46 protein-coding genes, 1 tRNA gene and 1 pseudogene (1 of these 48 running past the window's edge) are annotated in these 57671 nt (G+C 34.0%); 27 read left to right on the forward strand and 21 right to left on the reverse strand.

Features of this window, described 5'->3' with window-relative positions; all coding sequences use genetic code 11:
• Positions 1-357 precede the first annotated feature (357 nt).
• From QO182_RS03310 to rocD, 3 genes are all read right to left on the reverse strand, one after another.
• Positions 358-1461: a Fic family protein gene (locus QO182_RS03310; protein ID WP_371559916.1), complete on the reverse strand. Its 1104-nt coding sequence runs from the start codon at positions 1459-1461 to the stop codon at positions 358-360.
• Positions 1462-1987: 526 nt separating this feature from the next.
• Positions 1988-2947 carry an arginase gene (locus QO182_RS03315; protein WP_371537362.1) on the reverse strand — a complete coding sequence of 320 codons (960 nt, stop codon included), beginning with the start codon at positions 2945-2947 and terminating at the stop codon, positions 1988-1990.
• A gap of 11 nt (positions 2948-2958) precedes the next feature.
• Positions 2959-4242, reverse strand: coding sequence for an ornithine--oxo-acid transaminase (gene rocD, locus QO182_RS03320; RefSeq protein ID WP_371559917.1), 1284 nt, complete (start codon positions 4240-4242; stop codon positions 2959-2961).
• A gap of 234 nt (positions 4243-4476) precedes the next feature.
• Between rocD and QO182_RS03325 the strand changes: the two genes are divergently transcribed.
• The 4 genes from QO182_RS03325 (at position 4477) to QO182_RS03340 (ending at position 8121) form a co-directional block, all read left to right on the forward strand.
• On the forward strand, positions 4477-4929 hold the full coding sequence (locus QO182_RS03325; protein ID WP_371537367.1) for an Lrp/AsnC family transcriptional regulator: 453 nt from the start codon (positions 4477-4479) through the stop codon (positions 4927-4929).
• Between the two features lie 325 nt (positions 4930-5254).
• Positions 5255-6028: a dienelactone hydrolase family protein gene (locus QO182_RS03330; protein WP_371559918.1), complete on the forward strand. Its 774-nt coding sequence runs from the start codon at positions 5255-5257 to the stop codon at positions 6026-6028.
• A gap of 31 nt (positions 6029-6059) precedes the next feature.
• On the forward strand, positions 6060-7097 hold the full coding sequence (locus QO182_RS03335) for a DUF3667 domain-containing protein (protein WP_371559919.1): 1038 nt from the start codon (positions 6060-6062) through the stop codon (positions 7095-7097).
• Between the two features lie 7 nt (positions 7098-7104).
• The gene (locus QO182_RS03340; protein ID WP_371537374.1) at positions 7105-8121 is read left to right on the forward strand and encodes a M28 family peptidase; all 1017 of its coding nucleotides are present in this window, start codon (positions 7105-7107) and stop codon (positions 8119-8121) included.
• Between the two features lie 224 nt (positions 8122-8345).
• Here the strand turns inward: QO182_RS03340 and QO182_RS03345 are convergent.
• The 4 genes from QO182_RS03345 to QO182_RS03360 all read right to left on the reverse strand — a co-directional run bounded on the left by QO182_RS03345 (position 8346) and on the right by QO182_RS03360 (position 10836).
• Positions 8346-8421, reverse strand: a tRNA-His gene (locus tag QO182_RS03345).
• A gap of 75 nt (positions 8422-8496) precedes the next feature.
• Complete coding sequence (gene bshB1, locus QO182_RS03350; RefSeq protein WP_371542954.1) at positions 8497-9213, reverse strand: bacillithiol biosynthesis deacetylase BshB1; 717 nt, start codon at positions 9211-9213, stop codon at positions 8497-8499.
• Between the two features lie 75 nt (positions 9214-9288).
• Positions 9289-10350: an isochorismate synthase gene (locus QO182_RS03355; RefSeq protein WP_371559920.1), complete on the reverse strand. Its 1062-nt coding sequence runs from the start codon at positions 10348-10350 to the stop codon at positions 9289-9291.
• Between the two features lie 48 nt (positions 10351-10398).
• Positions 10399-10836, reverse strand: coding sequence for a PaaI family thioesterase (locus QO182_RS03360; RefSeq protein ID WP_371542959.1), 438 nt, complete (start codon positions 10834-10836; stop codon positions 10399-10401).
• 314 nt (positions 10837-11150) lie between these two features.
• On the opposite strand from QO182_RS03360, the gene QO182_RS03365 reads away from it, so the two are divergent.
• The 5 genes from QO182_RS03365 to QO182_RS03385 all read left to right on the forward strand — a co-directional run bounded on the left by QO182_RS03365 (position 11151) and on the right by QO182_RS03385 (position 22907).
• Positions 11151-12665: a hypothetical protein gene (locus tag QO182_RS03365; RefSeq protein ID WP_371559921.1), complete on the forward strand. Its 1515-nt coding sequence runs from the start codon at positions 11151-11153 to the stop codon at positions 12663-12665.
• Between the two features lie 305 nt (positions 12666-12970).
• The gene (locus QO182_RS03370) at positions 12971-14803 is read left to right on the forward strand and encodes an endonuclease (protein WP_371559922.1); all 1833 of its coding nucleotides are present in this window, start codon (positions 12971-12973) and stop codon (positions 14801-14803) included.
• 112 nt (positions 14804-14915) lie between these two features.
• Positions 14916-18590: a phosphoribosylformylglycinamidine synthase gene (purL, locus tag QO182_RS03375; RefSeq protein ID WP_371559923.1), complete on the forward strand. Its 3675-nt coding sequence runs from the start codon at positions 14916-14918 to the stop codon at positions 18588-18590.
• Positions 18591-18945: 355 nt separating this feature from the next.
• Entirely contained in the window at positions 18946-19206 is a 261-nt protein-coding gene (locus tag QO182_RS03380; RefSeq protein WP_371542968.1) for a hypothetical protein, read from the forward strand.
• Between the two features lie 524 nt (positions 19207-19730).
• Complete coding sequence (locus QO182_RS03385) at positions 19731-22907, forward strand: PAS domain S-box protein (protein ID WP_371559924.1); 3177 nt, start codon at positions 19731-19733, stop codon at positions 22905-22907.
• 292 nt (positions 22908-23199) lie between these two features.
• Here the strand turns inward: QO182_RS03385 and QO182_RS03390 are convergent, their stop codons facing one another.
• Complete coding sequence (locus QO182_RS03390; protein WP_371559925.1) at positions 23200-24150, reverse strand: NAD(P)H-dependent flavin oxidoreductase; 951 nt, start codon at positions 24148-24150, stop codon at positions 23200-23202.
• 305 nt (positions 24151-24455) lie between these two features.
• The gene (locus QO182_RS03395) at positions 24456-24674 is read right to left on the reverse strand and encodes a hypothetical protein (protein ID WP_371542977.1); all 219 of its coding nucleotides are present in this window, start codon (positions 24672-24674) and stop codon (positions 24456-24458) included.
• A 482-nt stretch (positions 24675-25156) separates the two neighbouring features.
• Between QO182_RS03395 and QO182_RS03400 the strand changes: the two genes are divergently transcribed.
• From QO182_RS03400 to QO182_RS03435, 8 genes and pseudogenes are all read left to right on the forward strand, one after another.
• Positions 25157-26932 (forward strand): long-chain fatty acid--CoA ligase, encoded by a 1776-nt coding sequence (locus QO182_RS03400; RefSeq protein ID WP_371559926.1) that lies wholly within the window; start codon positions 25157-25159, stop codon positions 26930-26932.
• A 321-nt stretch (positions 26933-27253) separates the two neighbouring features.
• A complete protein-coding gene (locus QO182_RS03405; RefSeq protein ID WP_371559927.1) occupies positions 27254-29050 on the forward strand; it encodes a long-chain fatty acid--CoA ligase in 1797 nt (598 codons plus the stop codon).
• 24 nt (positions 29051-29074) lie between these two features.
• Complete coding sequence (locus QO182_RS03410; RefSeq protein WP_371542983.1) at positions 29075-30127, forward strand: proline iminopeptidase-family hydrolase; 1053 nt, start codon at positions 29075-29077, stop codon at positions 30125-30127.
• A gap of 670 nt (positions 30128-30797) precedes the next feature.
• A complete protein-coding gene (locus QO182_RS03415) occupies positions 30798-31265 on the forward strand; it encodes a MarR family winged helix-turn-helix transcriptional regulator (protein ID WP_371542985.1) in 468 nt (155 codons plus the stop codon).
• Entirely contained in the window at positions 31249-33639 is a 2391-nt protein-coding gene (locus QO182_RS03420; RefSeq protein WP_371542988.1) for a 3-hydroxyacyl-CoA dehydrogenase NAD-binding domain-containing protein, read from the forward strand. Before QO182_RS03415 ends, QO182_RS03420 begins: the two co-directional genes overlap by 17 nt.
• 95 nt (positions 33640-33734) lie before the next feature.
• Positions 33735-34916, forward strand: a complete 1182-nt coding sequence (locus QO182_RS03425; RefSeq protein ID WP_371542991.1) for an acetyl-CoA C-acyltransferase — start codon at positions 33735-33737, stop codon at positions 34914-34916.
• Between the two features lie 36 nt (positions 34917-34952).
• Positions 34953-35307: pseudogene (locus QO182_RS03430) on the forward strand (four helix bundle protein).
• A 24-nt stretch (positions 35308-35331) separates the two neighbouring features.
• On the forward strand, positions 35332-37122 hold the full coding sequence (locus tag QO182_RS03435; protein ID WP_371542993.1) for an acyl-CoA dehydrogenase family protein: 1791 nt from the start codon (positions 35332-35334) through the stop codon (positions 37120-37122).
• Between the two features lie 304 nt (positions 37123-37426).
• On the opposite strand, the gene QO182_RS03440 is transcribed toward QO182_RS03435, so the two are convergent.
• Both QO182_RS03440 and QO182_RS03445 read right to left on the reverse strand, forming a co-directional pair.
• The gene (locus tag QO182_RS03440) at positions 37427-38284 is read right to left on the reverse strand and encodes a universal stress protein (RefSeq protein ID WP_371542995.1); all 858 of its coding nucleotides are present in this window, start codon (positions 38282-38284) and stop codon (positions 37427-37429) included.
• Positions 38277-39917 (reverse strand): BCCT family transporter, encoded by a 1641-nt coding sequence (locus QO182_RS03445; RefSeq protein WP_371542996.1) that lies wholly within the window; start codon positions 39915-39917, stop codon positions 38277-38279. The genes QO182_RS03440 and QO182_RS03445 overlap by 8 nt, the downstream gene beginning before the upstream one ends.
• A gap of 771 nt (positions 39918-40688) precedes the next feature.
• Between QO182_RS03445 and QO182_RS03450 the strand changes: the two genes are divergently transcribed.
• A complete protein-coding gene (locus QO182_RS03450) occupies positions 40689-41216 on the forward strand; it encodes a superoxide dismutase family protein (protein WP_371559928.1) in 528 nt (175 codons plus the stop codon).
• Positions 41217-41325: 109 nt separating this feature from the next.
• Positions 41326-42525, forward strand: coding sequence for an LETM1-related biofilm-associated protein (locus tag QO182_RS03455; RefSeq protein WP_371543002.1), 1200 nt, complete (start codon positions 41326-41328; stop codon positions 42523-42525).
• Between the two features lie 32 nt (positions 42526-42557).
• Here QO182_RS03455 and can read toward each other — a convergent pair whose 3' ends face one another.
• The 4 genes from can to QO182_RS03475 all read right to left on the reverse strand — a co-directional run bounded on the left by can (position 42558) and on the right by QO182_RS03475 (position 45930).
• On the reverse strand, positions 42558-43193 hold the full coding sequence (gene can, locus QO182_RS03460) for a carbonate dehydratase (RefSeq protein ID WP_371543005.1): 636 nt from the start codon (positions 43191-43193) through the stop codon (positions 42558-42560).
• A 101-nt stretch (positions 43194-43294) separates the two neighbouring features.
• Positions 43295-44950: a SulP family inorganic anion transporter gene (locus QO182_RS03465; protein ID WP_371559929.1), complete on the reverse strand. Its 1656-nt coding sequence runs from the start codon at positions 44948-44950 to the stop codon at positions 43295-43297.
• A gap of 82 nt (positions 44951-45032) precedes the next feature.
• Positions 45033-45317: a hypothetical protein gene (locus tag QO182_RS03470; protein WP_371543009.1), complete on the reverse strand. Its 285-nt coding sequence runs from the start codon at positions 45315-45317 to the stop codon at positions 45033-45035.
• Between the two features lie 139 nt (positions 45318-45456).
• Positions 45457-45930, reverse strand: coding sequence for a Dps family protein (locus QO182_RS03475; RefSeq protein WP_371559930.1), 474 nt, complete (start codon positions 45928-45930; stop codon positions 45457-45459).
• Positions 45931-46025: 95 nt separating this feature from the next.
• Between QO182_RS03475 and QO182_RS03480 the strand changes: the two genes are divergently transcribed.
• The gene (locus QO182_RS03480) at positions 46026-46967 is read left to right on the forward strand and encodes a LysR substrate-binding domain-containing protein (protein WP_371543013.1); all 942 of its coding nucleotides are present in this window, start codon (positions 46026-46028) and stop codon (positions 46965-46967) included.
• Between the two features lie 43 nt (positions 46968-47010).
• On the opposite strand, the gene QO182_RS03485 is transcribed toward QO182_RS03480, so the two are convergent.
• The 3 genes from QO182_RS03485 to mnmD form a co-directional block, all read right to left on the reverse strand.
• A complete protein-coding gene (locus QO182_RS03485; RefSeq protein WP_371559931.1) occupies positions 47011-47205 on the reverse strand; it encodes a hypothetical protein in 195 nt (64 codons plus the stop codon).
• A gap of 232 nt (positions 47206-47437) precedes the next feature.
• Positions 47438-47635, reverse strand: coding sequence for a hypothetical protein (locus QO182_RS03490; protein ID WP_371541596.1), 198 nt, complete (start codon positions 47633-47635; stop codon positions 47438-47440).
• A 154-nt stretch (positions 47636-47789) separates the two neighbouring features.
• A complete protein-coding gene (gene mnmD, locus QO182_RS03495) occupies positions 47790-48455 on the reverse strand; it encodes a tRNA (5-methylaminomethyl-2-thiouridine)(34)-methyltransferase MnmD (RefSeq protein ID WP_371559932.1) in 666 nt (221 codons plus the stop codon).
• Positions 48456-48760: 305 nt separating this feature from the next.
• Between mnmD and QO182_RS03500 the strand changes: the two genes are divergently transcribed.
• On the forward strand, positions 48761-49828 hold the full coding sequence (locus QO182_RS03500) for a branched-chain amino acid aminotransferase (RefSeq protein WP_371559933.1): 1068 nt from the start codon (positions 48761-48763) through the stop codon (positions 49826-49828).
• Positions 49829-49985: 157 nt separating this feature from the next.
• Here QO182_RS03500 and QO182_RS03505 read toward each other — a convergent pair whose 3' ends face one another.
• On the reverse strand, positions 49986-50372 hold the full coding sequence (locus tag QO182_RS03505) for a hypothetical protein (RefSeq protein WP_371541604.1): 387 nt from the start codon (positions 50370-50372) through the stop codon (positions 49986-49988).
• Positions 50373-50453: 81 nt separating this feature from the next.
• On the opposite strand from QO182_RS03505, the gene QO182_RS03510 reads away from it, so the two are divergent.
• A complete protein-coding gene (locus tag QO182_RS03510; RefSeq protein ID WP_339921057.1) occupies positions 50454-50642 on the forward strand; it encodes a hypothetical protein in 189 nt (62 codons plus the stop codon).
• Positions 50643-50709: 67 nt separating this feature from the next.
• Here QO182_RS03510 and QO182_RS03515 read toward each other — a convergent pair whose 3' ends face one another.
• Complete coding sequence (locus QO182_RS03515) at positions 50710-52746, reverse strand: dihydrofolate reductase (RefSeq protein ID WP_371559934.1); 2037 nt, start codon at positions 52744-52746, stop codon at positions 50710-50712.
• Positions 52747-53071: 325 nt separating this feature from the next.
• On the opposite strand from QO182_RS03515, the gene QO182_RS03520 reads away from it, so the two are divergent.
• The 4 genes from QO182_RS03520 (at position 53072) to QO182_RS03535 (ending at position 55813) form a co-directional block, all read left to right on the forward strand.
• Positions 53072-54265 carry an SRPBCC family protein gene (locus QO182_RS03520; RefSeq protein ID WP_371559935.1) on the forward strand — a complete coding sequence of 398 codons (1194 nt, stop codon included), beginning with the start codon at positions 53072-53074 and terminating at the stop codon, positions 54263-54265.
• Between the two features lie 64 nt (positions 54266-54329).
• Entirely contained in the window at positions 54330-54872 is a 543-nt protein-coding gene (locus QO182_RS03525) for an RNA polymerase sigma factor (protein WP_371541613.1), read from the forward strand.
• A gap of 33 nt (positions 54873-54905) precedes the next feature.
• Entirely contained in the window at positions 54906-55325 is a 420-nt protein-coding gene (locus QO182_RS03530; protein WP_371559936.1) for a hypothetical protein, read from the forward strand.
• A 35-nt stretch (positions 55326-55360) separates the two neighbouring features.
• Positions 55361-55813 carry a sensor of ECF-type sigma factor gene (locus tag QO182_RS03535; RefSeq protein ID WP_371541618.1) on the forward strand — a complete coding sequence of 151 codons (453 nt, stop codon included), beginning with the start codon at positions 55361-55363 and terminating at the stop codon, positions 55811-55813.
• A 60-nt stretch (positions 55814-55873) separates the two neighbouring features.
• Here the strand turns inward: QO182_RS03535 and QO182_RS03540 are convergent, their stop codons facing one another.
• On the reverse strand, positions 55874-56938 hold the full coding sequence (locus QO182_RS03540) for an oxidoreductase (protein WP_371559937.1): 1065 nt from the start codon (positions 56936-56938) through the stop codon (positions 55874-55876).
• A 117-nt stretch (positions 56939-57055) separates the two neighbouring features.
• Here QO182_RS03540 and QO182_RS03545 point away from each other — a divergent pair, with 117 nt between their 5' ends.
• Positions 57056-57671, forward strand: partial view of a hypothetical protein gene (locus QO182_RS03545; protein ID WP_371559938.1) — the 5' end (the start) only. It continues 695 nt past the right edge of the window; the window shows 616 of its 1311 coding nt (coding positions 1-616); it begins with the start codon at positions 57056-57058; its stop codon lies off the right edge, out of view.

Raw genomic sequence — 57671 nt, forward strand, 5'->3', positions numbered from 1 at the left:
TACGAAATTTTCTACAAATAAAACACGTAATACACTGAAAATCAGTAAAATAAACCCTTAACTTAATGACATTGCGCGCTAGCGGGGGCCACAACTGTAGCTTATTTTACTTTTCCAAACATACCATTTAATCACGAAAATTCTGATTAAATAATATACTTAAATTCAAAGATAAATATAGGATATCAATGAACTTTACGAGAAACCACATTTACACTAAATAAACCATATATCCCCTAGCCCCGGGAGCAGTGAGAACCCCATGCAGGTAGAAAACTACTTTTAAGGAGGGTGGCAGTGCGACTGCAGGAAGCTCCTGCAACCAGGCGAATATTTTATTACGATAAATAATAAATCCTAATTCCTCTTTGCCTTCAAAACTTCTAATAATCTAAAGTTGAGATACAACTTTTCTTTACCTACCTGTTCGCTTTTTAAGAAGCCTTGATTTTCTAATTCCTTGAGGTAATTCCCCACTGTTTTTAGATTTCCTAAACCTGCTTTTTCTAATTGGTTTCTTTTAGTGTAGGGTAATCTAAAAAGTTCTTCCATTAAGTCTTTTGAATATATTTTTGGTGATTTTTGCTGTATTTCTATCGCCATTGTATTCATTAATTCCTCAATTTCTGTAATTTGAGCTCTTGCAGTTAAAGCCGTTTGCTCTACCATATCGAGCATATACAAAATCCAATCTTGCCAATTGCCTTCTTCAGTTACTTTCCTTAAATTAGCGTAATAGTTGTCTTTATTTTGTATGATATAATTACTAAGGTATAAGGCTGGTAAGTCCAGTAAACCAGTGATTTTAAGGTATAATAAAAGTATAATTCTTCCTGTACGTCCATTACCATCAAAGAATGGATGAATGGCTTCGAACTGGTAATGAATAATTGCCATTTTTATTAACGGGTCCAAGTTATCATCTGCATGAATGAAGTCTTCTAAATTTTTTAGCTTTTCTCTTATTACATTTCCCCCCTCAGGCGGAGTATACACTACGGTATTTGTTACAGGATTTTTTAATTGTGTACCAGGTACATTACGAATACTAGACTGGTTTTCTTTTATTATTTGAACTAATGATACAAATAGATTTGTGGTTAAAATAGGCCGCTTTTCAATTTGTTCTACTCCATACCATAAAGCATCTTTATAATGCAGTACTTCTTTTGTGGCTAGATTATCATTCTTTTTTTCTGCTATTGAAGCTCTGAATAATTCATCTTGTGTAGTAATGATGTTTTCAATCGCAGAACTTGCTTGTGCTTCTTGTAAATTGATAGTATCAATAAAAAGCGTTGGATTTGGTAAGTTGGTTATAGCGCCTTTTAATTCTGATAAAGCTCTACTGGCACTAATTGTCTTTTTTAATAGGATCGTATTCTCTATTTCCCCTAGTGGCGGTAATAGTGGTAAATTATTATAGGGTATTTCTGGATTATATATTGATTTATTGCTCATAATATTACTTTTTAACAAGGGCGCTACTTACCTCTGTATTCAACACGAGTGTAAATATAACGATTATTTATACTCGTTTGGCTATTTAGGGTAAATTTCACCCTCGTTTGATTTCCGTGTTTATTATAATTTGTTGAAAATAGCAACAATAAACTTTACGAGAAACCACATTTACACTAAATAAACCATATATCCCCTAGCCCCGGGAGCAGTGAAAACCCCATGGAGGTAGAAAACCACTTTTACTGGCAGTGGCAGAGCGACAATCCTCACCCCCAGCCCCTCTCCGAAGGAGAAGGTAACCAAAAGCTCCTGCCAGCATCTAGAAAAAGAGTTTGAAACCAAATGGGTAGTAACGAATAACGGGAAATAGGTCCTAAAAAACGCAAAAATAATCAGGAAAGACGGATAGCGTTTACATTACTAAAAAAGAAATGGAGAACTGTCTATACTGGTAAATATTAAAAAAGGAAAAGCCCAAAATCTATTTCCAGACTTTGGGATTTTATATTTGAATAAAAAAATGTTATTCGATGGGCAGAATAATAGTGGATGTAATTTGTTCCAAAACCTGGAAAGCGGTTTCGGCCATCTTGTTTCCTTTGGTGTCCAGCAGCGGGTTGACTTCCACCACTTCAAAACAAACCACCTTTCTGGATTTGATAATCTGGTTGATGATGTCGATTACCTCGTACTGGTCAAACCCTTTCGGTACCGGCGTTCCGGTTCCGTAAGAAATCATGTCGCAATCCATGGAATCCACATCAAAGGATATGTAAATCATATCGCAGGAAAGTTTCGCCAGCGCTTCACTAACGCAGGTTTTAAGCCCTCTGTAACGAACCTCCTCAACCTTATAATTGCAGATACCTAATTTTTCCATTAGCTCTAATTCGGGTTCTTCGGCATCACGAACCCCAAAGTAAATCAGATTTTCAGGAAGTATTTTAGCACCGGGACAACCGATATTTTTCATGTCCTCCCAATGCTGTGCCGTTTCAGGGGTAATTTCATTAATTTTGCAATCCAGATTATCCTCTCCAAGAGCTGCCGCCAATGGCATACCGTGAATGTTGCCCGAAGGTGAGGTATAAGGTGAATGCAGATCAGCATGCGCGTCAATCCAGATCACGCCTAATGTTTTAGTGGGGTAAACCGCTTTGATTCCGCTAATCGTTCCCAATGCCGAGGAGTGATCTCCCGACAATACTATTGGAAAATAATCACCTTCCAGATTGTGTTTTACCGCATAGGAAACCCGGGTGCATTGCTCTAGAACATGTTCGATTCTTTTGGCAAAGGTATTTCTGTTTTTATTGTATACCGATTCGTTATGCGTTTTTACATCTTCAAATTTAAATTGATTGAAATAATCACTGTTTTGATTGATGGCCGCAATTTCGATGGCGTCAATTCCCATATCGGAACCTCTTGTCCCAGCTCCGATATCGGATCGGTTTTTAATTAATTTTATAAATCGTTCCATAACAATTGGTGTTATTTGAAATCGTTTAATGCTTTTTCAATAATCACAAGACAGTCTTGGATTTGCGCTTCAGTTATCACTAAAGGCGGAGCGAAACGTATTTTATTTCCATGTGTTGGTTTTGCCAGCAATCCGTAGTCTCTAAATCTTAAGCAAATTTGCCAAGCTAAATCAGACTCTTCATCACAATCGATTACGATTGCGTTCAGCAGACCTTTCCCTCTTACCAGACTGATTAGTGAGTTTCTCGAAGCGATCTCATTCAGTCCTTTTCTTAAAATAATTCCCAAACGTTCTGCATTTGCTGATAAGTTCTCATCGCGAACTACCTCAAGTGCCGCAACTGCAACCGCAGCCGCAACTGGATTTCCACCAAAAGTAGAACCGTGTTGACCCGGCTTGATTACGTTCATAATAGCATCATTAGCCAGTACCGCAGAAACGGGATATACACCTCCTGAAATTGCTTTCCCTAAGATAAGGATATCTGGCTTCACTTCTGGTTTATTTTCACATCCTTTTTCACAAGAACAATTTCCACAAGTGGCTAATAATCTTCCTGTACGTGCAATTCCTGTTTGAACTTCATCTGCAATAAACAAAACATTATGAGCTGCACAAAGTGCTTTGGCTTTTGCCAAATAACCTTCGGTAGGAACATAAACACCTGCTTCTCCTTGAATAGGTTCTACTAAGAAACCAGCTATATTTGAACTTGATTTTAAAGCTGCTTCTAAGGCATCAATATCATCATAAGGAATTTTTATAAAACCTTCTGTGAAGGGACCAAAGTTTTTACGTGCATTTTCGTCATTTGAAAACGAAATGATAGTTGTCGTTCTTCCGTGGAAATTGTTTTCACAAACAATAATTTGTGCTTGATTTTCAGGAATTCCTTTTACTTCATAAGACCATTTTCTACAAATTTTCAAAGCCGTTTCTACCGCTTCGGCACCTGTATTCATTGGTAATACTTTGTCAAAATCAAAATATTTAGTCACATATTCCTCAAAAACACCCAACTGATCATTATGAAACGCACGAGAAGTCAATGTTAATGTTTGTGCTTGTTTTACCATTGCCCCAACAATTTTTGGATGACAATGTCCTTGATTTACTGCTGAATACGCCGAAAGGAAATCATAATATTTTTTACCATCTACATCCCATACAAAAACTCCATCTCCTTTTTCAAGAACTACCGGTAAGGGATGATAATTATGGGCTCCATATTTATTTTCTTTTTCGATTAACGCTTCTGCCTTTGAAGAGAGTGTTTGATGTTTTTGTTCCATGATATGTTTTATTTTTATGATTCTGAAATACAAAACTACAAATATTTTTGTCTTTCGCAATTAAAATCGACGTTTTTGACTTATTAACTACTCTATAAAGTTAATTTTACTAAAAAATACGGTTTTAAAAGTCATTTTACATAAATTAAATCTGTATTTCTAACGAAAAAAGGAAAAAAAACAATTACTTTTATACTTACTAAAATTACGCATTTAAATTTAAAAAAAAATTTCATGGATATATTAGATGAATTTGACATTAACATCATAAAAGAATTAGAAAAAGATGGTCGTATGGCCTACTCGGCAATTGCTACTACTTTAAAAATATCAAACACCATGGTGCACCAGCGCATCAATAGATTGATGGAGCACGGAATTATTACTGGTATAAAACCCATTATCAACGAAAAAAAAATTGGCTATGACTGGGGTGCATTTACAGGAATTACCTTAAATAAAGACGAGGATTCCAGCAGAGTCATTGATGAGTTGAAAAAAATCCCTGAGGTAACAGAATGCTATTTTATCACAGGCTCTTTTACCTTATATATAAAAATGATAGCAAGAGACCATGAACACATGAGAAAGTTGCTGTATGAAAAAATTGATACCATTCAAGGAATTGCCAAAACAGATTCCATGATTGAATTGGGGTGCGCCTTTAAAAGAAACATTAGCCTTTAAAGTTACAGCCAGCCTTTGTGGCTAATTAAAGACCAGCCTTTTTTTACCACATAGAAAATCATAGAAATAGCAATTCTAATTAAAAGAAATAATATAAAATGGTACTATTTTTTTTAAATAGTTTAGCCTTGTAAAAAGTAAAAGATTGATCATAATTTATTTAAAACCTTTACCCCTAAGCTCCTATCCACTAATAGAAGTTGCAATCAATAGTAAAATACTTTATTCTGTTGCTAAACAATTATTAAAAAAAATGTAAATTAGTAGGACTAATAATATTTCACTATTTAATTTCGGATATTTGTACATACAAATTTATAGAATTATGAAAAATATAAAATACTTTATTCTGGGGCTCCTTATCTATTCAAACAGCTCTTTCGCACAGTTAAAAGCGACAACTTACAAAGACGGAAATCAGGTTTTAAATGGTTTCAAAATTACGCCAGCAAAGAAAAGCAGTCAAAAACCCGGTATCCTTATCCTTCCCGCCTGGAGAGGAGTTGATAAAGCATCTAAAGATATAGCTGCTGATTTAGCAAGCTTAGGCTACTACGCTTTTATTGCCGATATTTATGGAGCGGGTAATTATCCAAAAGATAATGCAGAAGCGGGTCAAAAGTCTGGTTACTATAAAACGAACTACAAGGAATATCAAAAACGAATTTCATTAGCATTAGATCAATTGATTAAGGCTGGAGCCAATCCTGACAATATTGTAGTTATCGGATATTGTTTTGGTGGTACAGGTGCGCTTGAAACCGCTCGTGCACATCTAAATGTAAAAGGCGTGGTTTCCTTTCATGGTGGTTTAGCAAAAGACGCAGCAAGAACTATTGAACCTATCACAGTTCCTGTTTTAGTATGTCATGGTGCTGATGACCCGTACGAATCAAAAGAAGAAATTACCGCTTTCCAACAAGAAATGCGTGATACAAAAGCCGATTGGCAAATGATTTATTATGCCAATGCGGTACATGGATTTACCAATCCTGAATACGGGGATGACAATTCTAAAGGAGCTGCATACAATGAGAAAGCGGCCAAACGCTCTTTTGAACATTTAAAACTTTTCCTGCATGAAGTTCTGAAAAAATAACTAGGGTTCATAACCCCAAAATTTCTTTATTATGAGTAAAAATCCTCAAAGAAAAGATAAGACTTGCTTAAATTGCAGATATGTTGTACAAAACAGATTCTGCTCTAACTGCGGACAGGAAAACATAGACATCAGAAAAACTTTCCATCAGCTTTTTATCCATTTCTTTGAGGATTTAACCCATTACGAAAATGCGTTCTGGAAAACTATCAAAAACCTTATTCTCAAACCGGCAACCCTTACAAAGGAATACCTGTCCGGTAAAAGGTTATCCTACCTGGCACCGATACGCCTTTATATTTTTATCAGTTTCATTACGTTTTTCTTGATTGGTGTCTTTCCAGATAAAAAAATCGAACTCTCCTCTGACACAAACACAGAACAAACGACCGATTTAAAAATAAATAAACTTATACATCCGGGTGAACTAGCAAAAGACAATTTAGACTCCATTCAGAAAACAATCAATAAATCGGTTGAACTAAACGACCAAGCCGAAAAACCATTTAATTTCGGGATTAAAACAGTTAGAGAATTAGACTCCATTCAAGAATTTGGGAAAGTAGAAGACAAATACAGCAGTTTTGAATATTCAGTTATTAAAAAGGTCTTAACAGTGACCGAAAATAATACCGTAGATGAAATTGTCGAAAAATTCAAAGCCTCTTTTCTTCATGATTTTCCAAAAGTCCTATTTATTTATCTGCCTATTTTCGCTTTTTTTCTATGGCTTTTCCATAACAAAAAAAGGTGGTACTATTTTGACCACGGTATATTTACCCTTCATTATTTTTCGTTCTTGCTAGTACTTATTTTAATCCTGTTTCTCACCGATAAAATCTTTTTGTTATTTGAAGAATCCAATACTGCAAATTTCATAAGCGGATTAATCAATTTTGCAGGCTTTGGCTGGATGATCTATTATTTTTTCCCGGCACATCATCGTTTTTATGGCGAATCAAGACTCATGTCCTTCGTAAAAACCATATTTCTTTTTTTTATAAACTTCATTATAATAATTTTATTACTTTTATTGTTTTCCTTTTACACTTTTATAAATCTTCACTAAACCATAAATGAAAAAACTCCTTTCCCTATTTGTACTAGCCACTATACTGTCATGCAGTAGTACAAAAGTTACTGATTCAGCAGACAATTCTGATCCTACAAAATATATGAATACCATCACTGCAAATGAACTAAAAACACATCTTTACATTGTGGCAGCAGACGGAATGGAAGGTCGAGAAACTGGTTCTGCTGGCCAAAAAAGAGCCGGAACTTACCTTATCAATCAATATAAAAAAAACAAGATTTCTTTTCCAAAAGCCGCTAATGGCTTTTACCAAAAAGTTCCAGCTGCATTTTTGAACGCCAAACGAAATGAAAATCTACCTGACTCTGAGAATATATGGGCCTTTATAGAGGGTTCAGAGAAGCCAAACGAAATCTTGGTTATATCTGCACATTACGATCATGTAGGAGTTAAAAATGGGGATATCTACAATGGCGCTGATGATGACGGTTCAGGAACAGTTGCATTACTGGAAATCGCCCAAGCATTTCAACAGGCTAAAAAAGACGGTCACGGTCCTAAACGTTCTATTCTATTTTTACATGTAACAGGCGAAGAGCATGGTTTATTAGGTTCTAGTTATTATTCAGCGAACCCTCTATATCCAATGGAAAATACCATTACCGATATCAATATCGATATGATAGGCCGTCGCGATGTTGCACATGCTGACACAAACAACTACGTGTACGTTATCGGCGCAAACCGACTATCAACTGATTTAGACAACATCACCAGTGCTGCGAATAAAAAGTACGTTCAAATGGACCTAGACTATAAATACAATGATCCCGCTGATCCAAATCATTTTTACGAGCGTTCAGATCATTATAACTTCGCAAAGCACGGCGTTCCTTCTGTTTTTTTATTTAATGGTGTCCATGCTGATTACCATAGAAAAACAGATACACCTGACAAAATCGAATTCGATGCCTTGACAAAGAGAGCGCAACTAGCTTTTACTATGGCATGGGAATTAGCTAATAGAGAAAACAGACCTGTTGTAGATAAACCATAGATTTAGAATTTGAACACCTCCTCGCTTCCATTATCGTTATAGCGAGACTTGGTTTCGCGATAGGAATTGAGACCTTAGAATCTCCCAAAAAAATCGAAAGGATTTTTACTGTTGTCCTTGATACAAAATAAAAAAGAGCTTTGAAGTAATTTCAAAGCTCTTTTTTTATACTTCACTTTATTCCACAAAAAAAGCCTCGAATTTCTTCGAGGCTTTTGCCTTTTGGGTGGAAGACGGGGCTCGAACCCGCGACCCTCGGTACCACAAACCGATGCTCTAACCAACTGAGCTACAACCACCATAATGCTTAGCGGTGGCAAAGATACAACATAAGTTCACTTTTGCAAATAATTTTTTCAAAAAATTACATGAAATTTACATCAAATCCCCTAAACTATTGACTGCCAAATATCTTTCAACCGTAAAACCTTCTGCATAATCTACTCCTGCAAGTCTACCTAGGTCTTTCGAGCGGTAATTTAGGCTTTCAAAGAAGTTTTTAGAGCTAATTGGCGACTCCGGTTCTTTAGAATCCTTATCATAAAACTGAGAACCATAAGCCAATATCGACTCAATTTTTCTATCCGTAAATCCTGTAATATCCACGACAAAGTCTGGTTCAATGTTTTTCCATTGAATATAGTGGTAAACGACCTTAGGTCTCCATGCCACTTGCTGCTCTCCGTCTAGTTCCGTCTCTATCTTCCTCAGTCCAGATAAAAAACAAGAGTCAGAAACTAACTTACTCCCTTTTCCGTGATCAATATGACGATCATCAATAGCATTACACAATACAATCTCGGGTCTGTACTTCCTAATCATTTTTATTACCTCCAATTGGTGCTTCTCATCGTTAACAAAAAAACCGTCGCGCATCCCCAGATTTTCCCTAACAGAAACCCCTAGAATTTTTGCGGCAGCATTTGCTTCCTCATCCCTAATTGCAGCTGAACCTCTAGTCCCAAGTTCGCCATGGGTCAAATCAATAATCCCAACTGTTTTCCCTAAGGATATTTCTTTTAAAATGGTTCCAGAACATCCTAATTCCACATCATCTGGATGAGCTCCAAAAGCTAATATGTCTAATTTCATTTTTATGTTTTTTATATCTTTTTTTACTTCTTTTCTCTTTATTCTTTATTCTTTCCTCTTTATTCTTTCCTCTTCTTACAACACTCTTTTCATCGTCATTGATTTATTGACGCTCTCCTTCCACTCTTTTTCTGGATTGCTATCTTTTGTAATTCCACAACCCATGAACAAGTTTGCTTGATTGTCCTTGATTTTCATACATCGTAAATTCACATACAAATCAGATTTCAGAGTGGCTTTATTAAATCCTTCTTTGTTTAATTCTCCCAAAAAGCCACTATAATATTCCCTATCATAGCCTTCATTTTGCAAAATGAAATCCTTTGCTTGCTGTTTAGGTAATCCACAGACAGCGGGCGTGGGATGCAGAACAGAAATTACTTGTTTCAAATTTGAATTATCGTTTAATACTCCTTCAATATCTGTTTTAATATGAAGTAGCGCACCTGCTTTTAAGGCATAAGGACTTGAGATCGAAACTTCAGAAGTCAGGCCTTTTAGATTATTTAAAATAAAGTCAGTGACGAACTGCTGTTCTTCTATTTCCTTTTGCTCCCAGATTGCTTCTGCCGAACCCGTAATCTTTTGCGTTCCTGCTAATGCCATAGTAGAAAACTTCTTATCATCAGCTTTAAGCAATCGTTCTGGTGTCGCTCCGATCCACAAACCTATTTTTGGGTGAAACCAACAATAACAAAAAGCATTTGGATAGGTTTGAATCAATTTTTCAAACACAGAAACCAAATCAAAATTTACCAAGTCAATGGTTTCTTTCCTTGATACCACAACCTTTTTGAAAATCCCCTCCTCTATCGCGTCAATTCCTTTTTGAACCAGAGATTCAAAATGTTCTTGACTTTGTTTATTTTCAGATTCCATAAAATCAGAAGCAGGAGTTTCTTCGCCAGAAGGTATCAATTCACTCCATTTAATCGACTGATCAAATGGAATCAGTATCATTTGGCTACCTTCAAAAGGAGCAAAAACAAAACCGGCTTCGTCAAAATTTTCTGCAAAATACAAATGATCATTTTTCTGAAAATACCCAACTACTTTAATATTATCAGGCTTTTTGTAAAGTACAAAAGGTAATTTTTGCGATTCTTGTTGTTTTACTTTGATAAAAAAATCAATCATATTTACTTTATTGTAAACCGAAGTTTAATTAATAAAAAAGCCCCCCCCTTATTCTTCTTTTGTCTTTCGTTTAGGCAAAACCATATTGGTCAATTTGCAAAGTGAAATGAGAGCATCATTTTCATCAGTAATGCGTATTTCCCAGAGATGGATGCTTCGCCCTTTATGAATAATCCTTGCCGTCGCAGTTACTAACCCATTGCGTTTTGCCTTTAAATGATTTGCCGAAATCTCAATTCCACGTACTTCGCTGAGCTCAGGATTGATAAATAAAAAGGAAGCCGCACTACCTACACTTTCTGCCAAGGCTACTGAGGCGCCACCGTGCAACAATCCCATAGGCTGATGAACCGTTGGATTTACAGGCATTGTTGCTGTTAAAAATCCTTCGCCAGCATCAATATACGTAATATTTAAGGTTGCCATTAACGTATTTTTGGAAATACGATTACAGTATTCTAGTATTTTTTCTTTATCGAATGTCATGAATTTTATTTTATAGAATGTAAATTTATACAAAAGAGGAGAAACAAAATAGTAAAAACAATCTTTAGCATAGAATTAGCATCTGTTCACAACATAAATCAAGTTACTAGTATTGAATTTAAAAATAGTGATTTTTAATCTAACCCAGTAAGAACAATTTAGTTTTACTAAGGTATTCGTTGGTATTTTTCTTCTTCCATTGTTATAGAAAGTCTTTATTGTTTTCCATAAAGAAAGAGACACAACAAATTCTAATCTAAAAATCGTGAACAATCAAATTAGTTTTTTCTTATTTTTACACCAAATCAAACGAAATGCGTCCTCTCTCTCTATTGCTTTTTATCGGGTTATTATTATCCATTTATTCTTGTCGCTCTGATTTTGAAACGGTTGCAAGTACGGGAGATTTAGCTTTTTCAAAAGACACGATCTACTTGGATACCGTTTTTACAAATATAGGTTCCAGTACGTACAGACTAAAAGTCTACAATAAAAGTAAAAAGGACATTACTATCCCAACGATACATCTGGCTAAAGGATTAAATTCTAAATATCGCATGACCGTAGACGGAATGCAGGGAAGCGAAGGGAAATCGTTTACCAATGTTGACCTTCTTGCAAAAGATAGTCTTTATATATTTATAGAAACGACTGCACCCATTACCGATGCAAACCCAACCGATTTTCTATATACTGACCAAATTGAATTTGATGCGGGAACAAATTTACAAAAAGTAGAATTGGTTACGCTGATCCAAGATGCCGTTTTCTTATATCCAAAATGTTTTGCAGATGGCACTGAGGAAACACTGCCGCTAGGTGACGAAAAAATTTATGGCTTTTATTTAGATGAAAATGACCCCGTGAATGGAAACGAACTCGTATTTACAAATCAAAAACCATATGTTATTTATGGTTACGCAGCAGTTCCCACAGGAAAAAAAGTTGTTTTTAATGCAGGGTCTCGTGTTCATTTCCATGCTAACTCCGGACTTATCGTGAGTAATAATGCCTCAATAAACATCAATGGATCCAAATCGAATTCCCCTCTGTTAGAAAATGAAGTTGTTTTTGAAGGCGACCGACTAGAACCAGATTATTCTGATGTTCCCGGCCAATGGGGAACGATATGGCTTACAAACGGCAGTACTAATAATATCATAGACCATTTAACTATTAATAATGCTACCATTGGTTTACTGATTCAAAACAACAACGGAACTACAGTCTCTATTAAAAATACACAAATTTATGATTCGTCTAATTATGGAATCTTAGCCCAAACAGCAAAAATCAATGGTGAAAATATCGTAATTAATACAGCTGGCCTCGCGAGTTTAGCTTGCTCTTATGGCGGAAATTACAAATTCACGCATTCTACGTTTAACAATAACTGGAACAGTTCATCACAAGTGGCCGTTTCAATAGACAATTTTATTGTAGGGGCTACCCCCGAAGTCAAAGACCTCACACAAGCGATTTTTAACAATTGCATTATTTATGGTTCGTATTCGAATGAATTAAGTTTGACAAAAAAAACAACGGCCACATTTAACTATCAATTCAACAATTGCTTGATAAAATATGATACCACAACTACAAATCCTGATTACCAATTCACGACAGACGCCACTCATTATTCAGCAATCATACTAAATGAGAGTCCGAAATTTTTCAATTTAAAATTAAATAAATTGAACATCAATAAAACTTCTGGCGCTTTCGCAAGAGGGAATGCGGCCTATCTAATTCCCCTGGATATTTTAGGAAACACGAGAACGACACCTCCAGATTTAGGAGCGTATCAAAATATGGATTTTCCTAAATAAACTGGAACAAAATAATGATTTCTAAAACCTTAACTTTTACGCGCAAAACTTTTTTTCTTAAAGAGAGAAGCTTTAGTTACATAATAATGCTGCTTTCGCAAAAGGAGACTCGCTCTATTAAATAGGTTTTAAGATTCTTAAAAATGTACAAATCCCACCACTCTATCTAAATACATTTTGAAACATATATTTTCAATAAAAATAAAACTAAAGGTTACAATTCCTTAACATTACATGGTCCTAAGCACAGCCTTTCTTTAATAATTTCACCCTCTTAATTTAAATTTAATTAACACACTCTTTTTATGAAACAAAAATTACTTTTTCTCGCGCTACTATTAACTTTCGTGGGAAAAGCGCAAATCCCTACTGGCTATTACAGCGCAGCTACAGGAACTGGATATGCTTTAAAAACCCAGTTATATAACATTATTAAAGATCAGACAGACAAAGGGTATGCTGGATTATATACTACTTATCAAACATCAGACAGGGATTATTATTACGAAAATGACGGAACTGTTCTAGACATGTATTCTGAAAAACCTTCAGGTACCGACCCTTATAATTATTCTTCAACAAGTACTCAAAGATGCGGAAACTACTCAGCAGAAGGTGATTGTTATAACAGAGAACATATTATTCCGCAATCAACTTTTGGTTCTGCTTCTCCGATGGTTTCCGATGCTCATTTTATTACTCCAACCGATGGAAAAGTAAATGGACAGCGATCCAACTATCCGCATGGAACTGTTGCAGCAACAACCTGGACATCGCTGAACGGAAGTAAATTAGGTTCTAGTTCCGTTTCAGGGTATTCAGGAACTGTTTTTGAACCAATTGACGAATTTAAAGGAGACATTGCCAGAATGTATTTCTATTTTGCTACTCGTTATGAAACCACTGTTTCTGGATATGCCTACCCGATGTTTAACGGAACTAGCACTCAAGTTTTTACAACTTCCTTTTTAAACATGCTCTTAGCTTGGAATGCCTTAGACCCTGTTAGTCCGCGAGAAATTGCCCGTAACAATGCTATTTACGCTACTCAAAATAATAGAAACCCTTACATTGACCATCCTGAATATGTTCAGCAAGTATGGAATCCAACAGCGGATACTCAAGCACCTTCAACTCCTACGAATTTAGTGTCTTCAGGAACAACTCAAACTACCACTAATTTATCTTGGACTGGCTCAACTGATAACGTAGCCGTAACAGGGTACAATGTTTACCAAGGAACAAGCTTAAAAACTACCGTTACTGGAACTTCATATACTTTTACTGGGTTAACAGCTGCTACAGCTTACACTTTTTCAATAAAAGCAAAAGATGCCGCAGGAAACATTTCGGCTTCAAGCAACTCCGTAAATAGTACTACTACAGCAGCCGCGGGCTCAACAACTGAACTATTGTTTTCAGAGTATATTGAAGGCTCTTCAAACAACAAAGCGCTTGAGATTTCAAATGCTACAGGTATCGCCATTAATCTATCTGTTTACAGTGTAAAAAAACAAACTAACGGTGCTGGATCTTGGAGCTCAGGAATCACCTTAAGCGGAACATTAAATAACGGAAGTAAATTTACTTTGGTAAACAGTTCTATGTCATCAAGCTGTTATCCTACAAGTTCAGCCAACATTTCTACTACTGCGGCCGAAATGACTTTCAATGGTAATGATGCCATCGGTTTATTTAAAAACGGAGTACTTATCGACATCATTGGAACGTTCAATGGTGGTACTGCAAACTTTGCCGCCGATGTAACCTTAAGAAGAAAAGCAACCGTAACAGGCCCAAAAACAACTTTTAATAAAACAGCTGAATGGGATTCTTATGCGGCAGATACTTGTAATAATCTTGGAAGCAAAATAAGTTCTCAAAGGGTAAAAGAAGAAATAGTTATAGATGGAAACGATATCACCATATACCCAAACCCTTCTGATGGTAACTTTATTATAGACAATTCAAACAAAGCCTTTTCTGTTGAAATTTATACTATTTTAGGACAAAAAGTTTTTGAAAAAAATAATACTAACGGAACACCTTTATCAATTTCACACCTGAACAAAGGACTGTATTTGATAAAAATAACGGATGACACAAAAACTTCTATTAAAAAGATCATTGTCAACTAGTTGACACAAAAATAACATCCATTTTAAAAGCGGCAATTATGCCGCTTTTTTTATTAGAAATTTTAATCTTAATTGACTAAATTTGCACCGTAATACAACAAACGACACAACAATGATCCATTTCTTTGAAAACCAAAGCAAAGCAATTTTTGCAGTACAAACGCAAGGCGAAATTTTAGCTCAAGACATTTCAAAATTAAACTGGCTTTTTGCCGACTCAAATAAAATCGAAAAATCCGTACTGACGGATTTTTTTGTTGGTCCCCGCGCCGCAATGGTAACTCCCTGGAGTACTAACGCCGTAGAAATTACCCAAAATATGGCAATTTCAGGAATCATCAGAATTGAGGAGTTTCATTATACTACAGCTGATGCTGAAGATTTTGACCCAATGCTTTCGCAAAAATACTCCGAGTTAAATCAAACTATTTTTACCATCGATATCGCACCAGAAGCAATTTTGGATATTGATGATATTGCGGCATACAACAAGCAAGAAGGATTGTCTTTAAGCCCAGAAGAAGTAGAGTACCTAGATAATTTAGCCGTTAAATTAGGTAGAAAACTAACTGATTCTGAAATATTTGGTTTCTCACAAGCTAATTCAGAGCACTGTCGTCACAAGATTTTCAATGGAAAATTTGTTATCGATGGCGTAGAAAAAGAATCTTCTTTATTCAAAATGATTAAGAAAACATCATTAGAAAATCCTAACGACATCGTTTCAGCATACAAAGACAATGTGGCTTTTGTAAAAGGGCCTCGTGTAGAACAATTTGCTCCAAAAAGCGCAGACAAACCTGATTTCTATCAAGTAACAGAATTTGATTCAGTTATTTCCTTAAAAGCAGAAACACATAATTTCCCAACTACAGTGGAGCCTTTCAACGGTGCTGCAACTGGTTCAGGTGGAGAAATTAGAGACCGTCTAGCGGGTGGACAAGGTTCATTGCCTATGGCAGGAACGGCAGTTTACATGACTTCTTATTCTCGTCTAGAAGCCCAGTTCGACTCCGCTCAGGGTAACAGACCATGGGAAAATGGAATGGCCGAAAGAAAATGGTTGTACCAAACACCAATGGATATCTTAATAAAAGCCTCTAACGGTGCTTCTGATTTTGGAAACAAATTCGGACAACCGCTTATTACAGGTTCTGTCCTTACTTTCGAACACGAAGAAGATGCCCGTAAATTAGGTTTCGACAAAGTGATTATGCAAGCGGGTGGAATTGGTTACGGAAAATTAGAGCAAGCCATTAAAAAAACACCGCAAACAGGAGACAAAATCGTTATCCTAGGTGGAGAAAATTATAGAATAGGAATGGGTGGAGCTGCAGTTTCTTCTGCAGATACAGGCGCTTTTAGTTCTGGTATCGAGTTAAATGCAATCCAACGTTCGAATCCAGAAATGCAAAAAAGAGTTGCCAATGCCATTCGTGGATTGGTAGAAAGCAATGAAAATCCAATCGTATCTATTCACGATCACGGAGCTGGAGGACACTTAAACTGTCTTTCAGAATTAGTGGAAGACACAGGAGGTTTAATTGATTTAGACAAATTGCCTGTGGGTGACCCTACCCTTTCGGCGAAAGAGATTATCGGTAACGAATCTCAAGAAAGAATGGGATTAGTTATTGGTCAGAAAGACATTGACACCTTACAAAAAATTGCTGATAGAGAGCGCGCTCCTATGTACCAAGTAGGTGACGTAACTGGAGACCATCGTTTTACTTTCGAATCAAAAACTACAGGTGCTAAACCAATGGATTTTGCTTTGGAAGACTTTTTTGGAAGTTCGCCAAAAGTAGTTATGACCGATACAACAATCGATAGAAAATATGCTGATTTAGACTATAACGTAAAAAACATATCAACCTATCTGGAACAGGTGCTTCAACTGGAAGCTGTGGCTTGTAAAGACTGGTTGACAAATAAAGTGGACCGTTGTGTAGGTGGAAAAGTAGCCAAACAACAAACTGCAGGACCATTGCAATTGCCATTGAATAATTGTGGTGTAATGGCTTTAGATTACAACGGGAAAGAAGGAATTGCAACTTCTATAGGGCATTCGCCTGTAGCGGCCTTACTTGACCCTGTTGCAGGAAGTAGAACTGCTATTGCTGAGGCTTTATCAAATATCGTTTGGGCACCAATAAAAGATGGTTTGGACGGAATTTCACTTTCGGCTAACTGGATGTGGGCTTGTAAAAACGAAGGAGAAGATGCTCGTTTGTACGCTGCCGTAGAAAGTTGTTCGAATTTTGCAATCGAATTAGGGATCAATATTCCAACAGGAAAAGATTCACTTTCGATGAAACAAAAATATCCAAATGAAGAAGTAATTGCGCCAGGAACGGTTATTATTTCAGCAGGTGGAAATTGTACTGACATTAGAAAAGTGGTAGAACCCGTTTTACAAAGAGATGGTGGTTCTATCTATTATATCAATTTATCGCAAGATGAATACAAACTAGGTGGTTCTTCGCTTGCACAAACGTTGAACACGATTGGGAAAGAGGCACCAACGATTAAAGATGCAGCTTTCTTCAAAAGAGCCTTCAATACGATGCAGGAATTAATCCTAGAAGACAATATTCTTGCTGGACACGACATAGGAAGTGGTGGCTTGATCACTACCCTACTGGAAATGTGTTTTGCTGATAATAATTTAGGAGCTAAAATAAACTTCTCTGTTTTTGAAGAGAAAGATATCATCAAATATCTGTTTGCTGAGAACATCGGAATCGTTTTCCAAGCAAAAGACGATGCTGCATTAGAAAACAAACTAAACGCAAACAACGTTGCTTTCTACAAAATGGGAACGGTAACTACCGAAGCCACTTTAGACTTTGGTCCTTGCAAATTAGACATTGCTAAATACAGAGACATTTGGTTTAAAACATCCTTTTTATTAGACCAAAAACAATCTAAAAACGGAATGGCGCAAGCACGTTTTGACAATTACAAAAACCAAGCGTTAAACTATACTTTTCCAACCCATTTCACTGGAAAAAAACCTGTCATCTCGAGCGGAGTCGAGAGACCAAAAGCGGCAATTATCCGTGAAAAAGGAAGTAACTCAGAACGCGAAATGGCAAACGCCATGTACCTAGCCGGTTTTGATGTAAAAGATGTTCACATGACTGATTTGATTTCAGGTCGTGAGACATTAGAAGACATTCAGTTCATAGGAGCTGTGGGAGGTTTCTCTAACTCAGACGTATTGGGTTCTGCCAAAGGTTGGGCGGGCGCTTTTAAATACAATGAAAAAGCAAATACTGCCTTGAAAAACTTCTTCAAACGTGAAGATACTTTATCAGTAGGAATTTGTAACGGTTGTCAGTTGTTTATGGAACTCGAAGTAATCAATCCAGAGCACGAAGTTCACGGAAAAATGTTACACAACGAAAGCCACAAACACGAAAGTATCTTTACTTCAGTAACGGTACAGGATAACAAATCAGTGATGCTGTCTACATTAGCAGGAAGCACATTAGGAGTTTGGGTTTCACATGGAGAAGGAAAATTCAACTTACCAATGGGCGAAGAAAATTATAACATCGTTGCTAAATACGGTTATGAAGGATATCCAGCAAACCCAAATGGTTCTGATTTTAACACAGCCATGCTTTGCGATACAACGGGTCGTCACCTAGTAATGATGCCACACATTGAGCGTTCTACTTTCCAGTGGAACTGGGCACATTATCCAAAGGATAGAAACGATGAAGTTTCGCCTTGGCACGAAGCCTTTGTAAATGCTAAAAAATGGATTGACAAAAAATAAATTGTAGTGATTTTTTTATATATAAAGCGTTCTCGAAAGAGAGCGCTTTTTTTTGTGGAGTCTATTTAAATTATTTTGGGCGTGACCGCAAGGGTCAGGCTATTCGCTACAATCTCCCGAAAAAAAAATCGGGAGGATTTTCGCTGCTATCCTTCACGCACTTCAAACAAGCTATGCACTGTTCAGATTATTTACCCAATAAAATAATTTGTAAAATTAATTAGTATATTTTAGTAGTTGGTAAAACGACCATTTTCAAAATAGGAGATCAATAAAATACAAAACGCAATAGATTAAAAGGTTTGTAGAAATTTAAGAGTAACACAAGCAGCAACTTAAAAATAAAATTAGATTAATGAAACCTGAAAACTTAACAGAATTAAATGACCAAAAACTTTTGGAGAAAATGAAAAAAGTAAAAAACAATAAAATAATTGACGCTACAATTATTGGAGTTACTATTGGAATTGTATGTTACAGTGCAGTAAAAAATGGTTTTGGTTTTTTTACTTTCTTTCCTTTAATTATTACCTATGTAATTATTAGAAATTCAACAAACAATAAGCTTTTAGAAAACGAAATACAAAAAGAATTAAAAGCGCGAAATTTAGAATAAAAAATTACCTCAAAGTTTTTACAACTTCAAAGTAAGACGAATCATTATTATATTAAGAAACTTCAGCTTACCGCATTTTGGCATCATACTTTAGTTTTATTCCTAAAAAAATAATTGCCTCATTAATTTAATCAAACATCTATTATTTTATTCAAAATATAGTTTTAATTTAATATTTTTGAATAATTTATTATTACATCTATTCCATGAGACAATTGTAAATCATTTGCTAAAAGGAAAGATTAAAAAAAAATATAAATTTGATTTAATCCCGAATATGCAGTACAAAATGATTTTCATAGCTGATTTAAATCACTTTCTGTTGAATATAAAATTAGCTCTTTATAATTTTAAAGATGCTATTTTGTTGGTTTATAAAAAACACTTTAAGAACCAAACAAAAATCAATCTATCCCATATTAAAAGAAAAATTAAGACAATAAATTCTAAGATTAAAAGCTTCTTTTTTTATACTAATCTTATTCAATTTCATTTTTGCAAATTATACTTAATTCCCCAATCAAATGCCATTTAACAATAAAAGCTACAACTTTCTTTCCAATGGTGGAGAGATGGGTAAATTAATGAGGGAAAAAGACTGGACTAACACCGTATTGGGAGTACCAGATCAGTGGCCTAAAAGCCTACAGGTAATGGTTGCAGTTATGCTCGAGAATCCTTTTCCCATGTTAATTGCTTGGGGAAAAGAATACATACAAATCTACAATGACAATTATATACCAATATTAGGGTCAAGTAAGCATCCACATGCCTTAGGGAATGAAACAAAAGAAACCTTCAATGAGGTATGGACGATTGCTGAACCAATGTTTGATAAGGTTTTAAAAGGGAGGGCTGTAAGGCACCCAGATATGTTATTTCAATTATACAGAAATGGCGTTTTAGAGGATTGTTATTTTGATTTTTCGTATAGCCCTATTAGAATTGATGATGGTGAGGTAGGCGGTGTTCTGGTTACCGTAGTTGAAACTACTGTTAAAACAAAGTATCAAAAAGACTTAAAAGAGAGTAATGATCAGTTACAATTTGCAATTGAGGCAACTGAATTAGGAACTTTTGACTTGAATCCTACTACTAATAAATTTACAGCAAATACACGTCTAAAAGAGTTATTTGGTTTTTCTAGCGAGTCTGAAGTTGATATTTCTTCAGCAATTAATGCAATTATTGAAAAAGACCGAAAAAGAGTAGTAGATGCAATTGAAAGGGCATTGCAATATGACTCAGGAGGAAAATTTGACATTGAATATACATTACAAAATTACGTAACAAGAGAAGAAAGAGTAGTTAGAGTAAAAGGAAGAGTTTGGTTTAATGAAGACAAGGCCGCTATTCGATTCAACGGCACTGTTCAAGATATCACAGAAAAATCACTTGCCGAAAAAGAAAAACAAAAATTAATTGCTATTATTGAAGCAAGTGAAGAATATATTGGTTTAACCGGAATAGACTCAACGGTACAATTTATCAATCCTGCAGGTCTAAAAATGCTAGGATGGGAATCTTATGAAGGAAGAACTATGATGGATTGCATATATCCACAAGATAGAATATATGCTGAAAAAAATTTTCCACAGCTATTATGTAGTGAAACAGAATATAATGAAGTTCAATTTTGGAACGAAAAAACAGGTATCCCTTTTTGGATTCATTGGAACGGAATCAGAATAAAAGATGCCGTAACAGATCAAGTAATAGGACTTGCTACAGTCAGTCCTAATATCACTGAACGTAAAAAATATGAAGAAAAAATAAAAACTAGTGAAGCTAACCTAAGACAGCTAATTGTTCAGGCACCTGTGGCGATGGCTATTTTTAGAGGACCTGACCTCATTGTCGAAATTGCTAATGAGAAAGCGCTGGAGTTATGGGGACGAACTGAAATTGAAATTCTAAACAAACCCCTCTTAAAAGCGATGCCAGAGTTATCTACTCAAGGTATTGCCGATGTACTTTATGATGTCTATCAAAATGACTGTCCGTTTTCAGCCACCGAACTCCCTCTTAAATTATTAAGAGAATCAGAATTAGAAACTGTTTACATCAATATTTCTTACGAACCGCTTTATGACAGTAACGGAAAAGTAAATGGAATTATGGCTGTAGGTTTTGACGTCAGCGAACAAGTGATTGCAAGACAGATAGTTGAAGCTAACGAAGAAAAATTAAATATTGTCATAAATGCCAGTGAATTAGGAATATGGGAGTACAACTTAAAGACAAATGTTTCAAACTGTTCTGATCGCTGTATAGAAATTCTTGGTTACAAAGAGAAAAGGGATTTAGCTCATGATCAATTGCTTAAAAATTTTCATCCAGAGGATTTACAAATAAGAAAAGAAGCTTTTGAAAGGTCATACATAACCGGGTTTTTATACTATGTAGCTCGAATCATTTGGGAAGATAATACGATTCATTGGGCCGAATTAAAAGGTAAAGTTTTTTTCGATTCTGACAATGAACCTTTTGAAATTCTTGGAACAATCCGCGATATTTCTGAAGAACGTTTCATTCAACAACAATTATTGGAAAGAGAACAAAAATTCAGATTGCTAGCTGATTCTATGCCGCAGTTTGTTTGGACATCAGACCCTTCCGGGAATCTGAACTATTTTAACCAGTCCGTTTTTGATTTTACTGGCAGTACATTAGAGGAGATTTTAGAAGAAGGATGGATTAAGATTGTACATCTTGATGACAGAGAAAAAAATATTGAAGAATGGATCAATTCAATTACAACTGGTGCGGATTTTTTAGTAGAACATCGTTTTAGAAAATTTAATGGAGAATATCGCTGGCAATTAAGCCGGGCGACCCCTCAAAGAGATGAAAATGGAAAGATTCAAATGTGGGTAGGAACCAGTACTGATATTCAAGACCAAAAAATGTTTGCCAATGAATTAGAGAAACAAGTTTCTGAAAGAACAGCTGAGCTAAAACAAAAGAATATTGATTTGGAAAAAATGAATAAAGAGCTACAATCTTTCGCCTACATTTCAAGTCATGATTTACAAGAACCACTCCGAAAAATTCAAATCTTTGCTTCAAGAATTATCGACAAAGAAAAAAACAATCTTTCTGATTTTGCAATTGATTATTTTTACAAAATTCAAACATCTGCTAATAGGATGCAAACATTAATTCAAGATTTACTTGCTTATTCACGTACTAGTAATCACGAAAAGAAATTCGAATTAGCATCATTAAATAATATTATAGCTGAGACCACTAGTGATTTGTTTGAAGAATTAGAACAGAGTAAAGGGATTATCGAAATAGGAAATACATGTGAATTAAAAATCATTCCTTTTCAGATTAGACAGTTACTTCAAAACCTAATCAGTAATTCATTGAAATTTGCTAAACTTGATGTTGCACCATACATCACTATTTCCTGTGTGATTGATCAAGGAAGTCAATTTGATGCTATTGCATTGGATGAAGATAAGAACTATTGCCACATCTGCTATACAGACAATGGTATTGGTTTTGATCAGGAATACAGTGACAAAATATTTGAATTGTTTCAGAGATTGGGTGGTAAAGAAAAATACATTGGAACTGGGATAGGATTAGCCATTGTGAAAAAAATTGTTGAGAATCATAATGGGTATATAAAAGCAGAAAGCACTATAAATATTGGTACAACATTCCATATCTACCTCCCTGAAATACAATAAGTTTTTATTCTATTCTAAAATTCGCTAATAAATAGCTTATCTAATGTAATAGTAAACAATGATAATTAAATGATTTAAAAGGAATATTTGCGATGTTGAAGCCTTACGTTCTTATAAATAATTTAATAACCTAAGAGTAATCAACAGTGGCAGGATAGCTTTGAGGTATAGAAATCAGTATAAAAAATTAAAAAAAACGGGAAGTCGATGCCTCTTTACCACACTAACGCTTGATTGACCAATGCTTTTTTTAGCGAAGGGAGATTTTACAAGTTCTCCCTTCTCTCTAAAATTAAACCGTTAAGGTATCAACAATTGCCGAAACTGGGCGTATTGCAGTTGTCTGTTCGATAGTTGGTCCAGCAACCCAAACCGTTTTATAGGTAAATTCAGTAGCAGCTTTAGTAACAGCATTTGATCCCATCATGTATCGGATCATTTTTACCCACTTTTTCAAGCTTTTATTTTTATTTAAAGTGCGTTCTAACCAAGTTTGTTTCGTTCCCACTTTTTGAATGTAAGGCGTATTAATAACCGTACAAGGTGTCCCTGATATTTTTTCAGTCAGAACGATATCCTTAGCACCATAATCAACACAGGCTTGTTTGTATTCCTCAGAAACATCGGACTCCAATGAGGCGATAAAAGGACTCCCCACAGATACACCTACGGCGCCATAGCTTAACATTTTATCCAAATCTATTTTAGTACTCACGCCACCTGCAGAAATAACAGGCAATTCCGTATTTTCATTTAATTCTTTAATCAATTGCTCTGGAGATTGTGCTCCTCTATGACCACCGGCCAAATTGTTAACAGCAATTAGGGCGTCAGCACCTAAGCTTTCTACCTTTTTGGCAAAAGACAAATCGGTAACATCACAAAAAACTTTAATACCCACTTTATGAGCAGCATTAATCGTTTCTTCTGGCGACCCTAAGGAAGTGATTATAAAATCTACTTTTTCAGCACACAAAACTTCTAATTGGTCTTTGTATTTGATATTCGATTTATTCACGATCAAATTATAACCAAAACTACCTCCTGGTACTTTAGCTGCCCTAAGTTCCAATATGGAATCGCGCAGTTCCTCTAGTGTGCGGTAATTTAAGGCAGGGATACAACCTGCAACACCAGATTTCATTCCTTCAATTACCATTTTAGTATTTGAAACTAGAAACATAGGCGCCATTATTAATGGTCTATCAATTTTCAAAAGAGAAGTCAAAGTAGGTTTTGTCATAACTTAAAGTTTTAATTTAAACAAATATAACCAAATATACTATGCGTGCCTACTATTTACATTCTAAACTAGGTTAAATAAATAATGATTAGCAATCTAAAATGCGATGTCTTTTTATCAAAAGCAATAAAAGTGGATACCTTTTGGCGCATAAAAAAAGCAGAAAGTTTTTTTAATACTTTCTGCTTTCTCTATCTGTACACTCTTATTAGCTACACAATACAACTACTCTTTACTACTCTATTCTGAAAAGTATTAAACTCTTTTATATGGTAATCAAACTATCTTATTTGAATCTTAAATTCCTATTCTACCAATGTATCTTCCACTAAAAAATCATCTAGGTCAATTTCGACATTAGCCATGAAAATTTCAGGTTCCCTAATAGTTAACCAATAGTCGGCAACGATGCTTAAAACGACATCCTTTAAACCACTCAAAGAACTTTCAACTTGGTACTCCTCGTCTTTAATTACTTCGATAAGCAATTCATTTACTTTTCTAATTTTTTCTAAATTCGTCATTCTATATATTATTAAATTGCTAACTACATTTTAATTACACTTTTAAAACTGTCTGAATATAGATTGCTAAATAGCTTTAAATAAAAGCCACATCTATTTTCAATATTTGGACGCTAAATTATATGAAATAAATTCTAACAGCAATACCCACTTTTAGTGATTTTTTATACAAAACCAAATACTGAATTTGAAAAACATAAACGGTCTATAAAAACTCCACTTTTAGAAAAGTATACCTTCGTAAAAAGAGCACTACATTGTCATCTTATTAAGATGCTCCACAGGACTAATTCAAACAATCTGTAATCCAGAGAAAATAGAAAGTAAGTAAATAAAACCATCCTAAATATATTTCATTGCAATTGATGAGACAAAGAAACTATGGCCGCCTTAATATTGCTGATACCTGTGTGTAATTTATTAAAAAAATAATAATTATCCTTATTTTTTAACTATTTTGCATCACTATTAAATATTATGCGATGACAGCCGTAACTAGAATTTTTGATTTTCCGTATTATCAGCTAGAACAATATTCTTCAATCGCAGATGCTTTAGCAACAAAGAAAAATGGTGTTTGGATAAAAACTTCAACTGAAGAATTTATTTCCAAAGCCAATACTATTTCTAGGGCACTCTTGATGATGGGCATTAAAAAAGACGATAAGATTGCCCTAATTTCCACTAATAACAGAACCGAATGGAGTATCATGGATATTGGTATTTTACAAACCGGAGCGCAAAACGTACCCATCTACCCCACAATCTCCGCAGATGATTATGCATACATCCTCAATCATTCTGGCGCAACTTATTGTTTTATATCTGATGTGGAAATATTTGAAAAAATAAATTCAATACGAGATAAAGTTCCAGCATTAAAAGAAGTGTACTCATTCGATGAAATTCCAGGTTGTAAAAACTGGTCAGAATTGCTTCTTATTGGCGAAGACCAAAGCAATCAAAATGAACTAGAAGAACGAAAAGAAAAAGTACTACCTTACGATTTAGCTACCATTATATATACCTCTGGAACCACTGGAACACCAAAAGGGGTTATGCTTTCGCATAACAATCTAGTTTCTAATGTCCTTGCAATTGTTAACTTAGTTCCGTTTCCAGCCGGAAAAGCTAAAGCGTTAAGCTTCTTGCCTGTCTGTCATATTTTTGAACGCACCGCTTTATATTTATATCAATATCATGGTGTTTCCATTTATTTTGGGGAATCTATAGAGAAAATCAGCGATAATATAAAAGATGTAAAACCAACTATGATCACTGCTGTACCAAGGCTACTTGAAAAGGTATACGATAAAATCTACGCAAAAGGAACGGAACTAACCGGAATAAAAAAGAAGCTTTTCTTTTGGGCTATAGATTTAGGATTACGATTTGAGCCATATGGAGCCAATGGTTTATGGTATGAAATGCAACTTAAAATTGCTCGAAAATTAATTTTTAGCAAATGGAAAGAAGGATTAGGTGGGAACCTCGAATTGATTGTAAGCGGTAGCGCTGCCTTGCAGCCTAGATTAGCTCGTGTATTTACGGCAGCAGACATTCCTATTTTGGAAGGTTATGGATTAACCGAAACCTCCCCAGCAATTTCATTTAATGACTTAAATAATAAAGGATTAAGAATAGGAACCGTAGGAAAAGTAATTGAGCATGTACAAGTAAAAATTGCCGAAGACGGGGAAATCCTTTGTAAGGGTCCTAACGTAATGTTAGGCTACTATAAAGATGAAAAATTAACAAATGAAGTGATTAAGGAAGGCTACTTCCATACTGGAGACATTGGGAATATTGACGAAGACGGCTTCTTAAAAATCACGGATCGAAAGAAAGAAATGTTCAAAACTTCAGGAGGCAAATACATAGCGCCACAATTACTAGAAAACACAATGAAACAATCCCGTTTTATTGAACAAATTCTGGTCATAGGAGAAGGACAAAAAATGCCGGCAGCACTTATTCAACCTAATTTTGAATTCCTCAAAGAATGGGCAAACATCCATAAAATTGATATTGGAAAAACAAATAGTGATCATATTGTTCATCAAAAAGTATTGGAACGCATACAAAAGGATATTAACAATTTGAATGAAAAATTTGGAAATTGGGAAAAAATCAAACGATTTGAATTGACTGCAGATGTGTGGTCAATTGACGGTGGACAATTGACTCCTACACTAAAACTAAAACGTAAAAACATTAAAGAACTATATAAAGAGCAGTACCAGAAAATATATAGCTAATTTAGAAACCATTACTTTACAAAAAATCACACCTATCAGATGTTAAGTTTGTATTTATATTATTGCACTATTTGGCTTTGTTGTACTATAAATCATAGTAAAAGTAAAAACACTTCTAATTGTTCTAAAATATTATTTTTTAAAACAAAACTACTCTTAACTCTTTTTTTTTTACTTATAATCAAGCTTTTAAACTTCAAAGTAAGAAATCGTTTTCGTAAAAGAAAACACATATCGAATATTTTTTTTCATTTTAATTTTTAAAATTCAAAATTATTGTCATTTTTTAATTAATTTGCAATAAAATTCAACCTTCGAATAATGACTCAAGTAACTAGACTCTTTGATTTTCCTTATTATCAACAAGACAAATATACTTCAATTCCAGATGCTTTAAATACGAAGCAGGACGGTGTATGGATAAAAACATCTACACAAGAATATATAGCTCAAGCCAATGCAGTCTCAAGGGCACTTTTGCGAATGGGAATTAAAAAAAACGATAAGATCGCCGTTATTTCTTCTAGCAACAGAACAGAATGGAATATTATGGATATTGGTATTCTTCAAGTGGGAGCCCAAAACGTACCCATCTACCCAACAATAACCGAAGAAGATTATGAATACATATTGAACCACTCAGGAGCAATATATTGTTTTGTATCTGACGTAGAAATACTTCAAAAAGTAAACTTAATAAAAGATAAAGTTCCTCACCTGAAAGAAATATATTCTTTTAACCCTATTGAAGGTTGTAAAAACTGGAAAGAACTACTCGTTCTTGGTGAAGACCAGAGCAATCAAGACGAGGTTGATGCCTGTAAAAGTTCCGTTAAACCGGATGATTTAGCAACTATAATTTATACATCTGGAACTACAGGACGACCAAAAGGAGTTATGCTTTCGCACAATAACATTGTGTCAGATGTACTTAATAGCGCACTTAGAATACCATTTGAAGCGGGAAAAAGTACTGCGCTAAGCTTCCTTCCTGTTTGTCATATTTTTGAAAGAATGATCTTGTATTTACACCAATATTATGGTGTTTCGATTTATTTTGGGGAATCTATAGACAAAATAAGTGATAACATAAAAGAAGTAAAACCTACAGTAATTACAGTTGTTCCAAGACTTATCGAAAAAGTATACGATAAAATCTATGCTAAAGGAGCAGAATTAACTGGGATAAAAAAGAAATTGTTCTTTTGGGCAATTGATCTAGGATTGATATATGAACCTTATGGTGCTAATGGACTATGGTATGAAATGCAGCTTAAAATTGCCCGAAAATTAATTTTCAGCAAATGGAAAGAAGGATTAGGTGGTAATCTGGATTTAATGGTTTCAGGAAGCGCCGCACTACAGCCAAGATTAGCGCGCATTTTTGCTGCGGCAGAAATTCCAGTGATGGAAGGATATGGTTTAACAGAGACATCTCCTGTTATATCTGTAAATGATATGAGAAACAGAGGTTTCAGAGTAGGAACTGTTGGAAAAGTAATTGATAATGTAGATGTTAAAATTGCCGAAGACGGCGAAATCCTTTGCAAAGGTCCGAACGTAATGGTTGGTTACTTTAAAGATGAGAAATTAACTAACGAAGTTATCGTAGACGGTTATTTCCATACTGGTGACATAGGTGAATTTGACAAAGATGGTTTCTTAAAAATCACGGACCGTAAGAAAGAAATGTTCAAAACTTCGGGAGGGAAATATATAGCACCACAACTTATTGAAAACACCATGAAACAATCTCGTTTCATAGCGGAAATTATGGTCATTGGTGACGGACAAAAAATGCCGGCAGCTTTCATTCAGCTTGACTTTGAATTCGTTAAAGAATGGGCTATTATTCATAAAATAGAGCTGGGAGCAAGTAATGAAGAGATAATATCAAACAAAAAAGTAATCGATAGAATTCAGGAAGAAATAGACTTCTTAAATAAAAAATTTGGTAATTGGGAGAAAATCAAACGATTCGAACTAACACCAGATGTTTGGTCTATTGAAGGCGGTCAGCTGACACCTACACTAAAACTAAAAAGAAAATTAGTGATGGAAAAATACATTGATTTATTCGATAAAATCTATGGTCCGCCAACTTATCTTGCTGTGTAAGCATAACTAAAAAATACCGTAACCATGAAATTAAAAATTCTATTTTATTCTATATTAAGTATTATATTATTTTCTAATTGCGGGCAAAAGAAAGAAGAAGATCCAATTAAAGCCAATTATTTAGATTATTCTAAAAGGCAAGATCAATATACGGGAGGCATCAAAATGATTCCAATAACTACCCCAAAAGGCACCTTTAAAGTCTGGACAAAAACCGTGGGGAATAACCCTAGAATTAAAGTATTATTACTTCACGGTGGACCAGGATTAACGCACGAATTATATGAATGTTTCGACGGTTATTTCCCAAATGAAAGCATCGAATACATTTATTATGATCAATTGGGATCGTACTATAGTGAGCAACCTAACGATAACAGTTTATGGACTAACGAACGTTTCGTTGAGGAAGTGGAACAAGTTCGAATCGCATTAGGAGCAGACAGTTCTAACTTTTATATTCTAGGTCAATCCTGGGGCGGAATACTTGCTATGGAATATGCCTTAAAGTACCAAAAAAATCTAAAAGGTCTAATCATATCTAATATGATGGCCAGTATTCCTGAATATAATACCTATGCCCAACAAGTCCTTGCTCCGCAAATGGATCCTAAAATCCTAAAAGAATTGCAGGAAATGGAGAAAAATGATGACTATGATAATCCAAAATACAGCGAACTTCTTTTCAAATATTATTACACAGAACACATTCTAAGAAAATCATTAGAAGAATGGCCTGAATCTATTAACCGCTGTTTCAAACACATTAACCCAAATGTATATGTATTTATGCAAGGACACAGTGAATTTGGTATCACTGGGAATGCATCACTAAAAAATTGGGATGTAAAAGACAAACTAAAAACAATTACAGTCCCTACATTGACAATCGGTTCTAAATATGACACTATGGACCCAGAGCATATGAAATGGATTGCCAACGAAGTGCAAAACGGACGGTTTCTATTTTGTCCTAATGGCAGTCACCTTTCACAATATGATGATCAAAAAACATATTTTAACGGCCTTATAAAATTTCTAAAAGACGTGGATAACGGTACTTTTAAAAAAGTATAAAATAAAATTTTAGTCACTGCTGTACACCCTACTCTCTTAGGAATGTTTTGCAGGATTTACTCCCTCCTATTTGTCTAATTAAAAAAGCTTTAGATATTGCGTATTTACTGTTTTTTATAATTTTTAATGATTTATTGTAAATTTTTCAATACTTTTAATACATTAATAATTAGTCACTTAAAACTATGGAAAGCAAAAAATTTATTGTTTCAGTTATTGTAACAGCTAATGGCTACTTTCTCTTAAGTTGGTTATCATAGAAATACATTTTTCCCGATGACGAAAACATGTATTTACTGTGTGTATTGTTAATCAGCATGACTATCTTTTTTTGCTTGCAACATTCATGAATCAGTTTTAAATATTTAAAATTCATGTTATCGTTCTAAGAATAGAATCTAAAACCGTAATTTTTCATATTCCCAATACGCATCTGATTCATAAAAATAGTGCTTTTAATATCCTTATTTCAATAAGAAAAGGAGTTAGTGTGCAAGTATCTATAAACGGAAACGTTTACTAGAACTTCGATAATTTGGCAGTTTGTTAAAAATAACCTCCTTTTCTGACCATATTTTTTTACAATAATAAATTTTTAACATAAAAATAATTGATTTTATTATGCATGCATAGTATTTTTTTGTTATATTTGAAATCGATATAGTTACATATGAAAGATAAAACAATAGATTACATTTTAAGAGCTACATGGCAAGCCGTTTCAAGAATGTACAATGAAGAAGCTTCTAAGTATGGTGCCACTATGGCAACTGGGTTTGCATTATTGAGCATGGATAAAAATGAAGGTACTCCTTCTACATCATTAGGTCCTAAAATGGGAATGGAAGCCACTAGCCTTACCAGGACCTTAAAATCAATGGAAGATAAGGGTTTAATCATTCGAAAAAAAAATCCCGATGACGGTCGTGGTGTATTAATTTACTTGACTGAGTTAGGTAAAGAAAAAAGAGTTTTATCAAAAAACACTGTATTAAAGTTCAATGAAACCGTAAAAAATCACATTACGGATGAAAAATTACAACACTTTATTGAAGTCTCAGAAACGATCAACGAATTAATTCAAAATAAAAATATATTTAATCAAACTGAAAAAATAGACAATGAAACGCACAATTAAAAAAGTTGCAGTAATCGGATCCGGAATTATGGGTTCGGGAATTGCATGCCATTTTGCCAATATTGGTGTCGAAGTTTTACTTCTCGATATCGTTCCTAGAGAACTTACTGAAGTAGAAGAAAAAAAAGGATTGACATTAGAGAGTAAAATTGTTCGCAACCGCCTGGTAAATGAGCATTTAAATAATGCCTTAAAATCGAAACCTTCTCCTATTTACAGCCAAAAATTCGCTAACCGAATTACAACTGGTAACACAACAGACGATATGGCAAAAATTGCCGACGTTGATTGGATTATCGAGGTTGTTGTAGAAAGATTAGATATCAAAAAATTAGTATTTGAACAAGTAGAGAAATACCGCAAACCGGGTACTTTGATTACTTCAAACACTTCGGGAATTCCTATTCACTTTATGAGTGAAGGAAGGTCTGAAGATTTCCAAAAACACTTCTGTGGGACACACTTTTTTAACCCTGCACGTTACTTAAAATTATTCGAAATTATTCCTGGTCCACAAACTTCATCTGAGGTTTTAGACTTTCTTACTATATATGGTGAAAAGTTTTTAGGAAAAACTTCGGTTGTTGCTAAAGACACTCCTGCCTTCATCGGAAACCGCGTTGGAATTTATGGTATTCAAAGTTTATTCCATTTGGTTAAAGAAATGGGTTTAACTATCGAAGAAGTAGATAAATTGACTGGTCCAGTTATCGGTCGCCCAAAATCGGCTACTTTTAGAACGGTAGATGTAGTAGGATTAGATACTTTAGCTCACGTTGCGAACGGTATTTATGAAAACTGTCCAAATGATGAACAACACGACTTATTCAAATTACCAGATTTCGTCAATAAAATGATGGAGAATAAATGGCTAGGTAGTAAAACAGGACAAGGTTTCTACAAAAAAGTAGGAAAAGAAATTCTGACTTTAGACTTAGACACATTAGAATATAGAGCCGCTAAAAAAGCATCATTTGCTACACTTGAATTAACTAAATCTATTGATAAACCAATCAATCGTTTTAAAGTTTTAGTAAAAGGAAAAGACAAAGCAGGTGAGTTTTACCGCAAAAGTTTTGCAGGTATGTTTGCTTATGTATCGAATAGAATACCTGAAATCTCAGACGAACTATACAAGATTGACGACGCTATGAAAGCGGGTTTCGGTTGGGAAAATGGTCCATTCGAAATTTGGGATGCTATTGGAGTAGAAAAAGGAATCGCAATTATGAAAGCGGAAGGTCTTGAACCGGCTGCTTGGGTAAATGAGATGCTAGCTGCAGGAAATAAAAGTTTTTACACTGTTAACGATGGTGCAACTAATTTTTACAACATTCCTACAAAAGCACAAACTAAAATTCCAGGTCAAGATGATTTTATTATCCTGAACAACATTCGCGAAAGCAAAAAAATATGGAGCAACAGTGGTGGTGTTATCACTGACTTAGGTGATGGAATCATCAACTTAGAGTTCTTATCAAAAATGAATACTATTGGTGGTGATGTTTTACAAGCCATCAATAAAGCAATTGACTTAGCCGAACAAGAATACCAAGGATTAGTTATTGGTAATCAAGCAGGAAACTTCTCTGTTGGAGCAAACATCGGAATGATCTTTATGATGGCCGTTGAACAAGAATATGATGAGTTGAATATGGCAATCAAAACTTTCCAAGATACAATGATGCGTGTACGTTACTCTTCTATTCCAGTAGTAGTAGCACCACACGGAATGACTTTTGGTGGTGGATGCGAAATGAGTTTGCATGCTGATAAAGTTGTTGCTGCTGCAGAAACATATATGGGACTTGTTGAGTTTGGTGTAGGTGTTATTCCTGGTGGTGGTGGTTCTAAAGAACTAGCATTGCGTGCATCAGATTTATTCCATAAAAATGATGTGGAGCTTAATGTATTGCAAGAATATTTCTTGACTATCGCTATGGCAAAAGTATCAACTTCAGGTTACGAAGCTTTTGACACTGGGCTTTTACAGCACGGTAAAGATATTATTGTGGTAAACAAAGACCGTCAAATTGCTGAAGCAAAGAAACATGCTTTATTAATGGCCGAAGCTGGTTATACACAACCTATCCGTAGAACGGACGTAAAAGTATTAGGAAAACAAGCTCTAGGGATGTTCTTAGTAGGTACAGACCAAATGGAAGCTGGAAAATACATTTCTGAACACGATAAGAAGATTGCTAACAAACTAGCTTATGTAATGGCTGGTGGTGATTTATCTGAGGCAACATTAGTATCAGAACAATATTTATTGGATCTGGAACGTGAAGCTTTCTTATCGCTTTGTACAGAAAGAAAAACATTGGAAAGAATCCAATTTATGTTAACCAAAGGGAAACCGCTACGTAATTAATTATTTTAAATTATAAATGTTGAATTTTAAATGTCTCGAAATATTTATGCCAACAAATGATTTAAAATTTATAATTCAAAATTCAAAATAACATTATGAAAACAGCCTATATAGTAAAAGCATACAGAACAGCCGTGGGGAAAGCTCCTAAAGGTGTGTTCAGATTTAAAAGACCTGATGAGTTAGCAGCAGAAACCATTCAGTATATGATGAGTGAATTGCCAGATTTTGACAAAACTCGTATTGATGATGTTATGGTAGGAAATGCTATGCCTGAAGCAGAACAAGGACTTAATGTGGGACGTTTAATCTCTTTGATGGGATTAAAAATTGAAGATGTCCCTGGAGTAACTGTTAACAGATACTGTGCTTCTGGATTAGAAACAATAGGTATGGCTACAGCCAAAATTCAGTCAGGAATGGCGCATTGTATTATTGCTGGTGGTGCCGAAAGCATGAGTTTTATTCCGATGGGAGGTTACAAACCAACTCCGGATTATGCTGTAGCAAAAGCAGGACACGAAGATTACTACTGGGGAATGGGCTTAACAGCCGAAGCAGTAGCAAAGCAATTTAACGTTTCAAGAGAGGATCAGGATGAGTTTGCTTACAACTCTCAAATGAAAGCCTTGAAAGCGCAAGCTGATGGTAAATTTGATAAACAAATTGTTCCTATTACAGTAGAACAAACATTTATCAATGAAAATGGTAAAAAAGAAACGAAATCTTATGTAGTAAATAAAGATGAAGGACCTAGAGCCGGTACTACAATAGAAGGCTTAGCTGGTTTAAGACCTGTTTTTGAAGCTGGTGGAAGTGTAACAGCCGGTAACTCATCACAAATGAGTGATGGTGCTGCTTTTGTACTTGTTATGAGTGAAGAAATGGTAAAAGAACTTAATCTTGAACCTATCGCAAGATTAGTAAACTTTGCTTCTGCAGGAGTTGAGCCTAGAATAATGGGAATTGGACCTGTAAAAGCAATACCAAAAGTATTGAAACAAGCGGGTTTATCTTTAAATGATATTGACTTAATTGAATTAAACGAAGCTTTTGCCTCACAATCGCTAGCAGTAATAAGAGAACTTAATTTGAACCCTGATATCGTCAACGTTAATGGTGGTGCGATTGCAATGGGACACCCACTGGGATGTACCGGAGCTAAACTGTCAGTTCAATTATTCGACGAAATGAAACGTCGTGGTAATAAATACGGAATTGTTACCATGTGTGTGGGAACAGGTCAAGGTAGTGCTGGGGTATACGAGTTGCTTTAATTTATTTTAAATGATGAATTCAAAATTTTAAACGAGATGAAAGAAAATATAATCGCTACAAAAACATTTGATTTTGCACTGAGTATAGTAAATCTTTCCATCTCTTTAAAAAAGGAAAACGAATTCATAATTTCTAAACAAATATTAAGGTCTGCAACAAGTATTGGGGCAAATGTCGAAGAAGCTATTGGCAGCCCAATCTAGAAAAGATTTTGTTCACAAAATGGCAATTGCCTCTAAAGAAGCGAGAGAAACCAAATATTGGTTGCGTTTATTGGATAAATCTAATCTAACAACAATTTCGATGACAAATTATTTAATTGAAATTGAGCATATAATAAACATAATAACAAAAATTATTAAAACTTCTCAGGAAGCGAATACAAAATAATTCAAAATTTAAAATAACAAAGTCATGAGCGACGTAACTAGAGGAGGACAATTCCTTGTAAAAGAAACAAAGTGCGAAGATATCTTCACTCCTGAGGATTTTTCGGAAGAACAATTAATGATGCGTGACTCTGTAAAAGAGTTCGTAGACAAAGAATTATGGGCACATAAAGATCGTTTTGAGAAAAAAGATTATGCCTATACAGAAGAGTGCATGAAAAAAGCTGGAGACTTAGGTCTTTTAGGAGTTGCTGTTCCTGAAGCTTATGGTGGATTAGGAATGGGATTTGTATCAACGATGTTAGTTTGTGATTACATTTCTGGTGCAACAGGATCTTTCTCAACTGCGTTTGGAGCACATACAGGGATTGGTACTATGCCAATTACTTTATACGGTACTGAAGAGCAAAAACAAAAATATGTTCCTAAATTAGCTTCTGGTGAGTGGTTTGGTGCATACTGTTTGACTGAACCGGGTGCAGGATCTGATGCCAATTCAGGAAAAACTAAAGCTGTTTTATCTGAAGATGGTAAGTCATACTCTATCACTGGTCAAAAAATGTGGATTTCGAATGCAGGTTTCTGTAGCTTATTTATTGTTTTTGCACGTATTGGTGACGATAAAAACATCACTGGATTCATTGTAGAAAATACTTCTGATAACGGTATCTCAATGGGTGAAGAAGAACATAAATTAGGAATTCGTGCTTCTTCTACACGTCAAGTTTTCTTTAACGAAACTTCGGTTCCGGTTGAAAACATGTTGTCTGAAAGAGGAAATGGTTTCAAAATTGCGATGAACGCTTTGAATGTTGGTCGTATCAAACTAGCTGCAGCTTGTTTAGACGCTCAAAGAAGAGTAATCTCTGCTTCTGTTAACTATGCAAACGAAAGAATACAATTCAATACACCTATCGCACAGTTTGGAGCTATTCGTTCTAAATTAGCTGATATGGCAACTAGCTGTTATGCTGGTGAAAGTGCCTCTTACAGAGCCGCAAAAAACATCGAAGACAGAATTATTGCACGCGAAGCTGAAGGGTCTACACATCAAGAAGCTGAGTTAAAAGGTGTTGAAGAGTATGCTATTGAGTGTTCTATCTTAAAAGTTGCCGTTTCTGAAGACGTTCAAGCTTGCTCTGATGAAGGAATTCAAATTTTTGGTGGAATGGGATTCTCAGAAGATACTCCGATGGAAAGTGCATGGAGAGATGCTCGCATCGCACGTATCTATGAAGGTACTAACGAAATCAACAGAATGTTATCTGTTGGAATGTTGATTAAAAAAGCAATGAAAGGCCATGTAGATTTATTAGGTCCTGCTACGAAAGTTGGTGAGGAATTAATGGGTATTCCTTCTTTTGAAACTCCAGATTACTCACAGTTATTTGCAGAAGAAAAAGAAATGGTAGCTAAATTGAAAAAAGCTTTCTTAATGGTTGCTGGAAGTGCGGTTCAAAAATTCGGAACTGAATTAGACTCTCACCAACAAATTTTAATGGCTGCGTCAGATATGTTAATCGAAATTTACATGGCTGAAAGTACTATTCTTAGAACTGAGAAATTAGCTAAAAAAGAAGGTGAAGATAAAGTACAAGAGCAAATTGCAATGGCAAAATTATACTTGTACCAAGCAGTAGATATCGTTACTCAAAAAGGAAAAGAAAGTGTTATTTCTTTTGTTGAAGGAGATGAACAACGTATGATGCTTATGGGATTAAGACGTTTTACTAAATATACAAATATGCCAAATATTGTAGCTTTAAGAGAAACGATTACTTCTAAATTAGTTGCAGAAAACGCGTATTGCTTTTAAGCAAAAAGATAGTTTTTAGTTGATTTTATTTGTTTAAAAAAAGCGCAGTCATTTCGATGATTGCGCTTTTATATTTTTTATAATCTCTAGTTCTTCTTTTGCAGAAATGGCTCAAGTTCAATTATCTTAAATCCCCCTCCTACACCCTGTAAATCAAATCCTGTGATAATTTTCATTATTACAATAATTAATGATTTTATAGAGTGAATCAATTTGCTTTTAAAAAAGAAAAACCGACTAAAATTAACCTCATACAATAATCAATTTCAATATTTCCGTAGAAGTATAGCCAGGGTTTAATTACCTATTTTACTATCCATAATGGCACTTCCAGGTCCTGATTAAAAAGTTCCTCCGTAACACTTCCTACAAGTAAAGAAGAGAAGGTATTTCTACCTTTGTCTCCTACAATAATAAGATCAACCTTAGCAGCTGCGGCTTTAGATCTTAATTTTTCGGCAACCCCGCTATCTCTTCCAGGAATAATTTGTGTCGTTAATTCTCCTTTGTAGCCAATCTTTTTTATGAATTTCTCATACTTTTCTTTTAGGTGATTTTCAATCTTCGTATCAAGGTGTTCCTTTGGAATGTAAGGAGAAAATTGTAACGGCACATTGTAGACGTGCACCGCTTTTACTTTAGCCTTTGTACAGCTCTGTATATTTTCAGCCACTTCAAAAACCTTATTTGATGCACTTGAAAAATCAGTTCCAGCCCAAATATTGCTAATAACCGCTTTTGCACCTTTAGGAATAGACAGGATATTACATTTAAGTAAACGCAATAATTTACCGCTAACGACTCCAGTACCTTTTATCTTATTTTTATTTCCAATTAAAGCCAACTGAACTTCATATTTGTTGACAATGTAATTGATCAAGGATTCTGAATAAGGGTCTTCAGAAATAAGCACTTCCCATTCTACTGAGGATTTGAATTTCTGTTCTACCTTTTCATTTAATTCATCCCCTATTATTTCGTCAAGGTTAATATCCTTTAACTGTTCTTCAAATAATTCCGAGATCTCATATTTTTTGATATTATGTACAAAATACACTTTTTTAACCTTAAGCGTATCTGCAATAAATGATGCATATTCAATTAGTGTATTATCAATATCCGAAAGGTCTAAGGCGACCAAGATGTTTTTAATTTCAGTCATTATTGGGATTATTTAATTTTGTTTTGCTAATAATACTTTGTTTTTTGACGATGTCAGAAACTATTTCCTCATAGTTTTCGAGTTCTTTTTGGGAATCGCGCTTTTGCAGTTTTTTAAGATCTTCACTTAAACCTTTATAAAGTGAAAAACACATAATTATTAAAATCACGGCAAAAGGCAATCCAGTTACTATTGTTGCTGTTTGAAGTGCCTGTAATCCACCACCTATTAATAGAACAGCGGCAACACCACCTTCAGCAAGAGCCCAAAATATTCTTTGGCCTACTGGCGCATCAATTTTACCTCCCGAGGTTAAATTATCTACCACTAAAGATCCAGAATCTGAAGAGGTAATAAAGAATCCTGCAATTAAAATTATAGCAATAATGTTAAGATAAAATGCAAAAGGATAATCTTCTAAAAACACAAACAGTGCAGTGGCAACGTTATCATTCACGGCATTTGCAATAGTATCATCACCTAGAAGTGTCATATGTATCGCTGTGCTTCCAAAAGCTGTTATCCAGAAAAAAGTTACAAGAGAAGGCACTAATAAGACTCCTAAGATAAACTCACGTACGGTACGCCCTTTGGAAATACGAGCAATAAACATACCTACGAAAGGAGACCAAGCAATCCACCATCCCCAGTAAAAAACGGTCCAGGCATTTTGCCAATTGGACCCCGTATAACTTTCTGTCCAAGTTGAAAGTTCCAAAATACCAGATAAATAATTTCCTGTATTTTGTACGAATGATTTAAAAATAAAGATTGTTGGTCCTAATACCACAACTATTAAAAGAAATAGCAATGCTATTCTCATATTCCATTCACTCAAGATTCGAACCCCTTTATCTACTCCTAAAACAACTGAAACAGTAGCAATTGCTGTTATTCCTGCAATTAGAAGAATTTGAGTTTGTACGCCGCTATCTATTCCCCAAAGGTGATGTAATCCTGCTGCAATTTGCTGCACTCCCATTCCTAAAGAAGTAGCAAGACCAAATAAAGTAGCAATCACAGCAAAGATGTCAATTGCATCTCCAATTTTCCCGTAGATTCTATCTCCTAAATAAGGATAAAAAATAGATCTGATGGTAAGTGGAAGTCCACGTGAATACGTAAAATACGCTAGTGATAATCCAACCAAAGCATAAACTGCCCAAGCATGAAATCCCCAGTGCAAAAACGTAAATCTCATAGCTTCCTTGGCTGCTTCAGCACTTCCGCCTTCTGCCATTGGTGGACTCAGAAAATGATAAACTGGTTCTGAAATACTCCAAAACAACAATCCAATTCCCATTCCCGCACTAAAAAGCATCGCGAACCACGAAAGAGTTTTAAACTCGGGTTTTGCGTTTTGTCCTCCAATTCTTAAGTGGCCAAATTTACTGAAGGCCATATAAACCATAAATATCAGAAAAATATTAACACTTAGGATAAAAAACCAACCTGCTTTGTTAGCGACAAAATTCTGAATTGCAGTAAAAACGTGTTCTGCCCCGTCTTTATACATCAGCGTTAATGCTATTATGATGATGATGATAATCGCCGATGTAAAAAACACAGGCCCATTAACATCCAATCCAAAAATGGATTTCCTCTCATCACTTCTTATAATCTTCTTAGCCATAACTCATTTTGTTATTTAATGTAATTTAATTTCTATGAGGACATCTAATCCCTCCATTTATTTATAAAACCTAATAATAGTAGGCAACCAATATTAATCTAAAAGCCGAAATCAATGCCTCCGGCGATAATCAAAAAAACGTATATACACTTCCCGAAGAGACTAAATCCCCCGTTCACGTACCTATAAAAAGCAGTAGACCTGAAGGCTTCTTTCTGACTAAAAGCATAATTACAGCATGTACTATGACTAAATGCCATAGCATGTATATAGAAAAAACTTAAATGAGTAAATGATTAAAGATCTTTAATCAATGTCAACCTGTTTAATTAAAAACAGTCTTAAAAAAGCAAAATATTGGACTGCAAATTTAGTCAAAAAAGAAGCTTAACCTGCCATAAATACGTAATAGCAGTTTTTTCAGAGAATATGACATTAATAAAAACCTTATTTTATCTAATTTACATTTTATTTACCAAAAAAAGGCATTAAAAAAGGTAAAAAATTTTAAATAGAAGTAATTATCTTAACCATTATCAAAAAAAGAAGTATTATATATTCACCTACAGATACCAGATCGTCCTAAAGCAGTAACTAATTCTCTATTGTCTTTATAATTAAAAAAGTATCCTCTTCTATAGTTTCAATACTTTATAAAATGGATTCCCTTTTATTTTTTAAGGTAATTATAGTACATATTTATTCTCAAATTAATTTAATGATGCTGATTTTATATGTAATTTTATCTAAAATTTTCAAAACATAAACAACATGAAAAAAATTATACTTTCGACAGCGATTATCATTGCAGTCCTTATTGGTTGTAAGACAAACAATAACTCTCGTGACTCTAAAAAATTAGTAATTGCTTTTGAAGCCAAAAGCAATAGTAACGTTTCTGGAACAGCCACTTTTATAGAAAAAAATGGTAAAGTTACTTTCGTGGCAAAATTAGCAGGATTAACTCCTGGACTTCATGCCATTCATATCCATGAAAAATCTGATTGTTCAGCTGCAGATGGAAGCTCAGCTGGAGGACACTGGAATCCAACTTTCAAAAAACACGGAAAATGGGGTACTGGCGAATACCATAAAGGAGACATAGGAAATTTCATAGCAGATACTAACGGAAACGGAACGATAACTCTAACTACAGATGAGTGGAATATTGGCTCTGGGGATCCTACAAAAGATATTTTGGGCAAAGGACTGATTGTACATGAAGGAACTGATGATTTTGTTTCACAACCATCCGGTAATGCGGGGGCAAGAGTCGCTTGTTCAGCAATAATTAAATAAATTGTAATAATATACTTTCAGCTGTTTTAAAATAGCTGAAAGTATATTATATTTTTATTTAACTCAAAAACCTTAAAATAACATAGCTTTGTACTATTAAAAATAAACAATGATTAACCCTTCAGCATCCGGTTGGATAGATAAGTATTTTTCAAAACAAAAAAAACAGGAACAAATAGTTTACGATAGTCCCGCTTTGTTTTACGCCAATATTAGAAAAACAGGGTTCATATACGGTCACATTGTTTCTTTTGAAACGACAGCCCCTATAATAACGACAGGCTGGGTTCAAAATGAAATTCCTAAGGTCGCTCTGTTAAATACACTTTATGCAATTTACAGTTTAACAACACACGATAGCAATCCTGATAATTTCCTGTCTAAAGCCTTAGACTTTTATAATGAAATGACTCCGAAAGGGTATAATCTGTTAAAAAAAATATTACCTGACAGCCCAACTTCTCTAAATTTAGAAAAAATAATTGACGATCGAGTTCAAACTAACTTTGACATCATTAGTAAAAACTTTTCTCATATTGTCACGAATGCTTTACTGTTTATAGATGTGCTGGCTTTTCGCCAATATTTAATTCATGGAGCAATTCCAGAGAAGTATTTAAAAAAGATAGAAGAAGCGGTTGTTAGCATTGTTTCTCTTTCTTTGAAAACCAAGTCGAATAAATCCAAGTACGACGATTTGTTGATTAAGTTATTTGAAGCTTCTGTTCGCTATAGTAAATTCTCAAAAGTAAGTGTACAAAATCTCGAAGAACTTAATCTGAAATATTTTGAGTCAGAATTAGAAAAGTATTATCTAATTGATATGGCCGGAATGGCATTGTGGAGCGATGGTAAAATTGAAAATGAAGAGGCTTACTTTTTACACAAATTAGCAGAACTAATTACAGTACCTGACGCGTTTGTAACAGAAAGTATTAAAAGTACTGATGAATTTATCTTAAAACATAAAAATGAAATTCCATATTTCAATTATTCTAATCCTGTAAAACACTTCTACGATCAAACGACTCAAATTGTAATCACATTAATTACAAGAAATAAAAACCGATTGATCAAAGAAATTGTTCAAAGCAGAGATTTAATGATACTTTTAGGAATATCAACGAGGAGAGATTTAGATGAAAGAGAAAAGAAAAAAGTAAAAAAACAACTATTAGAAATTTGTAAAACGATTCCTTCACTCACTATATTTCTTCTTCCTGGTGGTAGCTTGCTACTACCGATCCTGATTAAATTTATCCCAAAACTATTACCATCTGCCTTCAATGAAAATTTAGACGTAGATTAAAAAAAAAATCGCCATATGGCGATTTTTTTTTTTTAGAACTGCAATTGAAAAACTTGATCCAACTCACTATTAGAACTAATATTGACATTCAGATCCGTTACAAAACCAGAATTTAAACCATATACCCAACCGTGAATACTTAGGTCCTGACCACTTTTCCATGCAGCTTGCACGATTGAAGTTTTAGATAGGTCAAAAACTTGTTCTTTTATATTAATTTCAACAAAAGCATTAAAACGTTCTGTTTCATCTTCTATAGAATCTAAATATTTATTATGCAATCGGTATACATCTTTAATATGACGAATCCAATTATCTATAATCCCAATCGACTGATTCCCCATTGCTGCTTTTATACCACCGCAACCATAATGTCCGCAAACAATCACGTGCTTAACTTTTAATACATTAACCGCATAATCAAGTACACTTAACATGTTCATGTCAGAGTGCACTACCATGTTAGCAATGTTTCTGTGTACAAAAACTTCACCAGGCTTAGCTCCAATTATTTCATTTGCCGGCACACGGCTGTCTGAACAACCAATCCACAATAATGGAGGGGTTTGCCCTTTAGCTAAATCTTCAAAATATTTTGGGTCTACGGCTAATGCCTTCTCCACCCACTCTTTATTATTCTCTAATATTTTTTTATAAAAATCACTCATTTTCTTATGTTTTATATGATCAAGTCTATGTATTCCTAAAAAGCATTGTAAAGAAAATTCTTTTTTGCGTCTGAATTACATAGAAATGTTGTTTTTTTTAATTAATCGTCAAAATTTTCTTTTACAACTTCTTTTTTAACCATTTCTCTTTTGGCGACATCATAATAATGTTCAAAAGAAACATGATTTGCAATCTCAGGTGAATTATCTAAATAATATGCTTTTTTAAACCCTTTAAGTTTTACTTTGATATTTTCATTAACTGCTCGGGTTTCTTTAAATTCCCTTATTAGATCCAAGATATCATGGGCAATATAAACCGTATCATGCGCATTTATTACCACTTTAGAATTCTCGGGAATGTCATTAAGGGTGCTTTTTATCGCTGCTTTATTCAAAAAAGAAACTTCTTGGGCTAAATCGATATGAATGATATCACCATCGACATATTCTTCCTTTTTAAAACTGTAGGCTCTTTTAAGGTTTCCTTTAAGAACAAAAATGATACTAATTATGATTCCCAATGCGACACCTTTTAACAAATCCAGGAACACAACGGCCAATAAAGTGGCGATAAAAGGGACAAACTGGTATTTTCCCTTTTCCCAAAAATGTTTAAACGTTGCCGGTTTAGCCAATTTATATCCTACAACAAGTAAAATCGCAGCCAGGGTGGCCAATGGAATTTTATTCAGAATAAACGGAACTACCAAAACACTGATCAATAATAAAAAACCGTGAATCATTGACGACATCTTAGATTTAGCACCTGAACTAGCATTTGCTGAGGACCGCACAATCACAGAGGTCAATGGTAAGCCTCCCAGTAATGAACTTATAACATTTCCAATTCCCTGCGCTTTCAACTCAATATTAGTGTTTGTATAACGCTTTTGAACATCCATCCTATCTGCAGCTTCTATACTTAAAAGTGTTTCAATAGAGGCAACAATAGCGATGGTCATACCTACAACCCATACCTGAGGATTCAGGATACCGGCAAAATTAGGGGTGATAATTATTGATTGAAACTCTTCAAAAGATGTTGGCACTGGTAAAGAAACCAAATGTTCTTTTGCAATAGCTATCGAACTTCCAGAAGCGATAAAAACTTCATTCAAAACAACACCCAATACAACAGCTACAAGGGCTCCAGGAACTAATTTTAATTTTTTAAGAAAAGGAAGCTTATCCCACGAAATCAATATTGCCAATGATATACTTGTAATTACTATTGATCCCAGTTGGATATGATCAAAAATTCCTAATAATGAAGAAAAAGTATTTGTCCCATCAGCCTGCAAAAAGGAGAGATCACCTTCAAAATTACTATCATAACCAAATGCATGAGGCAATTGTTTCATAACGATGATAATTCCAATACCCGCAAGCATTCCTTCAATAACATTTGTTGGGAAATAATTTGAAATACTACCCGCTTTAACAAACCCTAATATCACTTGCAATAAACCGGCAATAAAAACGGCAGTTAAAAAGATGTCAAAAGCACCCAAATCACTAATTGCGGTTAAAACGATCGCCGTTAAACCCGCCGCAGGACCAGCAACACTTATATGTGAAGTACTCAAATACCCCACTACAATTCCGCCAATAACACCCGAAATAATTCCTGAAAATAAAGGTGCACCAGAAGCCATTGCAATTCCTAAACACAATGGTAGCGCCACCAAAAAAACCACTAAACCAGAAGCAAAATCTGATTTAAGGTTAGCAAAAAGATTGATTTTCTTTGTCATAATACAATAATAATTTATACGTAAAGAGTTGCTACATTTATAAATGTAAGCAATTATTTAATTTAAAAAAAATATAGGTGTATTATGCCACGTCAGGTGGAGGAGAAAATATAGTGGCCGAAATCTTATCGTGTTTAGAGAGATTTTCAGAAAGAATAAGACTTGATTTATTGTGTTTTCCCAATAAGAATCCAAGTTCTAAATCACTGTAGTAAGCAAAAACTTTAATTTCTTTTTGAGCATGTTCTTCTTCAGAAACACTGAAAAATATAGAGGTGTCGCATGACTTCTCTATCATCGTCACTATTGCAGGCGTTGATAAAAAAGCTATAAATAAGAATAAAAAAAGGCGAGCTATAAATTTCATTACTACAAAAGTAAGATTAAACTTTTCAATTTGGAACTAAGAAAAAAAAATTTGTAAAATTTTAACATTCTAAAAAAACCAAAATAATGTTGAACTACTATTTTGGTTTTTATTTTTTAAATACTGAAATACGACTCTATTACTCCTCTAACCAAGCCTGCATCATCCATATTGTTTTCTCTTGTTCAGCAATAAAATCACTCATCATGGCACTAGAACCTTCGTCATTAACAGCTGCCGATTTATTTAAAATTATTCTTTCTATAATCAACAGATGAGACAATGAACTCACAATCAAATGAATTGCTTTTTCATCATTCGAAATATTTTTACCAACTACAATTGTATTGTGTTTAATATAATCATCAAAAGTATGAAGTGGAGTACCTCCCAACGTTAAAATACGTTCTGCTATCATATCAATCTTTAGTTGTGAATCATTGTACAGTTCTTCAAATTTTACATGTAAATCAAAAAAACGTTTTCCTCGAATGTTCCAATGAATTCCTCTTAAGTTCTGATAATAAACTTGGTAATTTGAAAGTAACGAATTTAGTTCACTTACTATTACTTCTGTTTCTTTTACGGGTAGACCTAAAATATTTGTTTTCATGTTTTTATTTTTAACAAAGTAACCAAGAAAAGTACGAAATACGTTATAAATTAAATTGATTGTTTTTATATTTGCATTGTAAAATCCTATCAAAAATGACAATTACTCAATTGAAATATGTTTTAGCTGTTGCTGAACATAAAAATTTCACCTTAGCAGCCGAAAAATGTTTTGTTACTCAACCTACATTAAGTATGCAAATTCAAAAAATTGAAGAGGAATTAAGCATCTTAATATTTGACCGATCTAAAAAACCGATTCAACTAACTGATATTGGGCAAAAGATTGTCAATCAAGCCAAAAATATTGTCAACGAAGCGGACCGAATCCAAGACATTGTCGAACAACAAAAAGGATTTGTGGGAGGCGAATTTAGATTAGGAATCATTCCTACAATTATGCCTACTCTACTTCCTATGTTTTTAAATAATTTTATAAAAAAATATCCAAAAGTTAAACTTATAATAGAAGAGTTAAATACAGAAGAGATTATCACAAAGCTTAACAATGGACATCTGGATGCTGCAATTGCAGCTACTCCTCTATTGGAAGAAAAGATTAAGGAAATAGTTTTATATTTTGAACCTTTCGTGGCCTACATTCCTGAAAGTCATCAGCAATTTAACAAAGCAGAAATTACAGTATCTGATTTAAATCTCGATGAAATCCTTTTACTTCAAGACGGTCACTGTTTCAGAGATGGTATATTGAATCTATGCAAAAATAATCCGAAAAATGAATTTAGCCATTTTCAAATAGAAAGTGGAAGTTTTGAAACTTTAATAAAACTAGCCGATGAAGGATTAGGTACTACTCTACTACCTTATCTGCATACTTTAGATTTGAAAGAAGCAGACAAATTAAAACTACGTCATTTTGTAGAACCTAAACCGGCTCGAGAAGTAAGCTTAATTTTTCCTAAAAGCGAATTAAAAATGCATATAATAGATGCGTTACGAACCACTATTGCCGGAGTAATAAAAGGAGCTATTGTTTTTCAAAATGTGCAGATCGTGAGTCCGCTCAAAAACAAATAAAAAAGAAGGAACATTGTCCAATGTTCCTTCTTTTTTTTACTCTTTATTCAATAATAGAAAGACACTCTTTTAATTCAGGTTTTTCATACGTAAAGAATAAAAGCCATTTCCTTAAGTGGTCAATTTCGTAGGGTAATAAATTTCTAATTGCCTTTTTAAGCTCTTTTATAAATAGCTCGGGGTCAAAGCTCACTCGTGCAAGTACCTCTTTTGTGTAATCATAAATCATTCTAGACATAACAATAAGATTTTAAAATTATCCTAATAAAACGTTTTGTAAATATATTGGTTAATAGTAATAATGTTGAGTAAAAAATAGATAAAATACAATAAAAATCGTTTAAAAGTACTTTACAAAGCATTATCAATCAAAAATCTTACATAAATAACCTCTAAGACAACCGTCATTGTAATACCTTATTTACGTTCTATAATAAAAAAAAAGAACCTTAATAGGTTCTTTTTTTTTATCATAGGTTTACTCTTAATACACATTGCTGTAATTCTGGTTTTTCGATTATAAAATTAAATAACCATTCTCGTAATTGTTCCATCTCATAGGGCAACAATGCTTTGATAGCTTTTTCTAACTCTTTGCAAAAAAGTATCGGATCGAAACTCACTCTTTCTAATATTGATTTTGTGTAATCAAACATAATTTTAGACATAATAAATTAAGAATTTATGGTTAAATTAAGGTTTTTATCTTATTGTAAAAATACATTTTTTAAATTGATAGTTTGTAAATTTAACGTGTAATTATGAATATTATTTCAACATCCTCTAACTATAATCAAAATAAAATTTCAATTCAGTATAAAGTTAAACTATCTTACTTGCACGGAACATCTCTCTTTTACCTGGAGGACCTGCTAGTTTCTCTACCGTAAAACCTACTTCAATCATAGATCTTTTCACTACACCTCTTGCCGCATAAGTGACTAATACCCCATTGTCTTTAAGGGCATCAAACATTTTTTTGAATATGGCAGTACTCCATAATTCTGGTTGCACTCGATAACCAAAAGCATCAAAATAAATCAAATCAAATCGATTCAAATCATCAATTTCTTCAAATAGCTGTTTCCTCTTGGTGAGTGAAAAGTTTTCCCCAAAAATCTCTTTCTCTTGCCAATTGCATTGGTGCATTTGTTCAAAAACACTTTTATCATCATCTGCATTCAATTCTTCGACATAATTCATAGAAACTAATTCCTCTGCTGATATGGGATAAGCTTCTACTCCTACATAATCAATTGATTGATTCATTTTTTTTCCTTGCAAAAAAGTAATAAATGCATTCAGTCCGGTGCCAAAACCTATTTCTAAAATCGAAATTTGTTTATTTTGAAATAATGATAGTCCATTTTTTATAAAAACATGTTGCGCTTCCTGTATTGCACCATGTTTGGAATGATAGCATTCATCCCATTCCTTAATTTGTATGGTAGTAGAACCATCAAGCGTCTGTATAATTTCTCTTTTCAAAATACTATTTATGAAGGCATTATTAATTTTGTGTTTTTTGTACTTGGTCAAATTTAATAAAATCTGTTATAGTTCGCCTAAAAAACCCGATTTATTGTAAATTCTACAGAAAATTTAAGCTTTTTCGTTGATTTTGATAAATGTAAATAAATCACAATTAAAAGCTATAATTAATGACATTTTCATAAGAATTTCATTGATTTTTATTTAATTTTGCTTGAATTAAAGTTTAATTTGCATAAAAACTATATTCTAAGCAATTACATACATTGTATCCAATATTAAAATAACAATAAAATAATATTATGAGCACAACTCACACTGACAAAATTGACATCATAAAAGCAGCTACTACAAAAATTAATGAAGTAGATTTTGATAACCTAAGCTTTGGATCGGTATTCACCGATCATTTACTTGAATGTGACTATATAAATGGCGAATGGCAAAAACCAGTCATTAAGCCTTATGCTCCATTTTTACTAGACCCTTCTACTAGAGTTTTTCATTATGGTCAAGCTATTTTTGAAGGAATGAAAGCGTATAAAGATGAAAGTGATGACGTTTGGCTTTTTAGACCTGATGAAAACTACAAACGATTTAATAATTCGGCGGTAAGAATGGCTATGCCAGAAGTACCTGAGGATGTTTTTATGGATGGTTTAAACGAATTACTAAAGTTAGATCAAGCTTGGATAAAAAAAGGAAAAGGAAACTCATTGTATATTAGACCATTTATGATAGCGACTGGAGAGGGAGTTATTGCAAACCCATCTAATGATTATAAGTTTATGGTTATTTTATCTCCTGCAAAATCGTACTATTCTGGAGAAGTAAAAGTATTAATCGCAGAGCATTTCAGTAGAGCCGCAAATGGTGGAATTGGAGCTGCAAAAGCCGCAGGTAACTATGCTGCTCAATTTTACCCAACTAGCTTAGCAAATGCAGCTGGTTTTCAGCAGGTAATTTGGACTGATGATGCAACACACACAAAACTGGAAGAAGCAGGTACAATGAATGTGTTTTTCAGAATAAATGATACTTTATTTACTGCTCCTACAAGTGAGAGAATCCTTGATGGTATTACTAGAAAGAGTCTTATTGACATGGCTAAAAAAGATGGTATTACTGTTGAAGTTCGTCCTGTTCTAGTTTCAGAACTTGTTGAAGCATCTAAAAATGGTACTTTAAAAGAAATATTTGGTGCAGGTACTGCAGCGGTGGTTAATCCGATTATAGGATTCTCTTACCAAGATGTTTATTATGAATTGCCAAAAATCGAAAATTCATATGCAGTACAACTAAAAGATAAATTAACAAACATACAACACAAACTAGCCGAAGATACATTTGGTTGGACTGTAAAAGTATAGATTTTTTAGTCCCCGCTTTTAGCGGTTACTACCTTAAACAAAAAAGCGATTTCCAAATTTGGAAATCGCTTTTTTATATTCTTATTTTAAGTGTATTGAAACAGTCTTTCTATAATACGTAAAATCCACTTACAGCAAAAGGGTAAATTCACGCTTCTTACTCGCCCAATATTTTAGAAAAATCGGGTTTGAAGTAATTAGGACCTTTCATTACCTTACCGTCCTCACGGTATATAGGATTTCCTAACTCATCTAACTTACTCATATTACTACGTTGAATTTCATCAAAAACAGCTTCTATTTTATGTTGCAGTCCATGTTCAATTATAGTTCCACAAAGGATATACATCATATCGCCTAGGGCATCAGCTATTTCTACTAAATCATTATTTTGAACAGCCTCAAGATATTCTTCGTTTTCTTCTTTCATCAAATGATACCTTAGCGTGTTCTTACTCCCTCCTAAACTAGCGATTGGAGTTTCACTATGCCCAATTTTAAATGCGGTATGAAATTCTTTGACTGAGTCGATTTGCTTTTGCATAATTTTATTTGATTAAATGAAACCGCAAATTAGCAACTAATCCTAAACAATTGATTAAATTTGCCGAAAATAATCTACACTATGTTTAGCCAAGGACAATTGATATTTGCAGTCTGCTTTTTTGTTGCTTTTGTTATTGCAATGATTTTTGCTTATCGAAAAGATATAAAAATTCACAAAGAATTTTACAAAGGAAATTACAAAATATTAATAGGCTTCCTCGTTTTTATCGGGATTCTATTTGTGATAAAAGTTTATTTCAAACGTTAATCACTTTCTCAAACAAAAAATGCCCGCTTCTCAGCGGGCATTTTTATATTCTTTCAATTCTAATTTACTAGTTCACAAGCGGTAAAAAGCTAAAGTCTTTAGAATAATTCAACATTTGTTCTGCAAACGTTTTTGGTTGTTTTACATCAATAGAAATAATATTTCCTTTTGAATCTAAATTAGGAACCAAAACTGGGTTAACAAAACCGCTGTAAGGAGCCGAAGGGAATTTTTTATTACGTTCTAATACTTCTGCATGAATCTTTTGATCCACTTTTACACCGTAATTTTCCACTAAAGCCTTACCAGCATTGTAATCCCCTTCCGATTTTATACGTTGTACTTCACGTAACAATTGTCCGAACAAATCATGTAACTTCTCATAATTAGTGATATTGAAATACGTTTTTCCATCGCGACTGATCTTTTCAATCACATTGTCTTTCTTGCCTTTTTCGAATGCCCAAGCGCTAACCCATTGACGATTCCTCATGTGAGACTCTTCGATATCAGCCCCAAGATCTAAGCGTACTAATTGAGTCATTAAACCATTTCTAATGTAACTGTCATAAGATTCCATTCCGGTTTTTTTCCAATCGTCAACTAAACCTAATTCTTGAATTTTAGGATTATACAAATAAAATAAACCCACTAAGTCAGCTCTTCCCTCTTCCAGAGTTGAGGCATAACTTTTCAATGTTTCTCTAGGAGTTCCTACACCAGGATTAATTTGGCCTGAAGCATGTCCTACCACTTCATGTAAAGCAGTATGCAACTTATCCCCTATTTCCCCATATTTTTTGGCTAACTCAATCTCTTCTTCATCATTAGCAAATTCTTCTAACTTTCCTTTCCCGGCAGCTTTAGAATAAGCATCAATAATATTACCTAAAGAAACTGATTTAGAGCCATGCTCCGCACGAATCCAGTCGGCATTTGGAAGATTCACCCCAATTGGTGTGCTTGGTGATGCATCTCCAGATTCTCCAGCAACAATTACTGTTTTATAAGAAACACCTACTACATTTTTCTTCTTATGTTGTTCCATTAATGGAGAGTTATCTTCAAACCATTGTGCGTTTTTAGAGACCTTTTCCATTTTTTTGGACATATCAAAATCCTTAATTTGCACTATCCCCTCATATGAACCTCTATAACCTAATGGATCGTTATATACTTCAATGAATCCATTGATATAGTCAATGTTCCCTTCTGTAGCAGACAACCATGCAATATTGTAGTCGTCCCAAGTTTTTAAACTTCCTGTTTGGTAGTACTTGATCAATAACCCTAAAGCATCACCTTGGTTTTTATTTTCAGCAACACTTTTTGCTTTTTCCAACCAAAAAATAATCTTTTTGATTGCATTACCATACATACCGTCAGACTTCCAAACTTTTTCTTCTAATTGCCCTTTTGAGTTACGAACTAATTTAGAGTTTAGCCCATAAGAATACGGTTTAGTAGGATCTGGATTCACTTTTTTAGCATAAAAATCTTCCGCTTCTTTTAACGAAATTCCTTTTTCATAAAAATTAATTGCTGAACCTTCCAATAGTCCTTTCGATTCATCGAGATTAACTCTTTTAGAATCTACATCATTAAAAATAACTGCAACGACAGCAGGCTCTAATTCAGTTTTAGTGGCTTTCATCACAACCTCAAAATAATCTTTTGAAAAATCAGGTTTGATTTTATCACTTGAATAATGGTGATGAATTCCATTTGAAAACCAAACTCTTTTAAGATAAATCTCAAAATTTCCCCAGTCTTCAGTCGTTTTATCACCCTTGTAATTTTGATAAATATGCTCTAATGCAGTTCTAATCTTTAGATTGCTCTTATAATGTTGATCCCACATAATATCGCGCCCCGAAGTTCCAGCCTGTGTAAGGTAATAAACTAGTTTCTGCTCTTTTAAAGTAAGATCCTCCCATCCAGGAATTTGATATCGTAATACTTTAATGTCGGCAAACTGTTCCACAAGATAATCAAAAGTCTCATTCTGTGCTGTTTTTACTGCCGCTGTCTCCACCTTTCGTGAAGTACAAGCAACAGAAACTGCTAGAGTTATAAAAACAACTGCGGTTTTAAATAATTTCATTATTATTGATTTTTAGAAGTTTAATAAATTATAATTCCTCAAATATACATATTCTTTAAATAAAATATAAAAATCAGTACTTATAATGCTTCTAATACCAAACAGGAAAATAGGACATTTTAAGAACTATTTCCATAAATTCTTATTCTAGTAGTACTATTGCACTAAGAATCATTTAGATATAATAATGCCTTTACAATTATAAAATAACTGCAGAGAAAAAGTCCTTCTACACTAATAGAACAGCTTTTTTATCTTTTTTTTATGATTCGTCTTACATATAAATAAAAATTCTAACTTTACAACTGAAAACAATTAATCTATTATGCGGATTTTAAAATATATTTTTCTTTTACTATTACTTAGTATAGTAGCTTTGTCCATTTTTATTGCCACTCAAAAAGGCAATTTTACTATCGAAAGAAGCAAAGTTATCAATTCACCAAAATCAGCTGTGTTTAACTACGTGAATGATTACAGAAATTGGGCTGACTTTGGTTCTTGGACAACAGAAGATCCTGAAATAAAAATACAATATCCCGCAACAACTGTTGGTAAAGGAGCATCCTATTCTTGGGAAGGGAAAGATGGAAACGGTGAAATGCGTACTCTATTTGTTAAAGAAAATGACAGCATCTCTCAAAAAATGAATTTGAACGAAACAACTTCATCCGTTTTTTGGAGCTTTAAAGATACAGTTGGTGGCACAAAGGTTACATGGAAAACTACTGGAGAGATGAGTTTTCTTTTTAAAGTCTACACTGCTTTAAATGGTGGAGTTGACAAGGTTATTGGAACAATGTATGAAAAAAGTTTAGCAAATTTAGATAAGGCTCTTGATTATGAAATAAATACCTTTTCGGTAAAAGTAAACGGACTAGTAAAAAAACCTCAAATCTTTTACTTAGGTCAAACTTTTACAAGCGAGCTATCTAAAATCAATAAGAACACTAAGATAGTCATTCCTACTATTGTTGCTTTCTGTGAGCAAAATGATATTCCTATCAACGGAAAGCCATTTGTAATCTATCATACCTACGATACTGCAAAAGGATTAGCAAAAATTTCAATCTGTGTACCTATAAATAAGGAAATATTCATTAGCGCAGGAAGTGATATCGTTTCTGGAAAACTGGAAGCTTCTGAAGGTGTAAAAACAAGTTTAACAGGAGACTATTCACATATCAAAGACGGATATGAAAAGGCACTGACATTTCTTAATAAAAACCAACTGACTCAAGATCCGCTAATTTCACATATAGAGATCTATGCGACTGGTAAAAACGAAGTAAAAGACCCTTCTAAATGGGTTACTGAAGTTTACATTCCAATAGTACCGAAAATTATACCGGTAAAAACATACCCTAAGACTCCGGTCAAAACAACCGCTGTCTCACCAGAAGTTATACCAGCAAGTCCAATTGCTCCCGCAAAAATCATTAAGCCTGCAGCAAAACCTGCTGAGCAAAAAAAACTACCTGCACAAAAAGCGACGGAGGAAAAACCTTCTGAATTTTAATTTATTTTCAATTTAAGATTAAACCTATTTCATAAATTCCTATCTAACTATATAAAATACAACTTTGGAGGAAGAAGAGGAATTTATACAACAGTTATTGGCCCCAAAAACGCAGAATGAGGCGTTTCAAAAACTCTTGTTAACCTATCAAAAACCATTGTACAACCACATTCGGAACATCATTTTAAATCATGATGACACCGATGATGTGTTGCAAAATACTTTTATTAAAGTCTTTCAAAATTTAAAAAATTTTAAAGGAGAAAGTAAATTGTTTTCTTGGATGTACCGCATTGCCACAAACGAAGCCCTCAGTTTTTTAAGTCAAAAAGCTAAAAAAGGAGGAATCTCATCTGAAACATTGCAAAATAAAACTATCGACAATCTTAAATCCGATAGCTATTTTGATGGAAATGAAATCCAAATCAAATTACAAAAAGCAATTGTTACTCTTCCAGAAAAACAGCAGTTGGTTTTTAAAATGAAATATTTTGAAGAGTTAAAATATGAAGAAATCTCAGAGATATTAGGCACTTCAGTGGGTGCATTGAAAGCTTCCTACCATCATGCCGTAAAAAAAATAGAAGCATTTGTTACCTCAAATTAAACCTTTTGTCTAAAATTAAGTCCTATATACGTTATGAAAGCATTTAAATTAGAAAACGAGCCGAAAATAGAGTCTGGATTTAAAACTCCAGAGCATTACTTTGAAAATTTTTCAGAACAGCTAATGCATAAATTACCAAAAAAAGAAACAAAGATAATTTCTCTTTTTCAAAAAAATAAAAAGATTCTTATGATGGTTGCCGCTGTTTTAGTTATAGCATTACTTGTACCGGTATTTTACACTAGTACTGTAAACGTAAATAACAATGAAATAGACACAGCTACTTTAGAAAATTATCTAAGTTACCAATCCAATATAAATCAATATGATCTTATTAACGATTTGGAGGTTGATGAAATTGATAATATCCATACAAACGTCGCTTTAGAAGATGCGACTATTGAAGACATCTTGGTCAGTAACGCTAATTTAGAGCATCTTATAATAGAATAAATCTTGTGAAAAAGTATAATATAAAATTAGAAAAAATGAACATCAAAAAAATCATCCCGATACTTTTGCTATTGACTTCCTTTAGTTTCTATGCACAAACTGGCGGAATTAAAGATAAAAAAGATCAAATTAAAGCATTAAAAGCGGCTTTTTTAACCACTGAATTAGACCTAACAACGCGTGAAGCCCAAAAATTCTGGCCTATCTACAATACATATGATGATAAACAGTTTGAGATAAGATATCAAAAAATGAGTGCCTTAAAAACCCGAATGAATGATAGTGCCTTAGATGAAATGAGTGAAAAAGAGGCAATTGCCTTTCTTGCAGAAATGGAAAGTGCTGATGAGGAATTATTTTTATTACGTAAAAAATTAAATAAGAGCCTTAAAGAAGTTATCCCTGCAGTAAAAATTATAAAACTTAGAAAATCTGAAGAAGGTTTCAACAGAAAATTATTGCACCAATATAGAAGTTCAAGAAAATAATTTCTATCAATTAAAAAAAACTATACCCCTATTCCATGTCTTCTCGCATAGAGTAGGGTTTTATTTTTGAAAACGAATCCGAATCATTTTATTTTTACCGGCAGCAATTGCGGTATGATTGTTTATAAATCGAATAGTAAACAAACTCGGATCAGAAGCCAGTTGTTTCCATGTATTCCCGCTATCATAGGAGTAATAAATTCCTGATGCACCCACACTAACTAATGATTTTCCATTACTATGCGGAATATATTGCACACAAGAGGCATACCCAAAACCTTGGTTTTCTGCTACGAGTTCCCATGTTTTACCTCCATCGATAGTTCTAGCTTTGTTTTGAAAATTCTGATTCGGAGCTTCATAATCACCTCCGGCTATAAATCCTCTATTGGCATCATAAAAATCGGCAGTAAAAATTCCCGCCATAGCCTTTCCTTGTACGATTGGAGAATCATATACTTTCCAACTATTTCCCTTATTACCTGAATAGAATACTCTGGCTTTTTTACCACCAGAAACAATCCAGGTTTTATTTCCCTTTATAACTATATTTGTATTGCTGGCAGCAAAAGCAGCCTCACCATCAACAATTTGGGGCAATTGATCTGCAGGGATTTTACTCCATGTATTTCCTCCATCTCTTGTAGTGATAATCGAAAGAGCATTATCTATTGGATCCCCCATTGCAATTCCTTCATTTTTATTCCAAAATTTCATACTGTCGTAAAAAACCTTTGGATTATTTTCCTGATATACTAAAGTCGTTTTTAAACCCGTCTTAGAAGCTTTATAAAGCAAAGCTGGATTAGCAACACTCAATAAAAATATGTTTTTTGTTGTTTGAGCAATGCTTCTAAATTCTAATTTTAAAGTATCCTTCGTTATTTTGCTTTCTATTTTTTCGTTGATAACCAAATCATAAAAACCAAATCTTGAATTATTCGCTCCGTACCATATCTTATTCCCATCAACGCTAATTGCTCTGATACTGATATTATCTTGAAAAAGCGTGTCTATACTTACTGTTTTAAAAACGGTCTTATCAGGACTTAAATCTTTATATCCTGCAGTTTTACACGAAGTTAAAAAAGTAACAGCTAGTACAATCAAAAAAACATTTCTCATTTCAATCCTTTTATTTAAAGCTAATTTACGATTTAATGTAGTAATACGAAACGCTTTTAAAATTTATTGGCACAGTAATTGGATATTCTACTATTGTTAAACATAAATACACTTACTATGAAAACTAAACTACTATTATTAAGCCTACTCACATCTGTTTTTATAGTGCAAGCACAAGATAGAAATAGGATCAGTACAATGAACAATGAAATTAGCGATAATTTAGACTTGAGAGCCGTTGCTGATATTTTTGGAGATTCAAGAGATCTTCAAGAATTTGAAAGACAACTAAATGACCCATCACTTCAAATATCAAATTTAGATTTAAACAACGATGACGAAGTAGATTATTTACGGGTTATAGAAACCGTCGATAATAGAACCCATGTTGTTATAATACAATCTGTTCTTGATCGTGATGTTTACCAAGACGTCGCAACAATCGAAATAGAAAAAGATAGATACAATACCGTTCATCTACAAGTTGTAGGTAATGAATACATGTATGGGCCAAACTATATTTACGAACCTGTATATTACAGAACACCGGTTATTTATGCTTCTTTCTGGTCATATAATTATAGACCTTATGTTTCAAACTGGTATTGGAATTCCTACCCCTCATATTACTATGCTTGGAACCCGTTCCCAGTATTCAGATATAGAAATAACATCCAAGTTAGCTTGAATATTAACAATAACTATAATTACGTCAACAACAGACGAAGCAATC

Origin of the sequence: Flavobacterium sp. Arc2 (genome assembly GCF_041431385.1) — a bacterium.
Taxonomy (GTDB): Bacteria; Bacteroidota; Bacteroidia; order Flavobacteriales; family Flavobacteriaceae; genus Flavobacterium.

What these genes read in the sequence shown, in the direction of transcription:
- QO182_RS03310 (WP_371559916.1), bottom strand. Translation starts at nt 1,461, where the DNA reads ATGAGCAATAAATCAATATATAATCCAGAAATACCCTATAATAATTTA.
- QO182_RS03315 (WP_371537362.1), bottom strand. Translation starts at nt 2,947, where the DNA reads ATGGAACGATTTATAAAATTAATTAAAAACCGATCCGATATCGGAGCT.
- rocD (WP_371559917.1), bottom strand. Translation starts at nt 4,242, where the DNA reads ATGGAACAAAAACATCAAACACTCTCTTCAAAGGCAGAAGCGTTAATC.
- QO182_RS03325 (WP_371537367.1), top strand. Translation starts at nt 4,477, where the DNA reads ATGGATATATTAGATGAATTTGACATTAACATCATAAAAGAATTAGAA.
- QO182_RS03330 (WP_371559918.1), top strand. Translation starts at nt 5,255, where the DNA reads ATGAAAAATATAAAATACTTTATTCTGGGGCTCCTTATCTATTCAAAC.
- QO182_RS03335 (WP_371559919.1), top strand. Translation starts at nt 6,060, where the DNA reads ATGAGTAAAAATCCTCAAAGAAAAGATAAGACTTGCTTAAATTGCAGA.
- QO182_RS03340 (WP_371537374.1), top strand. Translation starts at nt 7,105, where the DNA reads ATGAAAAAACTCCTTTCCCTATTTGTACTAGCCACTATACTGTCATGC.
- bshB1 (WP_371542954.1), bottom strand. Translation starts at nt 9,213, where the DNA reads ATGAAATTAGACATATTAGCTTTTGGAGCTCATCCAGATGATGTGGAA.
- QO182_RS03355 (WP_371559920.1), bottom strand. Translation starts at nt 10,350, where the DNA reads ATGATTGATTTTTTTATCAAAGTAAAACAACAAGAATCGCAAAAATTA.
- QO182_RS03360 (WP_371542959.1), bottom strand. Translation starts at nt 10,836, where the DNA reads ATGACATTCGATAAAGAAAAAATACTAGAATACTGTAATCGTATTTCC.
- QO182_RS03365 (WP_371559921.1), top strand. Translation starts at nt 11,151, where the DNA reads ATGCGTCCTCTCTCTCTATTGCTTTTTATCGGGTTATTATTATCCATT.
- QO182_RS03370 (WP_371559922.1), top strand. Translation starts at nt 12,971, where the DNA reads ATGAAACAAAAATTACTTTTTCTCGCGCTACTATTAACTTTCGTGGGA.
- purL (WP_371559923.1), top strand. Translation starts at nt 14,916, where the DNA reads ATGATCCATTTCTTTGAAAACCAAAGCAAAGCAATTTTTGCAGTACAA.
- QO182_RS03380 (WP_371542968.1), top strand. Translation starts at nt 18,946, where the DNA reads ATGAAACCTGAAAACTTAACAGAATTAAATGACCAAAAACTTTTGGAG.
- QO182_RS03385 (WP_371559924.1), top strand. Translation starts at nt 19,731, where the DNA reads ATGCCATTTAACAATAAAAGCTACAACTTTCTTTCCAATGGTGGAGAG.
- QO182_RS03390 (WP_371559925.1), bottom strand. Translation starts at nt 24,150, where the DNA reads ATGACAAAACCTACTTTGACTTCTCTTTTGAAAATTGATAGACCATTA.
- QO182_RS03395 (WP_371542977.1), bottom strand. Translation starts at nt 24,674, where the DNA reads ATGACGAATTTAGAAAAAATTAGAAAAGTAAATGAATTGCTTATCGAA.
- QO182_RS03400 (WP_371559926.1), top strand. Translation starts at nt 25,157, where the DNA reads ATGACAGCCGTAACTAGAATTTTTGATTTTCCGTATTATCAGCTAGAA.
- QO182_RS03405 (WP_371559927.1), top strand. Translation starts at nt 27,254, where the DNA reads ATGACTCAAGTAACTAGACTCTTTGATTTTCCTTATTATCAACAAGAC.
- QO182_RS03410 (WP_371542983.1), top strand. Translation starts at nt 29,075, where the DNA reads ATGAAATTAAAAATTCTATTTTATTCTATATTAAGTATTATATTATTT.
- QO182_RS03415 (WP_371542985.1), top strand. Translation starts at nt 30,798, where the DNA reads ATGAAAGATAAAACAATAGATTACATTTTAAGAGCTACATGGCAAGCC.
- QO182_RS03420 (WP_371542988.1), top strand. Translation starts at nt 31,249, where the DNA reads ATGAAACGCACAATTAAAAAAGTTGCAGTAATCGGATCCGGAATTATG.
- QO182_RS03425 (WP_371542991.1), top strand. Translation starts at nt 33,735, where the DNA reads ATGAAAACAGCCTATATAGTAAAAGCATACAGAACAGCCGTGGGGAAA.
- QO182_RS03435 (WP_371542993.1), top strand. Translation starts at nt 35,332, where the DNA reads ATGAGCGACGTAACTAGAGGAGGACAATTCCTTGTAAAAGAAACAAAG.
- QO182_RS03440 (WP_371542995.1), bottom strand. Translation starts at nt 38,284, where the DNA reads ATGACTGAAATTAAAAACATCTTGGTCGCCTTAGACCTTTCGGATATT.
- QO182_RS03445 (WP_371542996.1), bottom strand. Translation starts at nt 39,917, where the DNA reads ATGGCTAAGAAGATTATAAGAAGTGATGAGAGGAAATCCATTTTTGGA.
- QO182_RS03450 (WP_371559928.1), top strand. Translation starts at nt 40,689, where the DNA reads ATGAAAAAAATTATACTTTCGACAGCGATTATCATTGCAGTCCTTATT.
- QO182_RS03455 (WP_371543002.1), top strand. Translation starts at nt 41,326, where the DNA reads ATGATTAACCCTTCAGCATCCGGTTGGATAGATAAGTATTTTTCAAAA.
- can (WP_371543005.1), bottom strand. Translation starts at nt 43,193, where the DNA reads ATGAGTGATTTTTATAAAAAAATATTAGAGAATAATAAAGAGTGGGTG.
- QO182_RS03465 (WP_371559929.1), bottom strand. Translation starts at nt 44,950, where the DNA reads ATGACAAAGAAAATCAATCTTTTTGCTAACCTTAAATCAGATTTTGCT.
- QO182_RS03470 (WP_371543009.1), bottom strand. Translation starts at nt 45,317, where the DNA reads ATGAAATTTATAGCTCGCCTTTTTTTATTCTTATTTATAGCTTTTTTA.
- QO182_RS03475 (WP_371559930.1), bottom strand. Translation starts at nt 45,930, where the DNA reads ATGAAAACAAATATTTTAGGTCTACCCGTAAAAGAAACAGAAGTAATA.
- QO182_RS03480 (WP_371543013.1), top strand. Translation starts at nt 46,026, where the DNA reads ATGACAATTACTCAATTGAAATATGTTTTAGCTGTTGCTGAACATAAA.
- QO182_RS03485 (WP_371559931.1), bottom strand. Translation starts at nt 47,205, where the DNA reads ATGTCTAGAATGATTTATGATTACACAAAAGAGGTACTTGCACGAGTG.
- QO182_RS03490 (WP_371541596.1), bottom strand. Translation starts at nt 47,635, where the DNA reads ATGTCTAAAATTATGTTTGATTACACAAAATCAATATTAGAAAGAGTG.
- QO182_RS03500 (WP_371559933.1), top strand. Translation starts at nt 48,761, where the DNA reads ATGAGCACAACTCACACTGACAAAATTGACATCATAAAAGCAGCTACT.
- QO182_RS03505 (WP_371541604.1), bottom strand. Translation starts at nt 50,372, where the DNA reads ATGCAAAAGCAAATCGACTCAGTCAAAGAATTTCATACCGCATTTAAA.
- QO182_RS03510 (WP_339921057.1), top strand. Translation starts at nt 50,454, where the DNA reads ATGTTTAGCCAAGGACAATTGATATTTGCAGTCTGCTTTTTTGTTGCT.
- QO182_RS03515 (WP_371559934.1), bottom strand. Translation starts at nt 52,746, where the DNA reads ATGAAATTATTTAAAACCGCAGTTGTTTTTATAACTCTAGCAGTTTCT.
- QO182_RS03520 (WP_371559935.1), top strand. Translation starts at nt 53,072, where the DNA reads ATGCGGATTTTAAAATATATTTTTCTTTTACTATTACTTAGTATAGTA.
- QO182_RS03530 (WP_371559936.1), top strand. Translation starts at nt 54,906, where the DNA reads ATGAAAGCATTTAAATTAGAAAACGAGCCGAAAATAGAGTCTGGATTT.
- QO182_RS03535 (WP_371541618.1), top strand. Translation starts at nt 55,361, where the DNA reads ATGAACATCAAAAAAATCATCCCGATACTTTTGCTATTGACTTCCTTT.
- QO182_RS03540 (WP_371559937.1), bottom strand. Translation starts at nt 56,938, where the DNA reads ATGAGAAATGTTTTTTTGATTGTACTAGCTGTTACTTTTTTAACTTCG.